General features: G+C 63.5%; 52 protein-coding genes and 1 pseudogene (1 of these 53 running past the window's edge). 23 read left to right on the forward strand and 30 right to left on the reverse strand.

From position 1 onward, the window contains the following. Positions 1 to 294: 294 nt before the first annotated feature. Positions 295 to 1,182, forward strand: coding sequence for a threonine/homoserine exporter RhtA (gene rhtA, locus ACNFIC_RS17910; RefSeq protein WP_416781541.1), 888 nt, complete (start codon positions 295 to 297; stop codon positions 1,180 to 1,182). Between the two features lie 185 nt (positions 1,183 to 1,367). Next, entirely contained in the window at positions 1,368 to 1,646 is a 279-nt protein-coding gene (locus ACNFIC_RS17915) for a hypothetical protein (RefSeq protein WP_138220051.1), read from the forward strand. A 50-nt stretch (positions 1,647 to 1,696) separates the two neighbouring features. Here the strand turns inward: ACNFIC_RS17915 and ACNFIC_RS17920 are convergent, their stop codons facing one another. Continuing rightward, positions 1,697 to 3,505: an aminopeptidase P family protein gene (locus ACNFIC_RS17920; protein WP_138220052.1), complete on the reverse strand. Its 1,809-nt coding sequence runs from the start codon at positions 3,503 to 3,505 to the stop codon at positions 1,697 to 1,699. A 240-nt stretch (positions 3,506 to 3,745) separates the two neighbouring features. After that, complete coding sequence (locus ACNFIC_RS17925) at positions 3,746 to 4,114, reverse strand: antibiotic biosynthesis monooxygenase (protein WP_416781542.1); 369 nt, start codon at positions 4,112 to 4,114, stop codon at positions 3,746 to 3,748. A gap of 86 nt (positions 4,115 to 4,200) precedes the next feature. Here ACNFIC_RS17925 and soxR point away from each other — a divergent pair, with 86 nt between their 5' ends. Together soxR and ACNFIC_RS17935 are read left to right on the forward strand one after the other, a co-directional pair. Then, positions 4,201 to 4,647: a redox-sensitive transcriptional activator SoxR gene (gene soxR, locus ACNFIC_RS17930; protein WP_138220054.1), complete on the forward strand. Its 447-nt coding sequence runs from the start codon at positions 4,201 to 4,203 to the stop codon at positions 4,645 to 4,647. 76 nt (positions 4,648 to 4,723) lie between these two features. Continuing rightward, positions 4,724 to 5,272, forward strand: a complete 549-nt coding sequence (locus ACNFIC_RS17935; protein WP_138220055.1) for a cysteine hydrolase family protein — start codon at positions 4,724 to 4,726, stop codon at positions 5,270 to 5,272. A gap of 4 nt (positions 5,273 to 5,276) precedes the next feature. Here ACNFIC_RS17935 and ACNFIC_RS17940 read toward each other — a convergent pair whose 3' ends face one another. After that, a complete protein-coding gene (locus tag ACNFIC_RS17940) occupies positions 5,277 to 5,840 on the reverse strand; it encodes a helix-turn-helix domain-containing protein (RefSeq protein ID WP_138220056.1) in 564 nt (187 codons plus the stop codon). An 84-nt stretch (positions 5,841 to 5,924) separates the two neighbouring features. Between ACNFIC_RS17940 and ACNFIC_RS17945 the strand changes: the two genes are divergently transcribed. The 7 genes from ACNFIC_RS17945 (at position 5,925) to ACNFIC_RS17975 (ending at position 13,076) form a co-directional block, all read left to right on the forward strand. Further along, complete coding sequence (locus ACNFIC_RS17945; RefSeq protein WP_416781543.1) at positions 5,925 to 6,869, forward strand: DMT family transporter; 945 nt, start codon at positions 5,925 to 5,927, stop codon at positions 6,867 to 6,869. Positions 6,870 to 7,018: 149 nt separating this feature from the next. Continuing rightward, positions 7,019 to 9,934 (forward strand): monovalent cation/H+ antiporter subunit A, encoded by a 2,916-nt coding sequence (locus ACNFIC_RS17950; RefSeq protein WP_416781544.1) that lies wholly within the window; start codon positions 7,019 to 7,021, stop codon positions 9,932 to 9,934. After that, positions 9,934 to 10,278, forward strand: a complete 345-nt coding sequence (locus ACNFIC_RS17955) for a Na+/H+ antiporter subunit C (RefSeq protein WP_043213881.1) — start codon at positions 9,934 to 9,936, stop codon at positions 10,276 to 10,278. The genes ACNFIC_RS17950 and ACNFIC_RS17955 overlap by 1 nt, the downstream gene beginning before the upstream one ends. Continuing rightward, entirely contained in the window at positions 10,275 to 11,954 is a 1,680-nt protein-coding gene (locus tag ACNFIC_RS17960) for a monovalent cation/H+ antiporter subunit D (protein ID WP_138220059.1), read from the forward strand. The genes ACNFIC_RS17955 and ACNFIC_RS17960 overlap by 4 nt, the downstream gene beginning before the upstream one ends. After that, entirely contained in the window at positions 11,951 to 12,439 is a 489-nt protein-coding gene (locus tag ACNFIC_RS17965; protein WP_416781545.1) for a Na+/H+ antiporter subunit E, read from the forward strand. The genes ACNFIC_RS17960 and ACNFIC_RS17965 overlap by 4 nt, the downstream gene beginning before the upstream one ends. Continuing rightward, a complete protein-coding gene (locus ACNFIC_RS17970; protein ID WP_138220061.1) occupies positions 12,436 to 12,714 on the forward strand; it encodes a K+/H+ antiporter subunit F in 279 nt (92 codons plus the stop codon). The genes ACNFIC_RS17965 and ACNFIC_RS17970 overlap by 4 nt, the downstream gene beginning before the upstream one ends. After that, the gene (locus ACNFIC_RS17975) at positions 12,711 to 13,076 is read left to right on the forward strand and encodes a Na+/H+ antiporter subunit G (RefSeq protein ID WP_138220062.1); all 366 of its coding nucleotides are present in this window, start codon (positions 12,711 to 12,713) and stop codon (positions 13,074 to 13,076) included. The genes ACNFIC_RS17970 and ACNFIC_RS17975 overlap by 4 nt, the downstream gene beginning before the upstream one ends. Positions 13,077 to 13,079: 3 nt before the next feature. On the opposite strand, the gene ACNFIC_RS17980 is transcribed toward ACNFIC_RS17975, so the two are convergent. Next, positions 13,080 to 13,289 carry a hypothetical protein gene (locus ACNFIC_RS17980; protein ID WP_138220063.1) on the reverse strand — a complete coding sequence of 70 codons (210 nt, stop codon included), beginning with the start codon at positions 13,287 to 13,289 and terminating at the stop codon, positions 13,080 to 13,082. Continuing rightward, the gene (locus tag ACNFIC_RS17985; protein WP_138220064.1) at positions 13,286 to 13,756 is read right to left on the reverse strand and encodes a hypothetical protein; all 471 of its coding nucleotides are present in this window, start codon (positions 13,754 to 13,756) and stop codon (positions 13,286 to 13,288) included. The genes ACNFIC_RS17980 and ACNFIC_RS17985 overlap by 4 nt, the downstream gene beginning before the upstream one ends. Positions 13,757 to 14,071: 315 nt before the next feature. Here ACNFIC_RS17985 and ACNFIC_RS17990 point away from each other — a divergent pair, with 315 nt between their 5' ends. Then, a complete protein-coding gene (locus ACNFIC_RS17990) occupies positions 14,072 to 14,257 on the forward strand; it encodes a hypothetical protein (protein WP_138220065.1) in 186 nt (61 codons plus the stop codon). Positions 14,258 to 14,266: 9 nt separating this feature from the next. Here the strand turns inward: ACNFIC_RS17990 and ACNFIC_RS17995 are convergent, their stop codons facing one another. The 10 genes from ACNFIC_RS17995 to ACNFIC_RS18040 form a co-directional block, all read right to left on the reverse strand. Continuing rightward, positions 14,267 to 15,850 carry a methyl-accepting chemotaxis protein gene (locus tag ACNFIC_RS17995; protein WP_416781680.1) on the reverse strand — a complete coding sequence of 528 codons (1,584 nt, stop codon included), beginning with the start codon at positions 15,848 to 15,850 and terminating at the stop codon, positions 14,267 to 14,269. Between the two features lie 165 nt (positions 15,851 to 16,015). Next, entirely contained in the window at positions 16,016 to 16,420 is a 405-nt protein-coding gene (locus ACNFIC_RS18000) for a TraR/DksA family transcriptional regulator (RefSeq protein WP_138220067.1), read from the reverse strand. A gap of 287 nt (positions 16,421 to 16,707) precedes the next feature. Continuing rightward, the gene (locus ACNFIC_RS18005) at positions 16,708 to 17,481 is read right to left on the reverse strand and encodes an enoyl-CoA hydratase (RefSeq protein ID WP_138220068.1); all 774 of its coding nucleotides are present in this window, start codon (positions 17,479 to 17,481) and stop codon (positions 16,708 to 16,710) included. A 13-nt stretch (positions 17,482 to 17,494) separates the two neighbouring features. Further along, positions 17,495 to 18,622, reverse strand: coding sequence for an acyl-CoA dehydrogenase (locus ACNFIC_RS18010; RefSeq protein WP_416781546.1), 1,128 nt, complete (start codon positions 18,620 to 18,622; stop codon positions 17,495 to 17,497). A gap of 9 nt (positions 18,623 to 18,631) precedes the next feature. Next, entirely contained in the window at positions 18,632 to 19,825 is a 1,194-nt protein-coding gene (locus tag ACNFIC_RS18015; protein WP_138220070.1) for an acetyl-CoA C-acyltransferase, read from the reverse strand. Between the two features lie 12 nt (positions 19,826 to 19,837). Continuing rightward, on the reverse strand, positions 19,838 to 20,605 hold the full coding sequence (locus ACNFIC_RS18020; RefSeq protein ID WP_138220071.1) for an SDR family NAD(P)-dependent oxidoreductase: 768 nt from the start codon (positions 20,603 to 20,605) through the stop codon (positions 19,838 to 19,840). Between the two features lie 12 nt (positions 20,606 to 20,617). Beyond that, complete coding sequence (locus tag ACNFIC_RS18025) at positions 20,618 to 22,264, reverse strand: AMP-binding protein (protein WP_416781547.1); 1,647 nt, start codon at positions 22,262 to 22,264, stop codon at positions 20,618 to 20,620. Between the two features lie 116 nt (positions 22,265 to 22,380). Beyond that, entirely contained in the window at positions 22,381 to 26,904 is a 4,524-nt protein-coding gene (locus tag ACNFIC_RS18030) for an NEL-type E3 ubiquitin ligase domain-containing protein (protein WP_416781548.1), read from the reverse strand. A 125-nt stretch (positions 26,905 to 27,029) separates the two neighbouring features. Further along, complete coding sequence (locus ACNFIC_RS18035) at positions 27,030 to 28,034, reverse strand: AraC family transcriptional regulator (RefSeq protein WP_138220074.1); 1,005 nt, start codon at positions 28,032 to 28,034, stop codon at positions 27,030 to 27,032. Between the two features lie 160 nt (positions 28,035 to 28,194). After that, positions 28,195 to 28,755 carry an NADPH-dependent FMN reductase gene (locus tag ACNFIC_RS18040; protein WP_138220075.1) on the reverse strand — a complete coding sequence of 187 codons (561 nt, stop codon included), beginning with the start codon at positions 28,753 to 28,755 and terminating at the stop codon, positions 28,195 to 28,197. A 188-nt stretch (positions 28,756 to 28,943) separates the two neighbouring features. On the opposite strand from ACNFIC_RS18040, the gene ACNFIC_RS18045 reads away from it, so the two are divergent. Further along, entirely contained in the window at positions 28,944 to 29,162 is a 219-nt protein-coding gene (locus tag ACNFIC_RS18045; RefSeq protein WP_138220076.1) for a hypothetical protein, read from the forward strand. A 175-nt stretch (positions 29,163 to 29,337) separates the two neighbouring features. On the opposite strand, the gene dnaQ is transcribed toward ACNFIC_RS18045, so the two are convergent. The 3 genes from dnaQ to ACNFIC_RS18060 all read right to left on the reverse strand — a co-directional run bounded on the left by dnaQ (position 29,338) and on the right by ACNFIC_RS18060 (position 31,419). Then, positions 29,338 to 30,093: a DNA polymerase III subunit epsilon gene (gene dnaQ / locus ACNFIC_RS18050; RefSeq protein ID WP_416781549.1), complete on the reverse strand. Its 756-nt coding sequence runs from the start codon at positions 30,091 to 30,093 to the stop codon at positions 29,338 to 29,340. A gap of 92 nt (positions 30,094 to 30,185) precedes the next feature. After that, complete coding sequence (gene rnhA, locus ACNFIC_RS18055) at positions 30,186 to 30,632, reverse strand: ribonuclease HI (protein ID WP_138220092.1); 447 nt, start codon at positions 30,630 to 30,632, stop codon at positions 30,186 to 30,188. A gap of 13 nt (positions 30,633 to 30,645) precedes the next feature. Next, positions 30,646 to 31,419, reverse strand: coding sequence for a class I SAM-dependent methyltransferase (locus ACNFIC_RS18060; RefSeq protein WP_138220093.1), 774 nt, complete (start codon positions 31,417 to 31,419; stop codon positions 30,646 to 30,648). 87 nt (positions 31,420 to 31,506) lie between these two features. On the opposite strand from ACNFIC_RS18060, the gene gloB reads away from it, so the two are divergent. The 7 genes from gloB (at position 31,507) to ACNFIC_RS18095 (ending at position 41,336) form a co-directional block, all read left to right on the forward strand. Beyond that, complete coding sequence (gloB, locus tag ACNFIC_RS18065; RefSeq protein ID WP_416781550.1) at positions 31,507 to 32,286, forward strand: hydroxyacylglutathione hydrolase; 780 nt, start codon at positions 31,507 to 31,509, stop codon at positions 32,284 to 32,286. A 100-nt stretch (positions 32,287 to 32,386) separates the two neighbouring features. Continuing rightward, positions 32,387 to 33,808: a lytic transglycosylase domain-containing protein gene (locus ACNFIC_RS18070; RefSeq protein ID WP_138220095.1), complete on the forward strand. Its 1,422-nt coding sequence runs from the start codon at positions 32,387 to 32,389 to the stop codon at positions 33,806 to 33,808. 173 nt (positions 33,809 to 33,981) lie between these two features. After that, positions 33,982 to 35,811: an extracellular solute-binding protein gene (locus ACNFIC_RS18075; protein ID WP_416781551.1), complete on the forward strand. Its 1,830-nt coding sequence runs from the start codon at positions 33,982 to 33,984 to the stop codon at positions 35,809 to 35,811. After that, positions 35,808 to 37,634 carry an extracellular solute-binding protein gene (locus ACNFIC_RS18080; RefSeq protein ID WP_138220096.1) on the forward strand — a complete coding sequence of 609 codons (1,827 nt, stop codon included), beginning with the start codon at positions 35,808 to 35,810 and terminating at the stop codon, positions 37,632 to 37,634. Before ACNFIC_RS18075 ends, ACNFIC_RS18080 begins: the two co-directional genes overlap by 4 nt. A 1-nt stretch (position 37,635) precedes the next feature. After that, positions 37,636 to 38,709, forward strand: coding sequence for a microcin C ABC transporter permease YejB (locus ACNFIC_RS18085; protein WP_138220097.1), 1,074 nt, complete (start codon positions 37,636 to 37,638; stop codon positions 38,707 to 38,709). A gap of 1 nt (position 38,710) precedes the next feature. Continuing rightward, on the forward strand, positions 38,711 to 39,730 hold the full coding sequence (locus ACNFIC_RS18090) for an ABC transporter permease (RefSeq protein ID WP_138220098.1): 1,020 nt from the start codon (positions 38,711 to 38,713) through the stop codon (positions 39,728 to 39,730). Between the two features lies 1 nt (position 39,731). After that, positions 39,732 to 41,336, forward strand: coding sequence for an ABC transporter ATP-binding protein (locus ACNFIC_RS18095; RefSeq protein WP_416781552.1), 1,605 nt, complete (start codon positions 39,732 to 39,734; stop codon positions 41,334 to 41,336). Positions 41,337 to 41,370: 34 nt separating this feature from the next. On the opposite strand, the gene ACNFIC_RS18100 is transcribed toward ACNFIC_RS18095, so the two are convergent. After that, positions 41,371 to 41,790 carry an MAPEG family protein gene (locus ACNFIC_RS18100; protein ID WP_416781553.1) on the reverse strand — a complete coding sequence of 140 codons (420 nt, stop codon included), beginning with the start codon at positions 41,788 to 41,790 and terminating at the stop codon, positions 41,371 to 41,373. Next, the gene (locus ACNFIC_RS18105; protein WP_416781554.1) at positions 41,783 to 42,100 is read right to left on the reverse strand and encodes a DUF2834 domain-containing protein; all 318 of its coding nucleotides are present in this window, start codon (positions 42,098 to 42,100) and stop codon (positions 41,783 to 41,785) included. Before ACNFIC_RS18105 ends, ACNFIC_RS18100 begins: the two co-directional genes overlap by 8 nt. Before the next feature lie 109 nt (positions 42,101 to 42,209). Here ACNFIC_RS18105 and ACNFIC_RS18110 point away from each other — a divergent pair, with 109 nt between their 5' ends. Both ACNFIC_RS18110 and ACNFIC_RS18115 read left to right on the forward strand, forming a co-directional pair. Further along, entirely contained in the window at positions 42,210 to 43,034 is an 825-nt protein-coding gene (locus tag ACNFIC_RS18110; RefSeq protein WP_416781555.1) for a helix-turn-helix domain-containing protein, read from the forward strand. Between the two features lie 33 nt (positions 43,035 to 43,067). Further along, a complete protein-coding gene (locus tag ACNFIC_RS18115) occupies positions 43,068 to 43,442 on the forward strand; it encodes a GFA family protein (protein WP_416781556.1) in 375 nt (124 codons plus the stop codon). Between the two features lie 17 nt (positions 43,443 to 43,459). Here ACNFIC_RS18115 and ACNFIC_RS18120 read toward each other — a convergent pair whose 3' ends face one another. From ACNFIC_RS18120 to ACNFIC_RS18140, 5 genes and pseudogenes are all read right to left on the reverse strand, one after another. Then, complete coding sequence (locus tag ACNFIC_RS18120; RefSeq protein ID WP_138220104.1) at positions 43,460 to 43,798, reverse strand: hypothetical protein; 339 nt, start codon at positions 43,796 to 43,798, stop codon at positions 43,460 to 43,462. 114 nt (positions 43,799 to 43,912) lie between these two features. Next, entirely contained in the window at positions 43,913 to 44,419 is a 507-nt protein-coding gene (locus ACNFIC_RS18125) for a methyl-accepting chemotaxis protein (RefSeq protein WP_240791760.1), read from the reverse strand. A gap of 30 nt (positions 44,420 to 44,449) precedes the next feature. Then, positions 44,450 to 45,211: pseudogene (locus tag ACNFIC_RS18130) on the reverse strand (PAS domain-containing protein); the annotation flags it as partial. A gap of 39 nt (positions 45,212 to 45,250) precedes the next feature. Continuing rightward, the gene (locus ACNFIC_RS18135) at positions 45,251 to 47,032 is read right to left on the reverse strand and encodes an EAL domain-containing protein (protein WP_416781557.1); all 1,782 of its coding nucleotides are present in this window, start codon (positions 47,030 to 47,032) and stop codon (positions 45,251 to 45,253) included. 335 nt (positions 47,033 to 47,367) lie between these two features. Beyond that, positions 47,368 to 48,285 carry a LysR family transcriptional regulator gene (locus ACNFIC_RS18140; protein WP_416781558.1) on the reverse strand — a complete coding sequence of 306 codons (918 nt, stop codon included), beginning with the start codon at positions 48,283 to 48,285 and terminating at the stop codon, positions 47,368 to 47,370. A 135-nt stretch (positions 48,286 to 48,420) separates the two neighbouring features. Here ACNFIC_RS18140 and lysA point away from each other — a divergent pair, with 135 nt between their 5' ends. Further along, positions 48,421 to 49,650 (forward strand): diaminopimelate decarboxylase, encoded by a 1,230-nt coding sequence (gene lysA / locus ACNFIC_RS18145; RefSeq protein ID WP_416781559.1) that lies wholly within the window; start codon positions 48,421 to 48,423, stop codon positions 49,648 to 49,650. Positions 49,651 to 49,945: 295 nt separating this feature from the next. Here the strand turns inward: lysA and ACNFIC_RS18150 are convergent, their stop codons facing one another. The 5 genes from ACNFIC_RS18150 to kdpA form a co-directional block, all read right to left on the reverse strand. Continuing rightward, positions 49,946 to 50,638, reverse strand: coding sequence for a response regulator (locus tag ACNFIC_RS18150; RefSeq protein ID WP_138220109.1), 693 nt, complete (start codon positions 50,636 to 50,638; stop codon positions 49,946 to 49,948). After that, a complete protein-coding gene (locus ACNFIC_RS18155) occupies positions 50,635 to 53,289 on the reverse strand; it encodes a sensor histidine kinase (RefSeq protein ID WP_138220110.1) in 2,655 nt (884 codons plus the stop codon). The genes ACNFIC_RS18150 and ACNFIC_RS18155 overlap by 4 nt, the downstream gene beginning before the upstream one ends. Positions 53,290 to 53,443: 154 nt before the next feature. Continuing rightward, positions 53,444 to 54,007 carry a potassium-transporting ATPase subunit KdpC gene (gene kdpC, locus ACNFIC_RS18160; RefSeq protein ID WP_138220111.1) on the reverse strand — a complete coding sequence of 188 codons (564 nt, stop codon included), beginning with the start codon at positions 54,005 to 54,007 and terminating at the stop codon, positions 53,444 to 53,446. 13 nt (positions 54,008 to 54,020) lie between these two features. After that, positions 54,021 to 56,075, reverse strand: a complete 2,055-nt coding sequence (kdpB, locus tag ACNFIC_RS18165; protein WP_416781560.1) for a potassium-transporting ATPase subunit KdpB — start codon at positions 56,073 to 56,075, stop codon at positions 54,021 to 54,023. 10 nt (positions 56,076 to 56,085) lie between these two features. After that, a protein-coding gene (gene kdpA, locus ACNFIC_RS18170) for a potassium-transporting ATPase subunit KdpA (RefSeq protein WP_416781561.1) crosses the window boundary here: on the reverse strand, positions 56,086 to 56,738 show its 3' portion. It continues 1,042 nt past the right edge of the window; 653 of the gene's 1,695 nt are visible here — the last part of the coding sequence; the start codon falls outside the window, past its right edge; the stop codon is at positions 56,086 to 56,088.

A 56,738-nucleotide genomic window follows, 5' to 3' on the forward strand; every position in this document is an offset into this window, starting at 1 on the left:
TCGTAGCGGGAGGCGAATCATACAGCGTTACAACCTGCTGTCAACCACCTTTTTCACCGCTTCGATCAACTGACCGTAGCACTTCCAGAACCTTCCGAATCGCTTAACTCGTTGATTCTCAAGGAGTTTCGCGTTCCGTTGTCGCTGGAAGTGGGGCGCATTATAAGGGGATCTGAAACCCCGTCAACCCTTATTTTCAAAATAGGCGCATTAATACCGCTCCTTGCGAATCACGGGGCAAATTGCGCACTATATTGCTCAATCGCACGAACAACCACGGACCCCTTCTTTATAATGAACACGCAAACGCGCAGCCTGACCGCCACACTCTTCCCCATCGGGCTGCTGCTGATCGCCATGGCATCCATCCAGTCGGGGGCTTCGCTGGCCAAGAGCATGTTTCCGATAGTGGGCGCTCAAGGCACAACTACGTTGCGACTGATCTTTGCCAGCATCATCATGCTCTTGCTACTGCGCCCTTGGCGCGCCCGCCTGGATGCCAGCACATTGCGCAGCGTGATTATCTACGGCATGGCCTTGGGCGGCATGAACTTCCTCTTCTATATGTCACTGCGCAGCGTACCTCTGGGCATTGCCGTCGCCCTGGAATTTACCGGCCCATTGACCGTCGCGCTGTTGGCGTCTCGACGGGCGCTTGACTTCGTGTGGATCGCCTTGGCCGTGGCCGGGCTGCTGCTGTTGATTCCCGTGGGCCAAGCCGGAGGCGGCATCGATCCGGTAGGCGCACTCTATGCTCTGGGCGCGGGCGTTTGCTGGGCGCTTTACATTCTTTACGGGCAACGTGCCGGTGCCGAGAACGGTATCCAGACCGCAGCCCTGGGTGTGGTGATCGCGGCGTTGTTCGTGGCCCCGATCGGCATGCTGCATGCCGGCAGCGCCCTGCTGACTCCCGCATTGCTACCGGTGGCACTGGCAGTCGCGGTCCTCTCCACTGCACTGCCCTACAGCCTGGAAATGGTCGCCCTGACACGCATGCCCGCCCGCACCTTCGGTACATTAATGAGTATAGAACCGGCCTTCGGCGCCCTTTCTGGCCTGTTATTCCTCGGCGAGCAGCTAACCCTGTGGCAATGGCTAGCCATCCTCGCCATCATCACCGCGTCCGTGGGCGCAACACTGTCGATGAAGCGCGATGCAGTGCCGCCGATGGCGGCGGACTGACTTGAGAAATACTTTCATCTGCGCGCTTATGGTCTTGTACCCGCGCACAACGCTGCCTTAAGCTGTCACAAAATCATAATCAAGACGCTATCTACTTGGCTGCAAAGGGATGCAGGGGAAAATCAGGGAAGAGCCGAAGCGCTGACGACAGGTCCGATCAAGCAGTCGGGCCCATAAGGACAGGAATGAAACGTATTTTGCTCATCCTGGCCATCTTGGCCATAGCTGGATGTGCCGCGACAGCCAAGACCGAGGTCAAGCGCGGGAAAAAGGGCCTGCATATCAATTGCTCGGGGCTCTCTTCATCCTGGGACAAATGCTATGCCAAGGCTGACAGCGCCTGCAGCAAGGGCTATAAGGTCATTGCCCGCTCAGGCGACAGCGACGAAGAGCCAGGGGACTATATTTTCGGCATCAACCCGGCTGGCTACACCAGTCGTAGCATGATCGTGATCTGCAAGTAGAACGCACAAAGGGCAGCCAGCGGCTGCCATCATTCGTCCACCCGCCACTATCAGATCGCCGCAGTGCGCTGCTCCAGCCATTGCAGCGCGTCACCGGATAACAATGGCGAGAGCCGCTCACGCACGGTCCAGTGATACCGATTCAACCAAGCAGTATCCTCGCGCCCGAGCAGCTCAGGGAGCAAGCAACGGGTATCGATGGGGCACAGAGTCAGCGTCTCGAACTCAAGGAAATCCCCAAAGGCACTGCTACCTGCCTCCCGATTGACCACCAGGTTCTCGATCCGCACGCCCCACTCTCCAGGCCGATAGGTTCCCGGCTCGATGGAACTGATCATCCCCGGCTGCATTGCCGTCTGGGGCGTGGCTGCGGCCTGGAAAGCGATGACCTGCGGCCCCTCGTGCACGTTCATGAAGTACCCCACGCCGTGCCCGGTACCATGTCCGTAGTCAACTTGATCCGCCCAGATCGGCGCTCGGGCAATCGCATCGAGCAAGGGCGATAGGATACCCCGCGGAAAACGCGCCCGCGACAGCGCGATCATGCCTTTGAGCACTCGGGTGCAATCGGCCTTCTGGGCCTTCGAAGGTTCGCCGATCGGCACCATTCGCGTGATATCGGTGGTGCCACCCAGGTACTGACCGCCCGAATCGATCAACAAAAGGCCGTCGCCTTCGATGACCGCGTGGGACTGTTCGGTCGCACGATAATGCGGCATCGCGCCATTGGCATTAAAAGCAGCAATGGTCGAAAAACTCAGGGATACAAAGCCCGGCCGGCGCGCACGCGCAGCGCTCAGGCGCTCGTCGATCGTCAATTCGGTAATGCGCTCCTGCCCCTGATGCGCCTCGAACCAGGCAAAAAACTCGCAAAGCGCCGCGCCATCCTGCTCCATCACCTGACGGATGTGCAGCAAATCCTCCTCCCCCTTGCGCGACTTGCTCAACGTGGTGGGGTTGATGCCCTCCACCCATCGCACTCCTTCATCGACACCGTCCAACAACCCACACGTGACCCGCGCCGGATCCAGCAACAGGCTACGACCTGATTCGATGGCGGCCAGGGCCTTGCCAATCTCTTCGTAACGGCGCACCTCGATACCGTCAGCGGCCAACACTTGGCGCAGATGATCATCGACTTTATCGGCTCCGACGAACAACAACGCCGCATCCTGGCTGATCAAAGCAAAGGCGACAAACACCGGATTGTAGGAAACATCGCTACCGCGCAGGTTAAACAACCAGGCGATGTCATCGAGGGTCGCGATGAAGTGCCAGTCAGCGCCCTTCTCACGCAGGGTCTGGCGCAGTATGGCGAGCTTTTCCGCACGATTGACCGTGGCATGAGGGCTCAGATGCTGATACACCGGGTTGGCAGGCAACGAAGGACGATCCGTCCATACCTGACCGAGCAGATCGAGATGCGTCAGCAGCCGCACATCGCGCGCCTTCAAACGCTCGCCCAACTGGCGCGCGGCTGCCAAGGCCAGCACCGCACCATCCACCGCCACGACACCATGGGCTGGCGCCTGCTCGCCCAACCACTCCAACGCGCCCGGCTGACCTGGCCGCTGCTTCATCAGCTCGATGCCACTGCCCTGCAACTCCTGCTCGGCTTGTTCCCAGTAGCGGCTGTCGACCCAAAGCCCGGCGAACTGCGCAGTCACCACCAAGGTTCCAACCGAACCGTGGAAGCCAGACAACCACTGACGCCCCTGCCAGTAACCGGGCAAGTACTCGGAGAGATGCGGGTCGGCCGACGGCACCAGCAGGGCATCGACACCCTCCCGAGCCATCACCTCGCGCAAACGCGCCAGGCGCGCCGGCACACTTTCCAGAAGGGGGGACTGACTGTTCATGCGCACTCCTGCAGGCTCATCTCGACGGATCCAGGCCATCGATAATGAAACACCCGGCCAGCGCTCGCAATCACGCAGGCGACATACAAGCGGGGTTTGCTGCATCAACGTCACCTACTGCCAATCAATTCCAGTTAACGGGGGGCTGAACACTTCTTTGCCGTTATGACTGAGCCATGCGCCTGCAACTGGCCACAAGCCTGAAGCGGCAATGAGTGGAAGAAGTTGATCGATACACGGCTATGCCCGAGCGCCAGCGACCTCACAGTGCAAGCCACCATCGGCGCCCCGCACCCAATTGCGCAAGGCCTGGTACGCCGAAAAATTTACGCCCCGCGCCTGGTGCTGGCTCAGCAGCGCCAGGAACGGCTCATCGGCGAACAGCGCACAAGCGCTCGTCCACGCCCGGCGCGAACGCCACTGCAACGACTGGAGCACCCGGCAACCATCATCGCTGGCCTGAATGCTCACGCTCTCCAAGCCCTCGCAACGCCGCGCCAGTTGCTCGCTGCGCGCCGCCAGAGCGTTGGCCAACTCGGCCTGGCGGGCAGGTGGCACGTCGTACTCGATCATTTGGGTAAACCACAGGGAATGGGCATTCGCCGTCATGGTACGTCTCCTCGCTCGGGGCAGTTGCAGCCTAGTGCCGCGCAGGTTAAAACCTTGAGTTAACTCAAGGTCAAGGATTTTCTCACATGCAGCTCATACCCAGCGCCGAGCGCCTGCTCAGTGTCGGCCAACTGGCCGCACGCAGCGGCGTAGCGGTGACGGCACTGCACTTCTATGAAACCAAGGGGCTGATCCACAGTACCCGCAACAGCGGCAACCAACGCCGCTATCCACGCGCGGCACTGCGCCGCGTAGCGGTGATCAAGATGGCCCAACGCCTGGGCATTCCCTTGGCCGATATCGCCCAGGCACTGGCGGCCCTGCCCCGCGACCACACCCCCACTGCCGAGGACTGGCAGCGCCTGTCGCAGCACTGGCGTGAAGACCTGAACCAGCGTATCGAGGCACTGAGCATGCTGCGCGAACAACTCGATGGCTGCATCGGCTGCGGCTGCCTGTCGCTCAAGGAGTGCCCGCTGCGCAACCATCAGGATCACTTGGCCGAGGAAGGGCCTGGCCCCCACCCCGGCTGACACTCACACACCGCCAAGACGAAATGACTAGGCGTAGACCGGTAACCGTTCACCACGACCGCAATAGGAGACAAACATGAGCAAGCAGGCGCTAATCCTGATCGATATCCAGAATGACTACTTCCCAGGTGGCAAATGGGCCCTGCACGGTGCCGACGCCGCCGCTGACAATGCCGTGCGGCTGCTGGCCGCTGCCCGCGAGCGGGGCGATTTGGTGATCCACGTACGCCATGAGTTCGACAGCGCCGATGCGCCGTTCTTCGCCCCCGGTTCCCACGGCGCACAAATACATCCCAAGGTAACCCCCACCGACGGCGAAGCAGTGGTACTCAAGCATCAGGTCAACAGTTTTCGCGACACCAACCTCAAGCAACTGCTCGACCAACACGACGTCACCGCATTGACCCTTGCCGGCAGCATGAGCCACATGTGCATCGATGCCGCTGCCCGTGCTGCGGCTGATTTCGGCTACCAGGTAAGCGTGGCGCATGACGCCTGCGCCACCCTCGCACTGGATTTTGATAATAAACAGGTGGCGGCTGGCGACGTACACGCCTCGGCCATGGCCGCGCTGGCCTTTGCTTACGCCAGGGTGGCCAGCACCGACGAATTGCTCGACGACTGAAGGCTCAGATCACGACGTTGCGCACGAAGCGCACCGGCAGCACGCCATCGTTACGGTAGGCGTAGCGGCAATTGCTAGGGAACACATGGAATTGGCCGCTACATAGACGATGCTCGGTGTCCTCCACCAAGAGAGTCAACTGCCCTTCGGCGACGTAGATCTGTTCGCTCCAGCCGGCAGCATCCGCCTCACTGGCATAGTGCTCGCCAGGAGCCAGGGTCCATTCCCACAGCTCCACCTCGCGCCGTGCGATGCTGCTGCCCAGCAGTACCGCGCGGCTACCTGGGTGCTCGCCGGCCCAGGCCAGCTCGTCGATGCGACTCGGATCGCGCTGATCAGGCGCCTGGATCAGGGTGCTGAATGCAACGCCGAGGGCATCGGCAATCAGGTCGAGGGTGGTGAGGCTGACATTCTTTTCGCCCGCCTCGATCGCCACCAGCATCCTTCTGCTGACACCAGAGCGCTCAGCCAGGGCAGCCTGGCTCAGCCCGGCATCACCGCGCAGGCGACGGACATTCTGACTGACATGTTGCAGCACCGAGGCCCGGTGTAGGGAGTCTTTGTGCACTATATTGCTCACTTGCTAGGGTTGCGCAGTATACTGCACACTTTGCGACGAATTGTGCGCCGCCCCTGTCGAGTACGCAAGGCCATGAATTACACCGCCCCAGACAAGCCCGCCGTCACCTTCCGCCTGAGCAAGGCTGAACTGGTGCTGGTGTTCATCACCATGCTGTGGGGCGGCACGTTCCTCATCGTGCACAACGTCATGAGCGTCAGCGGCCCGATGTTCTTCGTCGGCCTGCGCTTCGCCGCCGCCGCACTGTTCGTCGGCCTGGTATCGGCGCGGGCGTTGCCGGGCTTGACCTTTACCGAACTCAAGGCAGGCCTGCTGATCGGCGTCACCATCATGCTCGGCTACGGCTTGCAGACGATGGGCCTGCAAACCATCAACAGCAGCCAGTCGGCGTTCATCACCGCACTCTACGTGCCGTTCGTACCGTTGCTACAGTGGCTAGTGCTGGGGCGTCGCCCGGGGTTGATGCCGAGCCTGGGTATCTGCCTGGCCTTCGTCGGCCTGATGCTGCTGGCAGGCCCCGAAGGTGGGACCTTGCACTTCAGCGAAGGTGAACTGGTGACCTTGGTCAGCGCCGTGGCCATCGCTGCCGAGATCATTCTGATCAGTCGCTACGCAGGCCACGTAGATGTCCGTCGGGTCACCGTGGTCCAACTGACCACCGCGTCGGCGCTGGCCTTCTTGATGATCGTGCCGACTCAGGAGCGCCTGCCCGAGTTTTCCTGGCTGCTTATGGGCAGCGCCATCGGCCTAGGTGCGATGAGCGCGGTGATCCAAGTGGCGATGAACTGGGCGCAGCAGTCCGTTTCGCCGACCCGCGCCACCTTGATCTACGCCGGCGAGCCGGTCTGGGCCGGAGTGGTCGGGCGCCTCGCCGGTGAGCGACTGCCCGGCGTGGCGCTGCTCGGCGGCGTACTGATCGTCATGGCGGTGGTGATCAGCGAACTGAAAGTGCGGCGCGCAAGCAAGGCCAGCACGCGTGTCGAGGGCGATGCCCCTGAGCGCGAAGCGGGTCGGTGAATCCCTCGGTTCCCGCTATGCTTTGTAAAAAGCTGTTATAAAAAAACACCTTGTCACAGCGCATTTGTAGGATTTCGCAACCGCTTGCGTGTTGGTGATCCCCCACCCGGCACGTATGATCCTTGACAAACTTTTCAGATCAGAACGCTATGTCATTGATTGTGCTATTGCTTCTTCCCTTCGTGGGCAGTTGCCTGGCGGCCGTCCTGCCGCACAACGCACGTAACGCCGAATCCATCCTGGCCGGGCTCGTCGCGCTGGTGGGTACCGTGCAGGTGGCGTTGCTGTACCCACAGGTCGCCCATGGTGGCGTCATCCGTGAAGAGTTCCTCTGGCTGCCGAGCCTGGGCATGAACCTGGTCCTGCGCATGGACGGCTTCGCCTGGCTGTTCAGCCTGCTGATCATGGGCATCGGCACATTGGTGTCGCTCTACGCGCGCTACTACATGTCGCCACAAGATCCAGTACCACGCTTCTTCGCCTTTTTCCTGGCATTCATGGGCGCCATGCTCGGGCTGGTGATCTCGGGCAACCTGATCCAACTGGTGTTCTTCTGGGAACTCACCAGCCTGTTCTCATTCTTGCTGATCGGTTACTGGCATCACCGTGCCGACGCGCGCCGCGGCGCCTACATGGCATTGATGGTCACCGGCGCGGGTGGACTGTGCCTGCTGGTCGGCGCACTGCTGCTCGGCCATGTAGTCGGAAGCTATGACCTGGACAAGGTGCTGGCCGCCGGCGACCTGATTCGCCAGCACGCCCTGTACCCGGTCTTGCTGCCTCTGATCCTGGTCGGTGCACTGAGCAAGAGCGCGCAGTTCCCGTTCCAGTTCTGGCTGCCCCACGCCATGGCCGCGCCGACCCCGGTTTCGGCTTACCTGCACTCGGCAACCATGGTCAAAGCCGGGGTGTTCCTGCTCGCACGCCTATGGCCGGTGCTGTCGGGGAGCGAGGAGTGGTTCTGGATCGTCGGTGGCGCCGGTGCCGCCACGTTGTTGCTGGGCGCCTTCGCGGCGATGTTCCAGAACGACCTCAAGGGCCTGCTGGCCTACTCGACCATCAGCCACCTGGGCCTGATTACCCTGCTGCTGGGCCTCAATAGCCCACTGGCCGCAGTCGCGGCGGTATTCCACATTCTCAACCACGCCACGTTCAAGGCCTCGCTGTTCATGGCCGCGGGCATCATCGACCACGAGAGCGGTACCCGTGACATCCGCCGTCTCAGCGGCCTGTTCCGACTGGTGCCGTTCACCGCCACCCTGGCCATGGTGGCCAGCGCCTCGATGGCCGGGGTGCCATTGATGAACGGTTTCCTCTCCAAGGAGATGTTCTTCGCCGAAACCGTGTTCATCAGCTCCACCGCCTGGGTCGAAGCCGCACTGCCAGTCATTGCCACCCTGGCCGGCACCTTCAGCGTCGCGTACGCGCTGCGCTTCACGGTCGATGTGTTCTTCGGGCCCACCGCTCAAGACTTGCCTCACATCCCCCACGAGCCGCCGCGCTGGATGCGTGCTCCGGTTGAACTGCTGGTTCTCACCTGCCTGGTGGTCGGTATCTTCCCCGCGCAATCGGTAGGCCCTCTACTAGCCGCCGCCGCATTACCAGTGGTCGGTGACACCCTACCTGAATACAGCCTGGCCATCTGGCATGGCTGGAACGCACCGCTGATCATGAGCTTGATCGCCATGAGCGGTGGCATTGCGCTCTACCTGGTGTTGCGCAAGCAGTTCCAGCGCGGTCGCTTCGCCTACCCGCCACTGATCGAGCGTTTCAACGGCAAGCGCCTGTTCGAACACGGCCTGGTACGCCTGATGCTGCTCGCGCGGCACATCGAGCAGGTGTTGACCACTCGCCGCCTGCAAAAGCAACTGTTCATGCTGGTGCTGGCGGCCTTCATCGCCGGCCTCACCCCGTTGCTGTACACCGGCCTGAGCTGGGGCGAGCGACCTAAGATCCCGGGTTCCGGGGTGTTCGTCGCGCTCTGGCTGATCGCCATTGCCTGTGCCATCGGCGCGGCCTACCAGGCCAAGTACCACCGTCTCGCGGCGCTGATCATGGTCAGCGTGTGCGGCCTGATGACCTGCATCACCTTCGTCTGGTTCTCGGCCCCTGACCTGGCCCTCACGCAACTGGCCGTGGAGGTGGTGACCACCGTCTTGCTGCTGCTCGGGCTACGCTGGCTGCCCCGGCGTATCGAAGGCGTCTCGCCACTGCCAGGCAGCCAGGACCGCGCCCGCCTGCGCCGCTTGCGTGACTTGGTGCTGGCGGTACTGGTCGGCGGCGGCATGGCGTTGCTGTCATATGCGATGCTGACCCGACAGACCCCCAACGACATCTCCTCGTTCTACCTCAGCCGCGCCCTGCCCCAAGGCGGTGGCACCAACGTGGTCAACGTCATGCTGGTGGACTTCCGTGGCTTCGACACCCTGGGCGAAGTCACGGTGCTGGTGGCCGTAGCGCTGACCGTGTTCGCCCTGCTACGCCGCTTCCGCCCACCGAAGGAGAGCATGCAGTTACCGGCCCAGCAACGCCAGTTGGCGCCAGACGTGGTCACCGACCTGGTCAACCCGCGTCATGCCACCGACACCGCGTTGGGCTTCATGATGGTTCCGGCCGCGCTGGTACGCCTGCTGCTGCCGATCGCCCTACTGGTTTCGATGTACCTGTTCATGCGTGGCCACAACCAACCCGGCGGCGGCTTCGTCGCAGGCCTGGTGATGTCGGTGGCGTTCATCCTCCAGTACATGGTTGCGGGCACCCAATGGGTCGAGGCACAGATGAGCCTGCGCCCGCTGCGCTGGATGGGTACCGGCTTGCTCTGCGCAACGCTCACCGGCGCCGGTGCGATGCTGCTCGGCTACCCGTTCCTGACCACCCACACCGCCCATTTGCAACTACCGCTGCTCGGTGACGTGCACGTCGCCAGCGCACTGTTCTTCGACATCGGCGTGTTCAGCGTGGTGGTCGGCTCGACCCTGCTCATCCTCACCGCACTGGCTCACCAGTCGGTACGTGCCTATCGGCCCGGTAACCCCGCCAAGTCCAGCCAAGCAGGAGCCGCCTGATGGAAGAAGTCATCGCAGTCGCCATCGGTGTACTCGCCGCCTCCGGGGTCTGGTTGATCCTGCGCCCACGCACCTACCAGGTGATCATGGGTCTGTGCCTGCTGTCGTACGGGGTCAACCTGTTCATCTTCAGCATGGGCAGCCTGTTCATCGGCAAGGAACCGATCATCAAGGAAGGCGTCACCCAGGATCTTCTGCATTACACCGACCCACTGCCCCAGGCCCTGGTGCTCACCGCCATTGTCATCAGTTTTGCGATGACCGCGTTGTTCCTGGTCGTGCTGCTGGCCTCGCGCGGCCTCACGGGCACCGACCATGTCGATGGCCGGGAGCGTGAGGAATGAGTGGCCTGAACCAACTGATCATCGCACCAATTCTGCTGCCGCTGCTCACCGCTGCCTTGATGCTGCTGATCGGCGAAAAGCACCGCTGGATGAAGGCCCGCCTGAATTTGCTGTCCACGTTCGCCGGCCTGGCGATTGCCGTATCGCTGCTGATCTGGGTGCGCAACCAGGGCCAGGCCGAGTCGATTGGGGTCTACCTGCCCGGCAACTGGGCTGCACCCTTTGGCATCGTGCTAGTGGTCGACCACCTCTCGGCGCTGCTGCTGGTGCTGACCGGCATTGTCGGCAGTTGTGCCCTGCTGTTCGCCCGCGCCCGCTGGGATGGCGCCGGCGCCAGTTTCCATGCACTGTTCCAGATCCAGTTGATGGGCCTGTACGGCGCCTTTCTCACCGCCGACTTGTTCAACCTGTTCGTGTTCTTCGAAGTGCTGCTGGCGGCCTCCTACGGTTTGCTACTGCACGGCTCGGGCCGCGCGCGGGTCAAGGCCGGTCTGCACTACATCGCTGTCAATCTGTTTGCCTCATCGTTATTCCTAGTGGGCGCGGCAATGCTCTATGGGGTGACCGGCACCCTCAACATGGCCGACCTCGCCTTGAAGATCCCGCTGGTGCCGGAAGCCGACCGTGGCCTGCTGCACGCCGGTGCAGCGATCCTGGCCATGGCATTCCTGGCCAAGGCCGGTATCTGGCCGCTGAACTTCTGGCTGGTACCGGCATACTCCTCGGCCAGTGCGCCGGTGGCGGCCCTATTCGCGATCATGACCAAGGTTGGGCTGTACGCCGTGCTGCGTCTGTGGAGCCTGCTGTTCTCCGGGCAAGCAGGTGCGTCGGCGCACTTTGGTGGCGACTGGCTGGTGTACGGCGGCTTGGCGACACTGGCCATCGCAGCGGTATCGATCCTCGCGGCCCAACGCCTGGAGCGTCTGGCCGCGCTGAGCATCCTGGTGTCGGCCGGCACCCTGCTGGCGGCGGTGGGCTTCGGCCAGCCGCTGCTAACAGGCGCGGCACTGTTCTACCTGGCAAGCTCGACCCTGGCGCTGTGCGCGCTATTCCTGCTGGCCGAGCTGGTGGAACGTTCGCGCTCAGCCAACGAAGCACCGCTGGAGGACGAAGAAGGCGCGATGCCGTCACCGCTCGAATCGCTGCACCCGCCCAAAGGCATCAACCTGGACGACGAGCAGAAAGCCGTGATCGGCCAGATCATTCCCTGGACCATGGCGTTTCTCGGCTTGAGCTTCATCGCCTGCGCACTGCTGATCATCGGCATGCCGCCGCTGTCGGGTTTCATCGGCAAGCTCAACCTGATCAGTGCACTGTTCAACCCGCAGGGCCTGGGCATGGCCCCGACGCAATCGCTCGGCGCCGCAGGCTGGGTCCTGGTGACCCTGCTGCTGTTGTCAGGCATGGCAGCGCTGATCGCTTTTGGCCGGGTCGGCATCCAGCGCTTCTGGAAGCCCGAAGAACGCCCCTCGCCCCTGCTGCGCCGCTATGAGTGCCTTCCCATCGTCATTCTGCTGAGCCTGTGCGTCTTCCTCAGCCTCAAAGCCGAACCACTGCTGCGCTATACCCAGGACACCGCAGCCGGCCTGCAGGCACCGGACGCCTATATCAACGCTGTCATGGCCACCCGCCCCCTGCCCGGCCCGACCACCGCCAATGCCGAGGTCCAGCCATGAATCGCCTGTTTCCGGCTCCGCTGCTGTCGCTTTCGCTGTTCGCGCTGTGGCTGCTGCTCAATCTCTCGGTGAGCCCCGGTAACCTGCTGCTGGGCACTGCCCTGGGCGTTCTGGCGCCGGTCCTGATGGCGCCGCTGCGTCCGCAGCATGCCCACGTACGCCGCCCATGGGTCATCGCCAAGCTAATTGGCCGGGTGGGCCTGGACGTGATCGTGTCGAACCTGCAGGTAGCGCGCGGCGTGCTGCGTGCCCACCGCCACCCACCACGCTCGGCCTTCGTCCACATCCCACTGCAACTGCGCGACGCCCACGGCTTGGCCGCACTGTCGATGATTACCACAGTGGTGCCGGGTACTGTCTGGTCGGAGCTGGCACTGGACCGCAGCGTCCTGCTCCTGCACGTGTTCGACCTGCAAGACGAAGCCGCTTTCATCGAGCACTTCAAGCACACCTACGAACGCCCGCTGATGGAGATATTCGAATGAGCGGCCTGTTGACCAACGCCGTCCTCGCCAGCCTGTTCATCTTCGCCCTGGCGATGGGGCTGGCCCTGATCCGGCTATTCCGCGGCCCGTCGGCCCAGGACCGGGTACTGGCACTGGACTATCTGTATATCCTGGGCATGTTGATGATGCTGGTGCTAGGGATCCGCTACGCCAGTGACACCTACTTCGAAGGGGCGTTGCTGATCGCCCTGTTCGGCTTCGTCGGCTCGTTCGCCCTGGCCAAGTTCCTGCTGCGTGGCGAGGTGATCGAATGAACGAATCCGTGCAACTGCCGTTCTGGCTGGAGCTGTCTGTAGCCGCCTTGCTGCTGTTCGGCAGCCTGTTCGCGCTGATCGGCGCCATCGGTCTGGTGCGGCTGAAGGACTACTTCCAGCGCATGCATCCACCGGCACTGGCCTCGACCATCGGTGCGTGGTGCGTCGCGCTGGCGTCGATCCTGTACTTCTCGGCCCTCAAGCAAAGCCCCGTGCTGCACGCCTGGCTGATCCCGATCCTGCTGTCGATCACCGTCCCGGTGACCACGCTGCTACTCGCACGGGCAGCGCTGTTTCGCAAGCGCACCAGTGGCGAAGACGTACCCGATGAGGTCAGCAGCGGTCGCGACCGCGGCAACTGATGCTCAGCCCTGGTTCAACTGCTCCAGTTCACGGCGCACCATCGCCGCGAACGGCGCAGGGCTGAGCGCATAGAGCTGCCCAGCCACCCAGGTCAACCACCCGCCCTGCAGCGCTTCACGGCGCGACAACAAGTACTGGGCCAACTCGCGGGCCGCGGCCTGATGCTCGCGGTGAAATGCGGCCCGCGAATGCGCCAGCGAAGGCGCACTCATTCGCTGGCCTTGAACGTAGTCAGCTCACCCTTGCGCCATTTCGCGACCTTGCCCGTGACGGCCTTGAGCAGTTTGCCCAGACCTTCCGGCACTTGCTGCTGCGCTGCGAACACCAGCATCACACCCTGCCCTTCGCGGAACACGATGCCGTCACCTTCCGCGACAGATACAAACGCGTAGTCGCCCTGGCCGTAGACATTGAACTTGATATCGCGAAAACGCAGCTCCAGTTTCCCACCTTCGCGGCTGGGCAACACGGCGGCGCGGAAGTGGTCGCCCACTTTCAGCTCCAGACGTTGCTTATCATCGACCACCATCGCCTCATCGGTGTCGATTTCGGCCATGTAAAGGCCGTCGGGATTCTGCTCGGTGACGTAGACGAAACGCCCCTGGAACAACTTGACCAACTTGGCGCGCAGGTCGCCCAAGGCGAACAGGGCATGTGTGTCGAGAGTACTGACTGCCAATGAAAAGCTCCTCACATCAATTGCAACCGGCCACCGTCCTGCGCCTGATCGCGCAAGGTGGTCGTCACTTCAATTCAAAGCCGGGTAGGCCCCGGGACCTGCCGACGGAGCATCCATGCGATACGACCCAGGGGACAACCCGGAAGTACTTCTCCCGTCCATCTCCCCAGTGCACGCGGTACGCTTCGACAGGATTCGGTAACAAGGATACGTAATGCCTGACGGCCAAACGCCAGGAAAAAAGCGGCAGACAACCTCAGCTCCGTCGACAGAACGGGGCCGCGATCTTCAGATACGCATTACAGGGAGATGAATATGCACGAAAACACCGAAACCCGTCGAGAGGCGCGGAGCATTTCCTGCGCTCGCGCGCCTCGTTTTACCGTTGTCCCCGCCGGAGTCGCCTTCTATCACATCACCGACCGCATCACCGGCCGGGTCAAAGGTTTTCGCAGACATCACGTCGATGCCTGCGCATTGGCCCGCCAATTGGAGCGCTGATCGCGCCCTTCAGTCCAATCCAGGCTCGGGGCGATAGCCCAGACGCAGGCCGCCCCAGTGCTGGCCCTGGACGAAGATCGGCACCGACAGATCGTGCATCAGTTCCCCAGTATCGCGAGTGTAGGTCTGCAACAACACCCGCTGCTGATGGCTACCACAGCGAATGCCGGTACGGTCGTCGAAACAGCGCTTGCTGCGATTGTAGGCCGTGTCGTGCTGCAGCTCCCCGGTCAGCGGTTGGTTGAACGCATTGTTGTGGGTCGGCACATAACCCTGCGGCGTGCAGGCAATGGCATACACCAGCCCCTCATGCTGCTGCAGCAACGGCTCCTGAATGTCCGGTAACACCCCATCGGTATAGCGATCGAAACGCGTCGTGAAGCGCGGCGGCTGCATCTGGGGAATGGGGCGGTACTGACGATCGAACAGATCCGCCAAACTCACGACGCCCTGCTCGATGTCAGCTTCGAAGCGTTCGCCGATCTGCCGGGCACCGGCCTGGGCCAGCTCGAACACACGCTGGTGATAGGCATCCAGGCCAACCTCGGCCAAGCGTTCGCTGAGGCGCTCCACCTGTCCTTCCATTTGCACGGCAGCCTTGGCCAGCCGCTGGGTCTGCTGTTCGCTCACCGCCAGGTCGCCGCGCACCTGAGCCACCGCCTGAAACAACGTATCGAGTTGGTCACGATTGGTTTCGGTGCCGCCGGCAATCTCGCTGACCTGACACTCGACCGAGGCGACCAGCTCGGCGATCTGCGTCAGCTGGCCGCCCGTATGCTCTACCTGCTCGACACCACTGCCCAGGTCGTCCGCCAGTTCACGGATCTGCGCCACGACCTGCGCGGTGCGCGTCTGAATATCCGCGACCATCTGCCCCACCTCTTCGGTAGCGCTGGCAGTGCGCCCAGCCAAGCCCCTCACCTCGTCAGCGACGACGGCAAAACCCCGGCCATGCTCGCCCGCACGCGCGGCCTCGATGGCCGCGTTAAGGGCCAGCAGGTTGGTCTGACTGGCGATCGCCTGGATCACCAAGGTGACCCGGGCGATATCCTCACTGCGCTGGTGCAGGGCCTCGATCAGCTCTCGGCTGGCCGTGGCACGCTGGCTAAGTTGGTGCATGCGCTGGATCGACTCGCCCAGCACTGCGCTTCCGGTCAGGCTGCTGCCGTGGGCCGAACGCGCTGCGACCAGCGCCTGCTGGCTGAGTTGAGCACTGGCTTTCTCGGTGGTGATCATGGCCTCGGCGCTGCCGACGATCTCCTGGGCCGCCCCCAACTGCGACTGCACCCGGGCGGCCAATTGCTGAGCAGCGTGCGCCACGGCGGCGGCCGACAGGGCATTGTGGCTGGTACCCCGAGCCAACTGGCGGATCAGGTCGTCGTGTCCGGCAACCTCGACCTGCGCCGCAGACGCAGGCGTCTTTCGCCACCGGGGCAACCACAGCACGATCAACGCCAGGGGGACAGCCAGGTACAGTGCCTGCTCGACGAGCGCCGTCAGGCAGAGCAGCGCGCACAGTGCCAGGCCCTGCAGCAGGGCAACGCCACGCGCCGGCTGGGCGAATTCGACAGGCGGCAGAGTTCCTTCTCGCATCATCGTGATCATCCATCTGTGTGTCGTTATTGTGACGCCATTAAACGCCACTATAAAGCCACTATCCATAGCTGACTGGATGGACGACGCCGTCGCTTGATGCAAGGCAATAAAGCACGAAGGCCCCAGGGATCGCTCCATGGGGCCTTCGCAAGGGGTGCCGAGTCAGACTTGCCGCTGGTGGCGGTCGAGTTGCTCGTGGCGCTCCTGGGCTTCGATGCAGTACTTGGTAGTCGGGCTGATCAGCAGGCGCTTCAGGCCAATCGGCTCACCGCTGTCGTCGCACCAGCCGAAGCTTTCGTCACCGATACGGTCCAGAGCCATCTCCAGTTGCGGCAGCAGGCGCTGATCGCGGTCGATGGCATTGACCAGCCAAGTGCGCTCTTCCTCGACCGAGGCGACGTCAGCCGGATCCGACGGGGTATCCAGGCCTTCGATGGCTGTGCGGTTGAGTTCGATGCGCTCATGCGTCTCGACTTTCATCGCTTGCAGCAGCGCGGTGAAGAACGCGAGCTGCTCGGCGTTCATGTAGTCATCGGCCGACATGGCCAGCAACTGTTCCTTGGTCATCGATTTCTCTATGAAAAAATGTGCATTGGGGCGATTCAGGTGCCGCCGTCGATTCACTCGCCAGCAGCGGAATACGTCAAGCGCCAACCGGCACTCTTTTACAGGGGGCCGAAGTCTAAGGTGCCAAGCCGCGACGGGCAACAGAAATGAAGGTCGATTTGACCGAAATAGCTAGGAATCTGCTCGCTGGTCGAGCGGGTGCAGCAGCCCAAGGAGGGTGCCGCAGGCGCACAGCGCCCTGCGGCCAGGGGTCTGCTGTGGGCCGTCGGCATAGCCGACGTGGCCCTTCAACGATCCTTGAATTGCGCTTCGCGCTTGGCAATGAAGGCCGCCATGCCTTCTTTCTGGTCTTCGGTGGCGAACGCGGCGTGGAACACTCGCCGCTCGAAGCGCACCCCCTCGCTCAGGGTGACTTCAAAGGCACGGTTGACGCTCTCCTTGACCATCATGCTGACCGGGATCGACTTGCTCGCGATGCTCGCGGCCACCTTCAGCGCCTCCTCCAGCAAATCGGCCTGCGGCACCACGCGGGCCACCAGGCCGGAGCGCTCGGCCTCCTCGGCGCCCATCAAACGGCCGCTTAGGCATAACTCCATGGCTTTGGCCTTGCCCACCGCACGGGTCAGCCGTTGGGTGCCGCCCATGCCCGGCAGTACGCCAAGGTTGATCTCCGGTTGGCCGAACTTGGCGTTGTCGGCGGCGAGAATGAAGTCGCACATCATCGCCAGCTCACAGCCACCGCCCAAGGCGAAACCTGCCACGGCGGCAATGATCGGCTTGCGCCGGTTGGCGATGCGGTCGGCGTCGCTGAACAGGTCGTCGACGTAGATCTGCGGGTATTGCAGCTCGGCCATTTCCTTGATGTCGGCACCGGCGGCGAACGCTTTGGCCGAGCCAGTCAGCACAACGCAACCGATGTTTGGATCACGTTCGAGCTGATCCAGGGCCAGGTTGATCTCGCGCACGATCTGCGCATTCAGGGCATTGAGCGCCTGGGGGCGGTTGAGCGTGATCAAACCGACCTTGCCGTGAATGTCCAACAGGATGCTTTCGAATGCCATGCAGGCTGCTCCTTCAAAGGTTGCGCGCAATAACCATGCGCTGAATATCGCTGGTGCCTTCGTAAATCTGGCAAACCCGCACGTCGCGATAGATGCGAGCCAACGGGAAGTCGCTCAGATAGCCATAACCCCCAAGGGTCTGCAAGGCATCCGAACAGACCTTTTCGGCCATTTCCGAGGCAAACAGCTTAGCCATCGAAGCCTCTACCAAGGCTGGACGCCCTGCGTCGCGCAGTGCCGCAGCATGCAGCACCATCTGCCGGGCCACGGCGATGCGAGTAGCCATATCGGCCAGACGGAAGGCCACCGCCTGGTGCTCGATCAACACCTTACCGAAACTCTGGCGCTCTTGGGCGTAGTCGCGAGCAACCTCGAATGCCGCACGGGCCATGCCCACTGCCTGCGATGCGATGCCGATACGCCCACCCTCAAGGTTGGCCAGGGCAATCTTGTAACCCTGCCCTTCCTCGCCCAGGCGGTTGGCCACCGGCACGCGCACATTGTCGAAGACGATTTGGCAGGTGTCGGAGGCATGCTGGCCGAGCTTGTCCTCGACCCGCGCGACCTGATAGCCGGGAGAGTCGGTCGGCACGATGAACGCGCTGATGCCACGCTTGCCGGCGTCAGGATCGGTGACGGCAAAGACGATCACCACCCCGGCGTTCTGACCGGAGGTGATGAACTGCTTGCTGCCATTGAGCACATAATGATCGCCGTCAAGGCGTGCGCGGGTCTTCAGGCTGCTGGCGTCGGAGCCGGCCTGGGGCTCGGTGAGGGCAAACGCGCCGAGCATCGCGCCGCTGGCCAGCGGCGCAAGAAACTGCTGCTTTTGCGCCTCGTTGCCGAACTTGAGGATCGGTACGCAACCTACCGAGTTGTGCACGCTCATGATGGTCGAGCAGGCGCCGTCACCGGCGGCGATCTCTTCGAGGGCCATCGCATAGGCCACGTAACCGGTATCACTGCCCCCGTAAGCCTCAGGCACCAGCATACCGAACAGCCCCAGCGCGGCCATTTCTGCGATGGCCTGCTTGGGAAAGCGGTGTTCCTTGTCCCACTGTTCGGCGAAGGGTTTCAGGCGCTCTTGGGCAAAATCGCGCACGGCATCGGCGATCTGTTGTTGCTCATCAGTTACCAGCATGGTTCCACCTCAATACACGCATTCGAGCGCCATGGCCGTGGCCTCGCCACCGCCAATGCAGATGGCGGCCACGCCACGGCGCAAGTTGTTCTGGCGCAGTGCCGACAGCAGGGTCACCAGAATGCGCGCACCCGAGGCGCCAATCGGGTGACCCAGGGCACAGGCGCCGCCGTGGATGTTGACCTTGTCATGGGGCAGGTCGAGCTGCTGCATGGTCGCCAGGGTGACCACCGCGAACGCTTCGTTGATCTCGAACAAGTCGACCTCGCCCAGGTTCCAACCCGTGCGCTGCATCAGCTTGTCGATCGCCCCGATTGGCGCGGTGGGGAACAATGCCGGAGTGTCGGCAAACGCGGCATGTCCGTGGATCACCGCCAAGGGCGTAAGCCCGCGCTTTTGCGCTTCGCTGCGGCGCATCAGCACCAGGGCGGCGGCGCCATCGGAGATCGAGCTGGCGTTGGCAGCAGTGACCGTACCGCCTTCACGAAACGCCGGCCTGAGTTGCGCGATCTTGTCCAGGCGTGCCTTGGGTGGCTGCTCGTCATCACTGACGAGGCGACTCTGCTTGCCCTCGGTGACCTCCACCGGAACGATCTCGGCAGCGAAACGACCGCTGGCGATCGCTTGCTGGGCACGGGTCAGGGAGGCAATGGCGAAAGCGTCCTGGGCCTCGCGGCTGAAGCCGCGCTGCTGCGCGCAGTCTTCGGCGAAGGTGCCCATCAGCCGGCCTTTGTCGTAAGCATCTTCCAGGCCATCCATGAACATATGGTCGATGATCTTGCCGTGGCCCATGCGATAGCCACCACGGGCCTTGTCCAGCAGGTACGGCGCGTTGCTCATGCTTTCCATGCCGCCGGCGACGATCACCTCGGCGCTGCCGACCAGCAACTGATCGTGAGCCATGATTGCCGCCTGCATCCCCGAGCCGCACATTTTGTTGAGGGTGGTGCAGGTGGTGTGCTTGCCAAGCCCGGCGCCGAGTGCTGCCTGGCGCGCCGGTGCCTGGCCCTGCCCTGCCGGCAGTACGCAGCCGAACAGCACCTGGTCGACGCTGGCGGCATCGATGCCGGCACGCTCGACCGCAGCGCGGATTGCTGCGCTGCCCAACTGCGGCGCGGTCAGGCTCTTGAGATCGCCCTGCAAGCCGCCCATGGGCGTGCGTACCGCGCTGACGATGACGATGGGGTCGTGGGTGAGAGTCATGTGGCGAACTCCTTACTTGGCAGCCATGCGCAGCGCGCCGTCGAGGCGAATGACTTCGCCGTTGAGCATGCTGTTCTCGATAATGTGACGGGCCAGTGCCGCATACTCCTGCGGGCGACCCAGCCGAGGTGGGAATGGCACGCCAGCGGACAGCGAGGCACGCACCTCGTCGGTCATGCCGGCCATCATCGGCGTCTCGAAGATACCGGGCGCGATGGTCATCACACGGATGCCGAAACGCGCCAGTTCCCTTGCGACCGGCAGGGTCAGGCTGGCGATAGCCCCCTTGGAAGCGGCGTAGGCGGCCTGGCCGATCTGACCGTCGTAGGCGGCGATCGAGGCCGTGTTGATGATTACCCCGCGCTCGCCGCCTGCATCAGGCTGTCCTTCTGCGATGGCGGCGGCGGCCAGGCGCAGCAGGTTGAAGCTGCCCACCAGGTTGACGTTGATCACCTTGGCGAAGCTGGCTAGCCCATGCGGGCCGTGCTTGCCCAGGACTTTTTCGGCACCGACAATGCCGGCGCAGTTGACCAACCCATGTAGGCTGCCGAAGGTACTGACGGCGGCATCAACCGCTGTCTGTGCGGCTTGCTCGTCACTGATGTCCGCCACCGCGAAGTGGGCATTGCCACCCAGTTCAGCAGCCTTGGCCTGGACCGCGTCGGCGTTCAGGTCTACCAGCATGACCTTGGCACCGGCTTCGATGAGCATCTGCGCAGTGGCCGCGCCCAGACCTGACGCGCCGCCACTGACGATGAAGTGTTTTTCGGTGATGTGCATGGGAGTCTTCCTTCAGGCGCCCGCAGCAGTCGGCTGCGCGGCTTGTTGTCGGGCAATTTCCTGGTTGCGCAGGATAAAGCGCTGCAGCTTGCCGCTGGGGGTCTTGGGCAGTTCGCTGACAAATTCGATTTCACGCGGGTAAGCGTGGGCGTACAGACGTTGGCGCACGTGCTGACGCAGCGCGTCGGCAAGTGTCGGATCGCCCTCCACACCCTGGGCCAGCACCACGAACGCCTTGATCAGCTCGGTGCGCTCCGGGTCGGGCTTGCCGATCACGGCGGCTTCGATCACCGCCGGGTGCTCGATCAATGCGCTTTCCACATCGAACGGCCCCACACGGTAGCCGGAGGTGGTGATCACATCGTCGCTACGTCCCACGAAACTGATGCTGCCGTCCGCGTTCAGCTCGACGGTGTCGCCGGACAAGTAGTATTTGCCCACGAACGCCTTGGTCGATACACCCTGATAGCCACCGAACCAACACAGTGGCGACTGCTCGCGGTCAACGGCCAGGATGCCCGGCTGCCCAGCCGGTAGCTCGCGACCCTGCTCGTCGACCACGACGATGCGATGACCAGGGATAGCGAAACCGGCTGAGCCTGGACGCACCGGATGCGCCAGCGCATGGTGATTGCACAGCACCATGCCCAGTTCGGTCTGGCCATAGTGGTCATGGATGGTCACGCCAAGCGCTTCGGCGAACCAGCGAATAACCTCGGGATTGAGCGGCTCGCCTGCGCTGCTCAGCACCCTCAAGCGGCCTTTTACCGGCGCCGCGAAGGCATCCCCGGCCGCGATCAGCAAGCGGTAGGCGGTGGGAGACCCGGCCAGGTTGTTGATCGCCAATTTATCGATGATCCGCGCGCAGCTCTCGACACTGAACGGCCCGTCGTAGAACGTCGTGGCATGCCCCATGGACAACGGTCCGATCACCGCGTAGTACAGGCCATAGGCCCAGCCGGGATCGGCCAGGTTCCAGAAACGGTCGTCGGGGCGTAAATCGATGGCATCGCGCATATAGCCCTGGAACGCGATGATTGCCCGAAGCGGCACCTCCAGCGGTTTGGCCGGGCCGGTGGTGCCAGAGGTGAACATCAGCAGGAATGGGTCATCACCCGTTCGCATTACCGGCTCGCAGGCACTTTCAGCGGCCTGCAGCAACGCATGAAAGTCCAGCTCACCGGACGCGGCGCCGACCGTAATGAGCGTCGGGCACTGGGGCAGCTGGGTGAGTTTTGCACGGTTGGTGCGGTCAGTAACCAGTACACGCGCACCGGACTGCTCCAGACGGTGTTCGATGGCCTTCGGCCCGAACGCGGTAAACAGTGGCTGGTAGACGGCGCCCAAGCGCCAGGTAGCCAGAAGGGTGACCAGCAACTCGGGGGTGCGAGGTAACAGGCCGGCAACCCGGTCGCCGACGCCGACACCCTGCGCCCTGAGCACGTTGGCAAAGCGCGCGGCCTGGGCTTGCAACTGATCGAAACTGTAGCGCCCACCGTTACCGTCGCGGTCTTCATGGATCAACGCCAGCTTGCCGCGACCGACATGCCGGTCGCAGCATTCGACACAGGCGTTGAGGGCCTGCAAGCTACCGTGCAGGGCCGCTGCGGCGGCCTCGGCGTAATTGAACGAACGGGCCGCCCCGGCGTAATCGCGCATCGTCAGACTCCTAGCTTCTTATTGTTGGAGTGCACCATCGGTCTGAAGATGTTCGCGCCGCCTGGCGAGCCCGGCAATGGCCAAAGCTGTCAATCTGGATGACTGGTTTTGCCCGGTCAGCCCTGCTCTTCGGCCAGCACCTCCAAGGTCAGTCGCACGCTCAATGCGTTCATCGCGGCCTGGCGCTCCACCCGAAGCGCATCCCAGCGCTGCACGTACTGCTCGCTGGTCAACGTCTCTTCTTGCTCGTCGAGTGCCGTGCCGCGCTGATCGAACGACAGCTCCACTTCACCGAACAGCGCCGCATGCCGCTCACGCAGATAGCGTTGCCAGAACAGCCGGGCGGCCAGGCTTTCGGCCAGTGCCTGCGGTGTCTGCGCCGCCAGTACGGCGCGCCTGGCGTCCTGCAACTGCGCCGGGGACACCCGCGCAACGTCACCGAAGCGCATGCTGCGTGGCTGAAAAGGCAGTTCGAGCTGATCGGCCAGGTGCACGCGGTAGAACAAGCTCACTTCGATTTCATCGACGCCGCGCTCTTGCAGCGCACGGGCGCGGATATCCTCACGCGCATACTGCTCCAAGCGCTCCAGGCGGAACAGCCCGCGCCCGAGTTCGAGCAATTGCGCACGGCGTTCATGCAGGCTGCCCTCACGCTCGGCCACAGCGACCCTGACCTGCACCTGCAGGGCCGCGAAGCGGTCGATGACACTGTCTTCACAGGTCAAAGGCTGGCTGGCAACGGTGAACACCTGATCACGCAGTTCGCTGTCGCTTTCCAAAGTGTGCAACAGCGTCCACACGTGATCGGTCATGTACGCCTGGCCCGAACGAAAGTCTGCCGTACGCGGCAGCTCTCGCAGGACGTCGAATACCGCACTGCTGTGCGGCAACGCCACGAGCGTGTCCCAGCGTTGGGCGAGCACATCCTGTTGAGTGTCCGGCATCCTGTCCAGCCATACCCGCCTGGCGTCGGCATAATCGCCCCCCAGACTCCCTTCACCCACACCCTCGTGCTGCATCGAGTGAACTTCAAGCATATGCAGGTTCACAAGGGCCTGTGCCGGTATCGGATTGCGTTGGACCAACAGTGCCTGCCGGTAATACAGCGGCATGCGCAGGATGTCTTGTGGGATATCGGTGAGCTGGTTGTCACGCAGATCACAGCTCTGCAGATTACCCAGCAGCTCGAGGCCGCCAGGCCACTCGCTCAGTCGGCAATGACGCAGGCTCAGGCTCGCCAACAACGGCAGGTGGTTGAAGCGCAGTTGCAACCTACCCAGCGGGTTGTAGCTCAGGTCGAGGTCGACGAGCCTCGGCAACCCCGTCAGCCTGGCGAAACCGGCATGGCTCATACGAATCTGGTTGTGACTCAGGCGCACTGTGCGCAGCTCGGTGAGGTACGCGATACCTTCGGGCACCTGGGTCAGGCGGTTGCTGACCAGGTTCAGCCGGCGCAGGCCAGAGAACGCCCGCAGGAAGTCAGCGGGCACCTGCTCCAAGCGCATGTTGGCCATCACCAACACGGTAACGTGTCCGAAGTCGGTGTCATGGGGCACGGCGGGTAAGTCCTGTACCGGTAAGCCGCTCAAGTCCAGGCGCATACCTTCGATGGCGCCCTGGGCATTCACCACACGCTCGCCCTGCAAGCGCCACGCTTGACGCAGACGCGCGGCGACCTGCGCACAGGCACTGCGGGTCGCGGGTTGGGTGTGCGCCTGCTCCCAGCGGTTGAGGCTGCGGTCTAGTCGTACATAGTTCTCCTCTTGCTCAAGCAAGATGTCGAACGCCTCACCCGGGCGTCTGAGAAGCAGGTTCAAGTAGTCCTCGACTTGGGTATCGGAAAAGCCGGGGTACAAGCTGCGAACGCGCGTGCGCAAGGTTTCACGGGCGTTGGCAGGCCCCTGCCCGCGGCCACTTAGGAGGTAACCTACGCGCCCGTCGGGCAGGCGCTGACCCGGATTGAACCACGGCTGCTGCGCACGCCAGCCCATGACTTGCAGAAGCCGCGTCCGCTGCGCCGGGACCTGTTCGAGCACCTTCAGGCGCAACTGAGCGGCGGCACCTTCGGTGCTGATGCCCATGCGCTGCAACTGCTGCGGCGACAACAGCGCGACGATGGCCTCGAACAATCCGGCAGGTTCCTCGACCAGAACCTCAAGCTCGACCCCCCGATTGTCGTACAGCCAGTAGCGCCCGTGCTTGAGGACCAGCGTCGTCAGCGTGCGAGGATCGCCCTGGGGATCGGTCCGAGTAATCAGTCGTCCGCTGTCCGAACCTTGACGCAACTCAATACTCACCGCACTGGGCCAATTCGGCACGCGCCCAAGGAGCGACAGCACCAGCTCGCCGGTTTCATCGCTGTTGGAGCTACTGAGATAGAGGCCTTCCAGTGCCCGGTTGAGCCTAGCCATCTGCAACAGCGTGCGGGCCTGCTGTGCGAGCGGCAGCGGCACACGCGCCTCGACCCGCGCCACCGCCAGCTGAACCGCATCGGCGCGTTCGACCACATTCAACACGTAATCATCCGGCAAGCCTTGAAAGTCGCGCTTGAGCAACACGAACAGCGGCTCGTCGGACGACGCCACCGCCGTCAGGTGTTCAAGCAGCTCGCCCCTGAGCATCGGTTCATCATCGATCAATGCCTGCTGTAGCGCGGGCCCTCGCAGGCCTTGAACAGCAGGCCGGGCCAGACACCAATCGAGGATCTGCCGGTCGCCGCTGGCCGTAGTCGTACGTTCGAGGTCATCGGTGATCAGCGCAGTGTCGTGCAGCCCGGCAAAAAACGCGTCGATGCGCTGGTCAGCCGCGAAACGCCGCACGGTGTAGCGCAGGTTGACCGGAACCGGTCGTTGCTCGACCAGCAGCCCGCGTAATTCGTCCTGGTCGATGCCAGCCACCTGCATGATCTGCTCCGCCCGCGCGGCCTGTAGTGCAGGCTGGTGAGGCCATAGGGTGTCGAGCAGTCGAGCGCTGTCATTCCACTCCAGCGGTCGCTCGCCGCGCAACCACCAGCCACGCTCGCCATTGCTGCACAACACCGGTCCGAACGCATCATCGCCGCGCGGATGCCGCAAGCGCCACGGCCCCAGCGGATCGGGACGATGAACTTCATGGAAATGCCCACCCACCTTGATCCAGCGTCGCGGCCCCTGTCCGTAAAGGCCGTCAGCTTGCAACGTGGCGTCCTCTGGCTCACTGGCGTATTGGCGCAGATCAGGCGCCCACAGTCGCTGCTGCGAAGCCGCCGTTTGCACAGGTTCCAGCGCATCGACGAAGGCACTGCGGGCGAACCCCTTGGCGACGATACTCGCGCCACCAGCTACCGCCGCAGCAACCGCCAGGCTTTCGGCCACGCCGAGCATGTGTTCGAGCGCCTCGTGCTGGTGCCCACGGTGCCAATCCACCGCACCTTCGTAGACCTGCGAGAGTGTCTGCACGACGAACTGGCCCAGTAGCAGCTCTCCGACCACAGGAATGAACAGCCCGGCCAGATTGGCCAGGCTCATGCCCACGCTTTTCCAAGCCTCCAGGCGTGCGCGTGCCGCAGCACGATCAGCATCGGCCGTGGGCACCAGCAACAACCGCGCATTCTCCTTGGCGTGGCTGACTTGCACGGCTACAAGCCGCGTAAAGATGTCCGAGGCAACTTCGTGGGCCTGCAATTGCAGGTCTGGCGAACTGTCCTTCAAGCGCAGCGCCAGTGTGCCCAACCAGGCAGGGCGTTCACCCAGACCGATCAACTGACTGAAGTAGCTACGATACTCAGGGCGCTTGAGGTCATCGAGCAGTTCGCTGGCCATCACCTCCCACGAGCTGAACTTGCGCAGCGCCCGCTGTGGATCGCTGGGCAGATAGAGTATGACGCCAGCGCCCTGCCCTTGATTGTCACGCAGTCGCAGCACCACTGCGTCAGCCACCGTTTGGCCGAGTATCGTCAACAGCGCCGGTGAGGCCTGCAAGTAAGTCGTCAACAGGTCGTCACTGCCATTTGCCACGGCCCTCAGGGCGAGTTGCTCGTGGGCATCGAGCAGCCCTTGCAAGGTCGCAACCTCCACCGCAAGCCGAAGGCCCGCACGCTTATTGTCGCTGAGCAGCGCTTCGGTCGCCGGGGTGAAGGTACGTGTCAGCAACCCCTGGTACAAAGCACCGATATCGCGCTCGCGGCAAGCCCTAACCAGGGTCGTGGTATCGCCCGAGACTACCCGGTTGGTGCCTGGCATCACTAAGCCCGAGCCCTCATAGAACGATGCCCCCTCATGAAAGTTCTGCATCAGCGTCAACAGGCCCGGCTTGCGGGTATAACGCGGCACGACGTATGGCCAGCCGCTGCCCAGGTATCGCCCGAACTCAGGGGTGATCTCCAGCCATTCGAGGTGCTTGACGTTTACCCCTGGCGCCAACCGCTCAGTCAGCAGCGCGTCGAACTGCTGCTCGGCGAAGTGCTGCACGGACAGCAAGTCAACGGTCGCCTCGCGCAATCGTTGCTCGCTGTCGCGGTGGGCCTTGAAGCGGTCACGCAAGGTATTGATCTGGCCCGGCGACGCTTGGACCAGCCATTGCGCAAGGCGAGCCCCGATGAACGCATCGGTAGCGCGTTCGATCTTGGCGGGCACGGAAGACGGAACAACTTCGGACGGCATGACAAGCACCTCGCTGGGCTCAAAACCGCGAGCTTCAGGCGCCGAGCGCTTGCGAGGCAGAGGGAAAACGTACAGGCGTCCGCGGCAATATGCGGTTCACCTGTGGCCGTGTCCTGGGCAAGGCGCTAAATCATCAGGTTGCGATAGTGCCCCGGATTGCAGCCGAACCATTTGCGAAACGCCTTGTAAAACGAACTGCTGTCGGCAAACCCCAGCCGCTGGGCGATGTCGGCCAGGCTCGGCTCGGCATCGGCCAACCAGGCAATCGCCAGCTCGCGACGCACGCTGTCCTTGATGCCCTGGTAGGTCTGGCCTTCCTCGGCCAGGCGCCGGCGCAAGGTCGACAGCGACAGGCACAATTGGCAAGCCACGGCTTGGGCATCGGGCCACAGCGCTGGTGCCTGGGCCAGCAAGTCGGTACGGATACGCCGGGCGAGACTGGCCGGATCACGGTACTTCACCAGAATGTTGCCCGGAGCCTCGGCAAGGAAACGCTGCAACTCCTCGTTGCTGCGCCGTAAGGGCACATCCAGGCAGTCAGCGGGGATGATCATGCGCGTGCGTGGCCGCTCGAACTGCAGGCTCTCGGAGAACATCACACGGTAGTCATCGCAGAACGGCGGCTCGGCGCAGCGCAGGTCGATGGTCAGGATCGGGATGCGTCGCCCGGCCAACCAACACGTCACACCATGCACGATCATCCAGAAGGTGAAATAGGTGAAGGCCCGTCGCGGCGCAGCGCGCGGCTCGTCAATGATGATTTCCGCCAGGCTCTGCTGACGCACCAGGCCCGGCCGCAGGTCCTGAAGCATCAACCCGAGAAAATCCAGCACCGCCTGTAGCCCATCGCCCAGGGTCGGCTGGGCCATCGCCGCGCGGCACAGGAACGCCAAGCTGCCGCTGCGCAAACCTCGCGGGTCCATGCCGAAAAACTCGTCATCGCAGCGCCGCGCCAGCAGCCGCCACAGGCGTGCGTAAGACTTGGCACTGACCCGCGCCGCCGCAAGATCGAGCTGCTGCGCATCAATCCCGGCGCTGGCCAGCAGGCTGGCGTCCGGCTCGCCGGCTGGGCAGGTCTGCAACAGCGCCTCGCGCACCAGTTGCATGGAGATGGTGTCTTTCTCGCTCATCGACGGTCCTTGGCGGGTTCAGGCGCAGGCGGCAAGGCCGCATGTTAGGCCCATCAGGCCAGCGCGGCCAAGCCAAGGAACGTCTTGATCAGGCAAAGTTTTCGCAGGCCGAGCGCACCGACAGGCGAGGCTGCGGGCACGCGTTAGCCTGCGCAGGCCCTCAGACCGAACGGTTGAGCTTCACCCACGAGGCGAACTTGTCGATGAAAGCCTGCAAGAACGGCCGGGTCTTTTCATTCAGCTGGCCTGACTCGTCGAACAAGGCCGCCGCTCCACCGATGTAGGCCTCAGGCATTTGCATGCAGGGCATGTCGAGAAACACCAGCGACTGGCGAACCGCGTGATTGGCGCCAAACCCGCCAATCGCCCCTGGAGACACGCTCACCACCGCCGTCGGCTTGCCGCTCCAGGCGCTCTGTCCATAGGGGCGCGATCCCACATCGATGGCGTTCTTCAGGCAGCCCGGCACCGAGCGGTTGTACTCCGGGGTGACGAACAACACCGCATCGCTGCGCCGAATTTCGTCGCGAAAACGCTGCCAGCTCTGCGGCAGCGCCTCAGCCTCGACATCTTCGTTGTACAACGGCAAGTCGCCAATTTCGACGACCTGCAGGGCGATGCTGGACGGCGCAAGCTCCGACAAGGCGCGTGCCACCTTGCGGTTCAAGGAGTCCTTGCGCAGGCTGCCGACGACGACAGCGACCGAATAGACCTGGCTCATGGCACTTTGCATCCTCTGCTGCGGTAGGGAAATGACCTGGATGGCGGATTCGCCAGCACAGGCCAGTAGTTATAGATGACCCCTGCTCAGCCCCAAGGTTTTTTTCCATCCAGCGGAAAACTTCCCGGTGCCAACGCAGGTCTATCACCTCAGACATTTCCCAAACGTTTCAGAGGGTTCCACCCAAAATGGCAGCAGTAATGGTCGGCCAGTTCCACGCCCGCGACGCCGAAGGCCGTATCTACCCGGTACACGAATTCCAGGAGTCCACGCTCCAGGCCGATGGCAGCATCCAAGGTGCGCCAATCACCACCTATCGCCTGGCCATCGGTGACCGGGTCAACCACCTGGGCGAAGATCGCTTCGAACTGGCGCAAACCGGCGTCGAAATCATCCGTATTCCTTGATGCAGTCACCGTGTAGGCCTGCCGTTCGCGCTGCAGGCCATGCACGTCGGCGACGAAGCCGGGAAACCTTCGTCGAAGGCCTGTGCGAAAACAGGTAATCGAGAATCGGTGGGGCTGCATCGCTAACTGCCGGATGGATAGACGGCTTTAGCCACGCCTGGAGGGGCTGGGTGACTCAGCCTGCTGCCGGCTCACTCAACGCCTGCCACATCGAAGGCCCGCCGGCAGACTTGGCCACCGCTGCCAGGCGCTCGGCATGCGCGTCGAGTTCTTCACCAGTCGCCATGATCACCCGCCCCGGCGCGCGTCCAACGATGCGACGGATCTCGCTACCAGTGCCGGCCTGCCCGTCTTCCCCAGCAGCGCCCTCGCCGGCCAGCGACAGGCTGGTCTGCCCACCGGTCATCGCCAGATAGACGTCGGCCAGCAGTTCCGAGTCGAGCAACGCGCCGTGCAGTTCACGACCGGAGTTGTCGATACCGTAGCGTTTGCACAGGGCATCGAGGCTGTTGCGCTGCCCAGGGTGGCGCGAACGCGCCATCATCAGGGTGTCGAGAATCGCGCAGTGCTGCGAGATATCGGCGCGCTCATGCTGCCCCAGCAGGGCGAACTCATTATTGATGAAGCCGACGTCGAACGCCGCGTTATGGATGACCAGGGTGGCGCCCTGGATGAACGCGAAGAATTCCTCGGCCACATCGCCAAAACGCGGCTTGTCGATCAGGAAGGCGTCGGTGATGCCGTGCACGTTGATCGCGCCTTCGTCGCTCTCGCGGTCGGGCTGCAAGTAGACGTGGAAGTGCCGCCCGGTCAGACGCCGGCCAACCACCTCGACGCAACCGATCTCGATGATGCGGTGACCTTCGGTCACCGGCATGCCGGTGGTTTCGGTGTCGAGGATGACGAAGCGTTTGTCTTGCTGCTGCTCCACGGCGGACTCCAACTTGCAGTGCCTGAATTCGGGGCGCGAGTATAACCCAACCACCGCTTGGGGTTAGGACCAGGTTGCGGCCCTTCGCGGCTTCAACGCGCCTTGCGCACCTCGTCCACGCCACGGTTGGCCAACTGGTCGGCGCGCTCGTTGCCAGGGTGGCCGATATGCCCGCGCACCCACTTCCAGGTCACCTTATGCCGATTGACCTGCTCATCGAGCGCCATCCATAGGTCGGCGTTCTTCACCGGCTCCTTGCTGGCAGTTTTCCAACCGCGTTTCTTCCAGTTGGTCATCCACTCGTTGATGCCCTTCATGACGTACTGGGAGTCGGTGGTCAGCACCACCTCGCACTCGCGCTTGAGTGCCTTGAGGCCCTCGATCGCGGCCATCAGTTCCATGCGGTTGTTGGTGGTTTCACGCTCGCCGCCCCACAGTTCCTTCTCGACGCCCTTGAAAACCATCAGTACACCCCAGCCGCCCGGACCAGGATTACCCTTACAGGCACCATCGGTGTAGATCTCGACGTTATCGCTCATGTACCACTCATGTTCAGTGCTTTTCGGTATCCGCGGTGGCGACATTGCGATTGACCTTGGCCAACGGCAGCGGCAACAGCTTGCCCATCGGCTCGCGACGCGCCGGGCGCAGCGGGCGCAGGCCGACCACCATCTTGCGCGCCACCAACAGGTAAACGCCGCCACCGGCGCTCTGCCAGCCCCCGGCGACCCGCTCCCAGCCCGCCAGACGCTGCTGCCAGGCGGGTGAAGCGAGCGGCGGACGATAGCACCCATACCGGCGTTTCTCCAGCGCGAAACCCAGCAGGTTGAGCCAGTCGCCAACCCGCGACGCCGAGATGCAGCGAGCCTTGCGCAACGCCCCGCGACTGAAGACATGGCGCATGCCCCAACTGCTCCAGGGGTTGATCCCGACGATCAGCAAATGCCCGCCAGGGCGTACTGCGCTGGCGGCTTCACGCAGCAGGCCATGGGGCGACAGGCTAAAGTCCAGGCCATGCTGCAACACCACCACGTCGGCGGCGTGCTCGGACAGCGGCCAGGCCTGTTCTTCGCAGACGATCTCGACGCCGGGCAACGGCGCACCCAAGCGTACGTTACGCTGCACCTGCGGGGCGTGGGGTGGCGGTTCGGCACCGGGGCCATAGTGCACCAGGTAACCCCCAAAAAAGCGCCCGAGCTCTTCGCCCAGCAGCCGCTCTTCCTCTTTAAGCATCAATTGGCCCAGCGGCCCATCGAACCAGTCGCGGGCCAGGCGGATCAGCTCGACCCACTCGGGGTCGGCCTGAGCGAAGGCTTGGTCGGTCATTGCATGCTCCCTCGAAGGTTCTACGGCCGGGCTATCGCGGCTAAGATGCTGCTAACCCCGAAACTTGGCGAATTACGGATCCGCACCATGATACAGATCGTTGCCCTACCCGCTTTCTCCGACAACTACATCTGGTTGTTACAGGATACTGCCAATCGACGCTGCGCGGTGGTCGACCCCGGCGACGCCGCGCCAGTGCTCACCTGGCTAGGCGAACACCCCGGCTGGGCTTTGCAGGATATTCTGGTGACCCACCACCACGCTGACCACGTTGGGGGCGTCGAGGCGCTCAAGGCCGCCACCGGCGCACGGGTCAGCGGCCCGGCCCACGAGCGCATCCCGGCACGCGACCTGGCGCTAGAGGACAACGACACCGTGCAGGTTCTGGGGCTGCGTTTCCAGGTACTGGCCATGCCCGGCCACACCTTGGGCCACATCGCCTACTACACCGCGCAAGCCACTACACCCCTGCTGTTCAGCGGCGATACGCTGTTCGCCGCCGGCTGCGGCCGCCTGTTCGAGGGCAGCCCCGAACAGATGCACCATTCGCTGCAACGCCTGGCCGCCCTGCCTGCCGAAACCGAGGTCTACTGCGCCCACGAATACACCTTGAGCAACCTGCGCTTTGCCTGCGCCGTGGAGCCGCAGAATCCCCATGTCATGCAGCGCTTCGAGGAGGTGACGCGGCTGCGCGCCGAGCATCGCATCAGCTTGCCCTCCAGCATCGGCCTGGAGCGCCTCACCAACCCATTTCTTCGCACAGCAGAAACATTCGTTAAACAAAAAGCAGACGAATGGAGGGGGCATTCCAACCCCACTCAAGCCACTGTTTTTGCTGCGCTGAGGTCTTGGAAGGACCAGTTCTGATAACCCCAAGATATATCGCGAGACTGGCTCAAAGGTTGACCGACCGGGGAGCGGTTCCTAGAATCGCCCAACTTTTTTGCCCGGATAACCCTTCCAGCCGATGTCTTCCCGTAGCCGCAGAACCGCTCATTCGGTCGCCCTGACGCGACTGGCACAGATCAGTGCACTGGCGCTGGCCGCCACACTGGTGGGCTGCCAGAGCACCCGTCAGCTCGACGAATCCGACAGCGTTCGCGCGCACAATTACCAGGCTCGGATCAAGCACAAGCCGGCGCCCTTGGTGGTGAAGGCACAGGAACAGCCGCCCCAGGACGTGTGGGTACGCATGCGCCAGGGCTTCGCCTTGCAGGACGGCATTGACGTCAACCCGCGCATCGAGCAACAACGCCTGTGGTTCGCCAGCAACCCCTCGTTCGTCGAGACCGCTGGCGAGCGCGGCAGTCTCTACCTGCACTACATCGTAGAGCGCCTCGAAGAACGCGACATGCCACTGGAACTGGCGCTGCTGCCAGCCATCGAGAGCGCCTACAACCCGATGGCCTACTCCCGTGCACACGCCGCTGGCATGTGGCAGTTCATCCCGTCCACCGGCCGCCACTTCAACCTGCGCCAGACCAACTTCTACGACGGTCGGCGTGACGTCACCGCCTCGACCAACGCCGCCCTGGACTACCTCAGCCGCCTGCACGACATGTTCAATGGCGACTGGCTGCTGGCGCTGGCCGCCTACAACGCCGGCGAAGGCACGGTCAGCCGCGCCATCGAGCGCAACGAGAAACTCGGGCTGCCCACCGACTACTGGAACCTGCCGCTGCCGCAGGAAACCCGCGACTACGTGCCCAAGCTGCTGGCCCTGTCGCAGGTGATCAACACCCCGCAAGCGTATGGCGTGAACCTCAACCCGATCGCCAACGAGCCGTATTTCGAAGCCGTCGCCATCAACGATCGCCTCGACCTGTCGCGTGTCGCCGCCTTCGCCGACATCGACGAGGACGAGCTGATCCAGCTCAACCCGGCGTTCAAGAAACGCATGACCGTGGACGGCCCACAGCAACTGTTGGTGCCAACAGCCAAGGCGCAATTGCTCTCGGACCGGATGTCCAACCTCAAGCCCGAAGAGCTGGTCAGCCTGCAACCGAACAAGGCCGTGTTCCAAGCGGCGCTTGCCGAAGCCAAGGCTCCTGCGGCACGCAGCTACCGGGTCAAGCGCGGCGACAATCTGGGCAGCATCGCCAAGGCCAACCGCGTCTCGGTCAAGCAATTGCAAAGCTGGAACGGCCTGCGTAACCACAACCTCAAGGTCGGCCAGGTGCTGGCCCTGCGTGGCGGCAGCAGTGCCTCGGCCAACCGCGTGGCCGAGGCGCAGCAACGCGCCACCCAGTACAAGGTGCGCAAGGGCGATTCCTACTACCTCGTTGCAAAACGTTTCAACGTCGAAATGAAACACCTCAAGCGTTGGAACCCGCGCAGCGGGCATGCCCTCAAGCCTGGGCAGACGCTGACCGTTTACCTGGCACGCTGATGCGGCCTGGATAAGCCTGGCGCGGGGTAAGTCGTATCGACGCTGCGTTGATACGACTTACCCCGCGATGCGTTCACCCCCGTACAAACCCCCGCGCCACACTCTTTTTCCAACCAAGACAAGCTGTTACTGTAGCCCGACCCAAGCCCAACGCCTCTGGATCGGATGCCGACTTGATACGTCCCCTCCTGCTGTCTCTCAGCCTGGCCTTGAGCTTCCCCGCCGTCGCGATGGTGAGCGAAAGCCACGGATACGCGCAGTTCGGCATGCTCAAGTACCCAGCCACCTTTACCCACTTCGACTGGGTCAACCCGCAAGCGCCCAAGGGCGGCACCTTGCGAGCCATGGCGTTCGGCACGTTCAACACGCTCAATCCCTACACCTTCAAGGGATCGAGTCCGGTCACCACGCCCAATTTCCTGCAGTACGGCGTCAGCGAGCTGAACGAAACGCTGATGGTCGGCACCGGCATGTACGACCCCTCAGGCGATGAGCCCACCTCCAGCTATGGTCTGATCGCGCGCTCGGTCGAGTACAGCGAAGACCGCAGCTGGGTGGTGTTCAATCTACGCCCTGAAGCGCGCTTCCACGACGGTACGCCGATCACCTCGGCCGATGTGGCCTTCAGCTACCGCACCCTGCTCAAGGATGGCCATCCGCTGTACCGCACCAACCTGCAGGAAGTGCAGCGCGTCGACGTACTCGGTCCGCTGCGCATCCGCTTTGTTTTCAAGCGCGCAGGCAACCCACTGCTGATCCTGCGCCTGGGCGAAATGCCGGTGCTGCCCAAGCATTACTGGCAAGGCCGCGACTTCAAGGCGACCACCTTCGAGCCGCCGCTGGGCAGTGGCCCGTATCGCATCAGCGAGGTGCAACCAGGGCGCAGCCTGGTGTTCGAGCGAGTCAAGAACTACTGGGGCAAGGACCTGGCCGTGAACCGCGGCAAGTACAATTTCGACCGCGTCGAATACGAGTTCTACCGTGACGCCACCGTGGCCTTCGAAGCCTTCAAGGCCGGCGAGTTCGACATCTATATCGAGCACCAGGCCAAGAACTGGGCTAACGGCTATACCTTCCCTGCGGTGCGCCGTGGCGAGGTGATCAAGGCACAGATCCCGCACCAGATCCCCACGCAAACCCAGGGCCTGTTCATGAACAGCCGCCGCGCGGCCTTCAGCGACCCACGCGTACGCCAGGCGCTGGGCCTGATGCTGGACTTCGAGTGGACCAACCGCGCGCTGTTCAATGGCGCCTACCGCCGCGCCACCAGTTACTACCCCAACAGCGAGTTCGCCGCCTCAGGCTTGCCCACCGGCAAGGAGTGGCTGCTGCTCAAGCCGTTGCGCGACCAGTTGCCGCCAGCGCTGTTCACCGAGCCTTACCAGGTCAGCCACACCGACGGCAACGGCGTTGGCCGGCAGAACCTGCGCCAGGCCCTGGGCTTGTTCGCGCAGGCAGGCTGGAAGCTCAATGGCCAACGCCTGTTGGACAGCAAAGGCCGCCAGTTCCGCCTGGAGTTGCTGCTGGTCAACCCCAACCTTGAACGCATCCTCCAGCCTTATGTCGAAAACCTCGCCAGCATGGGCATCGACGCGCACCTGCGCACCGTAGACCGCGCCCAGTACAAGCAACGCCTGGACCAGTTCGATTTCGACATGATTCTGATGACCCTCAACCAGACCCTGAGCCCGGGCCTTGAGCAGTGGCAGTATTTCCACTCAAGCCAGGCCGCGATCCACGGCAGCAAGAACTACGCGGGGGTCAAGGATGCGGTGGTCGATCACCTGCTAGACACCCTGCTGGCCGCCCGCAGCCGCGATGACCAGGTGGCCGCTGCCCGCGCCCTGGACCGGGTGCTGTCGTGGCAGTACTACATGATCCCCAACTGGTACCTGGACAACCATCGCCTGGCCTACCGCAACCGCCTCGCCTTCGTCACCACGCCGCCCTACACCCTCGGGCTGAATACCTGGTGGATCAAGCCTTCGGAGAAAGCCCAATGACCCCGACGCTGCGCACGCTTGCCGCCAGCCTTTTACTGGCCTTTACCAGCCTGCCGACGCTGGCCGCCCCGCAACATGCCCTGACCCTGTACGACGAGCCGCCCAAGTATCCGGCGACCTTCAAGCACTTCGACTTCGTCAACCCCAACGCACCAAAGGGTGGCACCTTCCGCCAGTCCAGCTTCGGCGGTTTCGACAGCCTCAACCCGTTCATCAACAAGGGCGTGCCGGCCGACAGCCTCGGCCTGATCTACGACACCCTGATGCGTCAGAGCCTGGATGAGCCGTTCACCGAGTACGGCCTGGTGGCCGGCAAGATCGAAAAGGCCCCCGACAACAGCTGGGTGCGTTTCTACCTGCGCCCTGAAGCGCGCTTCCACGACGGCCACCCGATGCGGGCCGACGATGTGGTGTTCACCTTCAACACCTTGATCAAGGACGGCGCCCCGCTGTACCGCCAGTACTACGCCGACGTCGCCGAAGTGGTCGCCGAAGACCCGCTCAAGGTACTGTTCACGTTCAAGCACAAGAACAACCGCGAGCTACCGCTGATCCTCGGCCAGTTGCCGGTGCTGCCCAAGCATTGGTACGCAGGCCGCGACTTCAACCGTGGCAACCTGGAGATTCCGCTGGGCAGCGGCCCGTACAAGGTCGCCGAGGTCAAGGCCGGCCGTTCGATCCGCTACGAGCGGGTCAAGGACTATTGGGGCAAGGACCTGCCGATCAACCGAGGTTTCTATAACTTCGACGCCATGACCTTCGATGTCTACCGCGACAACACGGTCGCCCTCGAAGCCCTCAAGGCTGGCGCGTTCGACTACGAACTGGAAGTCAGCGCCAAGAACTGGGCCACCGCCTACGACATCCCGGCAGTGCGCGAAGGTCGCCTGATCAAGGAAGAAATCCCCAACGGCAACCCGGTGGGCATGCAGGGCTTCATCTACAACCTGCGCAAACCCATGTTCCAGGACGTGCGGGTGCGCAAGGCGCTGAGCCTGCTGTTCGACTTCGAATGGACCAACAAGCAGCTGTTCAACGGTGCCTACATCCGTACCGACAGCTTTTTCGAGAACTCCGAGATGGCCGCCAGCGGCCTGCCCTCTCCACAAGAGCTGAAAATTCTCGAACCGCTGCGCGGCAAGATCCCCGAGCAGGTCTTCAGCCAGGCCTTCCATAACCCGGTCACCGACGGCAGCGGCATGATCCGTGAACAACAGCGTGAGGCCTACAAGCTGCTACAGGAAGCCGGCTGGAAAATCGTCGACGACAAGATGGTCGACAGCACCGGCAAACCCGTGAGCATCGAGTTCCTGCTCGCCCAGACCCAGTTCGAGCGGGTGCTGCTGCCGTTCAAGCGCAACCTCGCCGACCTTGGTATCAACCTCGACATTCGCCGGGTGGACGTGTCGCAGTACATCACCCGCCTGCGCTCGCGGGACTACGACATGATCGTCAGTGGCTTCCCGCAATCCAACTCACCGGGTAACGAGCAGCGCGAGTTCTGGTCCAGCACCTCGGCCGACAACCCCGGCAGCCGCAACTTCATAGGCCTGCGCGACCCGGCCATCGACCAGTTGGTCGAACAGTTGATCAACGCCGATTCGCGCCAGAGCCTGGTCGAGCATTGCCGCGCCCTGGACCGGGTACTGCTGGCGGGCTACTACGTGATTCCCAACTGGCACATCAAGACCAACCGCGTGGCCTACTGGAACCACATCGGCCACCCGGAGAAATCACCCAAGTACGACGTGGGCATCGATACCTGGTGGATCAAGCCCAACGTCACCCCGGCGGTGACCGAAACGGCTGGCGAGGGCCACTGACATGCTGGCTTACATTCTGCGTCGTCTGCTGCTGATCATCCCGACGCTGTTCGGCATCCTGATCATCAACTTCATCATCGTCCAAGCCGCCCCCGGCGGGCCCGTGGAGCAGATGATCGCCAAGCTCGAAGGCTTCGAGGGCGCCACCAGCCGCATCGCAGGCGGCGGCGCCGAAGTGTCGGTAGCCGGCGCCAACTACCGCGGCGCGCAAGGGCTGGATCCGGCGCTGATCGCCGAGATCGAGCGCATGTACGGTTTCGACAAGTCGGCGCCCGAACGGCTGTGGATCATGATCAAGAACTACGCCACCTTCGACTTTGGCGACAGTTTCTTTCGCGACGCCAAAGTGGTCGACCTGATCGCCGAGAAGATGCCCGTGTCCATTTCCCTGGGGTTGTGGAGTACGCTGATCATGTACCTGGTGTCGATCCCGCTGGGTATCGCCAAGGCCGTACGCCACGGCAGCCACTTCGATGTGTGGACCAGTTCGGCAATCATCGTCGGCTACGCCATCCCCGCATTCCTGTTCGCGATCCTGCTCATCGTGCTGTTTGCCGGGGGCAGCTATTTCGACTGGTTCCCATTGCGCGGGCTGACCTCCAACAACTTCGACGAGTTGTCCAGTACCGGCAAGGTACTCGACTACTTCTGGCACCTGGTACTGCCGATCACCGCACTGGTGATCGGCAACTTCGCCACCATGACCCTGCTGACCAAGAACAGCTTCCTCGACGAGATCAACAAGCAGTACGTGATCACCGCAAAGGCCAAGGGCCTGAGCCGCAGCCGTGTGCTCTACGGCCACGTGTTCCGCAACGCGATGCTCCTGGTGATCGCGGGCTTTCCGTCGGCGTTCATCGGCATCTTCTTCACAGGCTCGCTGTTGATCGAGGTGATCTTCTCCCTCGACGGGCTGGGGCTGATGAGTTTCGAAGCGGCGATCAACCGCGACTACCCGGTGGTGTTCGGCACCCTGTTCATCTTCACCCTGCTGGGGTTGGTGGTGAAACTGATCGGCGACCTCACCTACACCTTGGTCGATCCGCGCATCGACTTCGCCAGCCGGGAGCACTGATATGGCCCTCTCTCCCCTCAACCGCCGGCGCTTCGAGCGCTTCAAGGCCAACCGCCGTGGCTGGTGGTCGCTGTGGATCTTCCTGGTGCTATTCGGGCTGAGCCTGGGCGCCGAGTTCCTTGCCAACGACAAGCCGATTGCCGTGCGCTACGAAGGCCAATGGTACTTCCCCGCCTTCAAGCGCTACCCCGAAACCACCTTCGGTGGCGAGTTCCCGCTGGAGGCGAACTACAAGAGCCCTTACATCCGCGAGTTGCTACAGAACAAAGACGCCTTCGTGCTGTGGGCGCCGATCCCGTTCAGCTACCAGAGCATCAACTACGACCTCAAGGTTCCCGCCCCCGCACCGCCGTCGCTGGACAACCTGCTAGGCACCGATGACCAGGGCCGCGACGTGCTGGCCCGGGTGATCTACGGCTTCCGTATTTCGGTGTTGTTCGCCCTCACGCTGACCCTCGCAAGCTCGGTCATCGGGGTGATCGCCGGCGCCTTGCAGGGCTTCTACGGCGGCTGGGTGGACCTGGCCGGCCAGCGCTTCCTGGAAATCTGGTCGGGCCTGCCGGTGCTGTACCTGCTGATCATCCTCGCCAGCTTCGTGCAGCCCAACTTCTGGTGGCTGCTGGGCATCATGCTGCTGTTCTCGTGGATGAGCCTGGTGGATGTGGTACGCGCCGAGTTCCTGCGCGGGCGGAACCTTGAGTATGTGCGCGCAGCCCGCGCCCTGGGCATGCGCAACGGCCCGATCATGTTCCGCCACATCCTGCCCAACGCGATGATTTCGACCATGACGTTCATGCCGTTCATCCTCACCGGCGCCATCGGCACACTGACCGCATTGGACTTCCTGGGCTTCGGCCTGCCCGCCGGTTCACCATCGCTGGGCGAGTTGGTCGCCCAGGGCAAATCCAACCTGCAGGCCCCGTGGCTGGGCATCAGCGCCTTCGCCGTGCTGGCGGTGATGCTGAGCCTGCTGGTGTTCATCGGCGAGTCCGCCCGCGATGCCTTCGACCCGAGGAAATGACATGAGCCAAGACACCCTGATCGAAGTCCGCGACCTGGCGGTGGAGTTCGTCACTGGCGAGCAGGTCAACCGCGTGGTCGACGGCATCAGCTTCGACATCCGCAAGGGCGAGACACTGGCCTTGGTGGGCGAAAGCGGCTCGGGCAAGTCGGTGACCGCACACTCGATCCTGCGCCTGCTACCCTACCCGCTGGCCCGCCACCCATCCGGGAGCATTCACTACGAGGGCAAGGACCTGCTGCAACTGGGAGAAAAGCCCATGCAGCGGATTCGCGGCAACCGCATCGCGATGATCTTCCAGGAACCGATGACCTCGCTCAACCCGCTGCACAGCATCGAGAAGCAGATCAACGAAATCCTCCTGTTGCACAAGGGCCTGACCGGCAAGGCCGCCACTGCGCGGACCTTGGAGCTGCTGGAACTGGTCGGCATCCCCGAGCCGCACAAACGCTTGAAAGCCCTGCCCCACGAACTGTCCGGCGGCCAGCGCCAACGCGTGATGATCGCCATGGCCCTGGCCAACGAGCCCGAGCTGCTGATTGCCGACGAGCCCACCACCGCGCTCGATGTGACCGTGCAGTTGAAGATCCTCGACCTGCTCAAGTCGCTGCAAGCCCGCTTGGGCATGGCGTTGCTGCTTATCAGCCACGACCTCAACCTGGTCCGCCGCATCGCCCACCGGGTATGCGTGATGCAGTGCGGCAAGATCGTCGAGCAGGCCGACTGCGCCACGCTGTTCAGTGCGCCGCAGCACCCCTACACCCAGATGCTCATCAACGCCGAGCCAAGCGGCGCTCCGGCAGCCAACGCCGAGGGTGCGCCACTACTGGAGGTGCAGGACCTGAAAGTGTGGTTCCCGATCAAGAAAGGCTTGCTGCGCCGCACCGTGGACCATGTCAAGGCGGTGGACGGTGTGAACTTCAGCTTGCCCCAGGGGCAGACGCTGGGCATCGTCGGCGAGAGCGGCTCAGGCAAGTCCACCTTGGGCCTGGCGATCTTGCGCCTGATCGCAAGCCAGGGTGGTATTCGCTTCCATGGGCAGGCACTGGAAGGTCTGACCCAAAAGCAAGTGAGGCCTTTGCGGCGGCAGATGCAGGTGGTATTCCAGGACCCCTTCGGTAGCTTGAGCCCGCGCATGTGCGTAGCGGATATCGTGGGTGAAGGGCTACGGATTCATCACATTGGCACACCGGCCGAGCAGGAAGCGGCGATTATCGCGGCCTTGGAAGAAGTCGGCTTGGACCCACGTACCCGACATCGCTATCCACATGAGTTTTCTGGCGGACAGCGCCAGCGGATCGCGATTGCCCGAGCGTTGGTCCTCAAACCTGCGCTGATTCTGCTGGATGAACCGACCTCGGCACTGGATCGGACGGTGCAGCGCCAAGTGGTAGAGCTTTTGCGCAACTTGCAGGTGAAGTACAACCTGACCTACCTGTTCATCAGCCATGACCTGGCAGTGGTAAAAGCCTTGAGTCATCAGTTGATGGTGATCAAACATGGGCAGGTGGTCGAGCAGGGGGATGCGCAGGCGATCTTCCATGCGCCGCAGCATGGGTACACCCGACAGTTGCTGGAAGCGGCGTTCCTGGAAATCGAGCACTGAAGACCCCGCTCACACGCCCCCTGTAGGAGCGAGTTTACAGGTAGACCAACACCTCAACGGCCAGACCAATCAAGCACAACACTGCCACGCCATAACTGATGGTTCTCCATGGCTGAGCGCAGGCCAGATACAGCATCGTGTGCAACACGCGCGCCGCGGTGAACACTGCACACAGCCAGGCGGTGCTGACCGCCGAAGCTTCAAGCGCGATCGCCAACCCACCCAAGGCGACGAACATCGGTATGTTCTCCAGATCATTGCGCCAAGCGTGCATGGCCCGCACCACTTCAGGCCGCTCGGCTGGCTGTACCGGGCGCTTGAACACAGCGGCGTCCTCCGCATGGGTGAACGCCAGGTAGCGCAAGCGGAAATATCCCTGGTAGCAAGAGAGCGCCAGCATCTTGAAGAACAGCAGCACCACGCAAATCGCATACACCGACAACGCGCTACTCATGCTTGCGTCTCCCGACAATGCCCCGGAGCACGATGTACAGCAGCGGCCCCATCGAGATGAACACCACCGTCAACAGCAGGTAGGGCAGTACACCCGGCCAACGCCCTCCGCGCCCCTGGTGGTCGCTCACCATCCAGATGCAGGCAAGTCCCGCCATCAGATACAGGTCGATGACCACTTGCGCTGTATCTGGCCGTGACAGCAACTCCAGGCCGAACGCCAACAGCGACTGCTGCGCGCCATACATTGTCCAGCCGGTATACAACGCAAACGCCAGTAATACAGACAACGCCATCCACTGCGCCTTCATCGTCATCTCCCTGAGTGATCGGTCTGAGCACACTAGTGATAGAGTCACCCCCGCCTCAATGACCTCTCAGGTCATGGACGCTTCAACCAAGGACAGGCAGAGTCGAAGCATGAGCCCTCTTCCATTTCATCCCGCCCAGCCCCTTGCCCACCCCAGCGCCGGTGCACAGTTGCGCCGTCTGCGGCGTCAGGCAGGGCTCAGCCAGCTCGATCTGGCGCTGCTGGCCGGCGTCTCGCAACGCCATCTGAGCTGTGTGGAGACTGGCCGCGCCAAGGCCAGCCCGGCCACCCTGCATGCCTTGCTCAGCGCACTGGAGGTGCCGCTCGATCAGTGCAACGAGGTGTTCCTCGCCGCAGGCTTCGCACCGCGCTACACCGCCTCGCCACCGGACGCCCCGACCCTGGGCATGGTGCACGAGGCCCTGGCGCATCTGCTCCAGGCCAACAACCCCGCGCCTGCCATCGTCATCGATGGAAACTGGAACGTCACGGCGGCCAACACCAGTGTTGGAGTGCTGTTCGCCCTGGCAGGCGTGCAGGTGCGCGAAACCGCGGGCCTCAATCTGCTCGATACCTTGTTGCGCCCAGGCGGGCTGGGGGATCATCTGGTCAATGCCGACGAGATTCGCGCGATCACCTGGCAACGCGCAGCCAGGGAGGCGCTGGGCAATCCTGAGCTGGGGCGGCGCCTGCAACAGTTGCAAACGCCGCCCAGCGTGCCGACAGAGCACCGGCCCTCACCGGTGATCCTCACCCGTATTCGGACCCAGGACGGCGAACTGACGTTCCTGTCCACCTTCACCACCTTCGGCATGCCGCTGGACATTACCGTCGCGTCGTTGCGCATCGAGCATCTGATACCTGCCGATGCGCGAACCTGGCAGGTGATGACAGCCGCCCATGCAACGGTCGACGGTCTGCACGCAGGCGATTAAGCTGCGCGTTTTTCAGGGAAGGAATGACAGCGAGTGAGCAACCTCTACCAAGGCAGTTGCCTGTGCTCGTCCATCAGGTACGAGTTGCTGGCCACGCCCAAGGCCGTCAGCCATTGTCATTGCAGCCAATGCCGCAAGGCACACGGCGCGCTATTCGCCTCCTTTGGCAGCGTGCCGCGCCGGGCGCTGCGGATCGTCCAGGGTGAGGATGCGCTGACGGCATACCCCTCCTCCGAATCGGTACTGCGTTCGTTCTGCTCGCGCTGCGGCTCGTCGTTGTTCTGGTCAAGGTCCCAGGGCCAATTCAGGGATTGGATCTGCATTGCGCTGGCTACGCTGGACACCCCATTCACTCCGGAAAAACAGCAACATGTGCATGTCGCTGACGGAATGCACGGGTACACCTGACCCACCCGCCAACGCGCTCAGCTCAGTTGGGCAATCAGCACCGCGTTGGTGTAGATCAGGCTGCCGTCACTGGCGCGGTGGCCAACCAAGTGGAACTGCCCGCGCTCATCCTCGCTCAAGTAGACCCGCAAGCGGCAGTCGGATAGCGGCCCATAGCCCTCGGGCAGCACCAGGTTGAGGGTCTGCATGTCGACGTCCACCATCGCCTCGCGCTCATGGCTCTGTTGCAAGCGCTCTTCGGCCTGCTCCAGCAGCGTGTGGGTCGCACCTTGGATGTCGAAATGAATCTCGCCCACCGGGGTGGAACGCTGCTCACCGTTGCCTTTGCACCAACCTTCGATCGTCAGGGTACTCATGGCCAATCCTCTGGGAAGTAAGACGCTTCAAGCGTCCGTTGAGGTGTTGACCCGCGTTTTTTTCCGATCGTTCCAGTCGCTTTCGCACCTTTGGCCTATGCACCCGGCAAACACTTAGCCTAAGTCCTGGCTCACCCGCCCGACCGCCTCCACCACGCGCCGCGCACCGGCCTGGATCGCGCCGATGGTACTGCCGGCCTGGGTCGCCAAGTGCAAGCCCTGGTCAGCCTGCCCACGGCTGGTTTCGATCTCGATCACCGCCTGGCTGGCCAAGGTCTGGTTGCGTGCGACCACGGCTACGATCTCTTCGGTGGCGCTGCTGGTGCGCGCCGCCAGTTGCCGCACCTCATCGGCGACCACTGCGAAGCCACGCCCCTGCTCACCGGCACGGGCCGCCTCGATGGCGGCATTGAGCGCCAGCAGGTTGGTCTGTGCGGCAATCCCGCCAATCGTCTGCACGATCGAACTGATGACCAGCGACTGCTTGCCCAACGCATCGATGGTGGCCCCGGCCGAATGCAGCTGGGCACTGACCTCCTGCATGGTCTGCTCCACCTGCCTGACCACCGCCACCCCTTCGGTCGCGCCGCTGTCAGTCCCTTGCGAGACCTCCAGGGCCATCTGCGCGGCTTGCTTGACCGCCTCTTCACGCTGCACCTGATCGGTCACCACAGAGGCGAACTTCACCACCCGCAGCAGCCGGCCTTGTGTATCGATGACCGGGTTGTAGCTGGCCTCCAGCCAGACTTCGCGGCCCTGGCTGTCGAGGCGCAAAAAGCGTCCGGTCACGTACTGGCCGGCGTTGAGGGCGCGCCACAGCTCGGCGTAGTCAGGGCTGGCACAGAACTCGGCGGTGCAGAACAGCCGATGGTGCTGGCCCAGGACTTGATCCAGGCGATAGCCCATGGCCCTCAGGAACGTGTCGTTGGCCTCCAGCACCTTGCCGCTCAGGTCGAACTGGATCACCGCCGTGGAACGCATTAGTGCAGCGAGCACGAACTGGTTCTGCTGGGCAGTGTCCAGCGCCTTGGTCACCTCGCGGCCCTGGCCGATCACCTGGTACAGACGTCCCTGGGCATCGAGCTGCGGATACCAGCTCATGCACGCCCACACTTCACGGCCGTTGGCATGCCGCAGCGGGTACTCACCCTGCTGCACCTCGCCCCTGCCCAGGGCCTTGGCCAATGCTTCCAGGCGCGGCTGCGCCAGCCATTGTCCCAAGGCCTTGCCGGCCAGTGCCTGACCAGGTGTACCCAACAGCTCGGCAGCCGACGCATTGCCTTCAAGCAATCGCAGTGCCTCATCGAGCCGCAGAAAAATACCGGCCTGCTCCTGCTGGGCCAAACGCTGACGCAATACCACCAGCTCCGCTTCGCGAGCCGCGAGCGTGGCTTTCAATTGCCGATTGAACATGACTCACCTGTGGGAAAGGGAAAGATCAGGAAACGCCGGTCAAGCCACCCAGCCTGCAAGCTGCGTGACGCCGAACCACTGCTGGAAGGCTTCTAGCGGCATGGGCCGACCCAAGTAGTAGCCCTGAACCTCGGCGCAGCCCCAGGCGCTGGCCTGCTCCAGCTGCGCTGCGGTCTCAATGCCTTCGGCGCCTACTCGGTAGCCCAACTGCGTAGCCAGTGCCACCAACGAACGCACCAACTGACCATCCCTGGCATCCATACAGCCTCTGTGCACCAGCGAACGGTCGAGCTTGACCAGGCTGGCGGGGATTCGGCTGAGGTAATCCCAATTGCTGTAGCCAGTACCAAAGTCATCGATAGCGATTTCGATACCGGCCAGGCGAGCCCGCTGCAACTGCTGCTGCACTTCTTCCAGTTGCTCGATCAACGCGCTTTCGGTGAACTCCAGTTGTAACTTTGACGGCTCGATGCCCAGGCTACGCATCTCGATGAGCAACGTATCCATGAACAACGGGCTTTCCAGGTCGCGCGCGGTAACGTTCATGCTGATTTGCAGACCCAACGCGCGGGTCTGTTGCAGCAGGCGCAGCACCGCACGCTGCACCCAAAGACTGAGCGTCCCCATCAGTGCGGTCTTCTCCGCCAGGGGGATGAACTCGGCCGGGGAAATCTCGCCAAGTTGCGGGTGTCGCCAGCGCAGCAGCGCCTCGGCCGAACGGCACTCGCCCTGCGGCAGGTGCAAGCGCGGCTGCAGGTGCAGACTGAGTTGGTCATCGCGCTGCAACGCCTCGGCCAGCGCGGCGAGCAAAGTGAACGCGCGGCGCTGGGCGGCATCGACGTCGGCTTGGAACAACGCGCAGCGCCCCACACTGCGCCGCGCGGCATCGGCGGCACTGACCAACCGGCGCAGCCACTCCAAGCCCTCGCGCTCGTCGCTGGCGGCGCTCAAGGGGGCGACACCGATACCCGCATCCAGCAACACCGGAATCTGATGGCACTGCACCGGCGCCTGCAACGCCTCGACGATGCCGATGCACAACGGGCGCACCTGCTCGGGCTCGTCGACAATGGTGGCGAAGCGGGTCGGGCTGATCTTGTACAGCGGCACACCGGGGTGCAGTTGAGCGGCGATGCGCGCCTTGACCTGCAAGGTCAGGTCGTGAGCAAAGTTGTAACCCAACGCCTGGGTGATGTCGTTCAGCACGGCGGCCGGCAGAATATCGATCGCCAGCAAGGTCATGTCCTGGCCACGGTCAAAGTGAGCCTGCACGTCGCACTCGAGCTTGAGGCGGTTGAACAACCCCGTGGGCTGGTCGAAAAAATTGCTGCGTCGGATGCTGGCCAGAATGCTCATGGCCATGTTGGCGAACGCCACCAGCATCGCCCGCTGCTCAGCCGCCATGGGTGGGCGCGGCACGGTGTCGATGATGCACAGGCTACCGATGGCGATGCCTTGCTCGACCATCAGGGGTGCACCGCAGTAGTAGCGGATCGCAGGTGCTCCAGTGACCAGCGGATTGTCGGCGAAACGCGGATCAAGGAGGGCGTCGGGCACCTCCAACGGTTCAGCCTGCAGAATGGTATGGGCGCAGAACGAAACGTCGCGCGGGGTGCTGGCGCTGTCCAGGCCCGTCCTGGCCATGAACCACTGCTGGCACTCGCTGACGATCGAGACCAGGCAGATAGGCACTGCAAAGTAGCTCGCGACCAACTGCACCAACGCGCGCAATTCGCCGTTCTGGTCCTGCTGCGCAACGCACCATTCGACGACCTTGGCCAGGCGTTCCTTTTCCTTGAGTGGCATGGGAGCGGTTTGCATATGATGTTCCCTGCCCAGAAAGAGGTGTTAAGCACGAAGATATAGCACTTTGATATCTATGAGACTGGCGCGCAGATGAACGGTTCACACACGGCAGCGATTTAAGTGCACGGTAGCGCGAATACTTGTACAACTCCACATTTTTGTACAGGTATTGTGAAAATTCACCTCAATCCACATGGAACCAAGCTCAGGGTGTGCGCTGTACGATGCTGGCCCGCAGAGAAAATTCCATCAAAAGTCAAAAAATAAACGGCATACGCGCCAAAATCAGGCGGAATAAAACACTTCCTCGCCTGCCGCCGCTTCATAAACTTGTACAAAAGTTGCCGCAGTCAAACCCCATTGCCTGCCAACTGAGCCGCCATCGCTCGCGCTTGTTCACGCAGCGCATCGCACAATGGCCCGACCACCGCCGACGCGGGTCGGTGCTCTGGCAGGATCAGCATCACCCGATACGGCACCGACACGCTCAGCCTGCGCATGATCAAACCGCCCTGCCCCGCCTCCAGCCCGCTCAACGGGTTGATGATCGCGACACCCAGCCCCTGGCGAACCATCGCGCATACCGAGGCGGCGCTGGTGGTCTCGATCACCGTACGGCGGTTCACCCCTGCGGCGCGAAAGTGCTGGTCGAGCTGCTGCCGGTAGGTGTCCAGGCTGGCCAAGTTGATGAAGTCGATATCGTGGAAGTCCTCCAGTGCCAACACCGGCTTGGCCTGTAACGGGTGGCCGGGCGGCAGCACGCAGACCATGTCGGCACTGAACAGCAGCTCGCCCACCGCGCCACGCGGCACCTGCTCCACCTCAGTCAGGCCCAGGTCATGCTGCTGGGCGACCAATGACTCCTCCAGCAGCGGCGACTCCTGCGCGGTGATGCTCACGCTCACCCCTGGATGGGCGCGATGCAAGCGCTTGCAGGCTCCAGGCAGCAGGGTTTGGGAAAACAGCGGCAGGCAGGTGATGGCCAGGCGACCCTGTTCGAAATTGCGGATGGCCTGGGCAAAGCGCTCGATACGCTCAAGGCCGACGAATGCACGCTCGACTTCATCAATCAGCAGCAAGGCTTGGGCTGTGGGCACCAGACGTCCGGCCTCGCGCTCAAACAGGTTCAGGCCGCTGACCTGCTCCATGCGCGCCAGCTCGCGGCTGACGGTGGGCTGCGAGGTGAATAGCAGGCGGGCAGCGCCCGTGACACTGCCGGCGACCATTATGGCGCGGAATACTTCGATGTGGCGGATGGTGAGATTCATGGGTGGTCACGCTAAATGAGGGAGCGGCGGTTCGACTCAACCCATATCAGATATGAATCAATCAGAGAAAAATAGCTATTTTTCTGAATCGAACAACTCAGTCACCATGCGTACATCCACTCCAAGGAACGCCCCATGACCTTCCCCCTGCTGGCCAGCGCCATCCGCCAACACGGCTCGCCCCTTTGGGCCTACGACAGCCACACCATCCACCAGCGCATCGAACAGTTGCTGCAGCACTTCGACACCGTGCGTTTCGCCCAGAAGGCCAACCCCAACCTGCACGTGCTGCGTCTGATCCGCGAACGCGGTCTGGTACTCGATGCCGTGTCACTGGGCGAAATGGAGCGTGCCTTCGCCGCCGGTGCGCAAGTCGGCGGCGAGCCGGCCGGCGTGGTGCTGACCTGCGACGTGCTCGACCAGCCCACACTGGAGCGTGTGGTGCAAACCGGTATCGAAGTGAACGCCGGCTCCATCGACATGCTGCGCCAACTGGGCGAACGCTCGCCCGGGCATCGAGTATGGTTGCGCATCAATCCAGGCTTCGGCCATGGCCATAGCCGCAAGACAAACACAGGTGGCGAAAACAGCAAGCACGGCATCTGGCACGCGCAACTGCCCGAGGCCCTGGCGTGCGTGAAACAGCATGGCCTGCACCTGGTCGGTGTGCACATGCACATTGGCTCTGGGGTGGATTACCAGCACCTGGAGCAAGTCGCAGGCTCGATGGTCGAGCTGATCGGCCGCCTGGGCATGGACATCGAGGCATTCTCCATCGGCGGCGGGCTGTCCACGCCCTACCGCGAGGGCGACCAGCCAGTAGACCTGCAACGCTACGCCAGGACCTGGGCCGTGGCTCGCGCCGAAGTCGAAGCCATGCTCGGCCACCCGGTACGCATGGAAATCGAACCAGGCCGTTACCTGGTGGCGGAGTCGGGCTACTTGGTGGCCGAAGTGCGTGCGGTCAAGCAGATGGGCGCCAAGCACTACATCCTGGTAGACGCCGGTTTCAACGACCTGATGCGCCCGGCCATGTACGGCGCCTACCACCGCATGAGCCTGTACAGCGCCGATGGCCAGCCGCTGGACGGCGCGCTGCAAGCGACCGTGGTGGCAGGACCGCTGTGCGAATCCGGCGATGTATTCACCCAGAACGACGAAGAGCTGACCCCGCAGTTGCTGCCACCTGCCAAGGTAGGCGACCTGTTGGTGATCCACGATGCCGGCGCGTATGGCGCGTCGATGTCGTCGAACTACAACAGCCGCCCGCTGCTGCCGGAGTTACTGATCGAAAACGACAGCCTGCGCCTGATTCGCCGACGCCAGACCGTGCAGGAATTGCTAGCGTTGGAGCTGGATATCTAACGGCGGAGATCACCCAGCCCTTTGGACTGCGCTGTCGCGCAGAGAACTGATTTCGCAAGCACGCCGCATACCCTGTGGGAGCGGGCTTGCCCGCGAACACCGGCGAAGCCGGTGCCATACACCGAGTCGCCTACTTCGCGGGCAAGCCCGCTCCCTACAGATCCCTGCTAAGTCAACACGTTGTGTGCAGATCAGATCTATTAAGAGCGGCCTTGTGCCGCGAACAGGGCGCGCAGCGACCCCAGGATCTGAGCCCAAGGCAAGATCGCGGGGGAGACGCCGCACATAAGCGGCTTCACACCGGCGCCACCAACCGGTAACCCACCCCCGCCTCGGTAATGATGAACCTCGGCGCAGTCGGGTCATCCCCCAGCTTCTGCCGCAGATGCCCCACCACAATGCGCAGGTAGTGGGTGTCGTCCACATGGGTCGGCCCCCAGATATCCTTGAGCAACTGCTGCTGGGTGATCACCCGCCCTGGGTGCCCGGCCAGTTGCGCCAACAGCGCGTACTCCTTGCGCGTCAGCGCCACTTCGACGCCGTCGAGAGTCACCCGGCGAAAGGCGAAATCCACCTGCAAAGGACCAAAATTCGCCGTCGCCACACCCGCGCCCAGCTGTGGCGCCTGGCGCAACAAGGCACGTACGCGGGCGAGAAATTCCTGAATACCGAATGGCTTGGTCACATAGTCGTTGGCCCCGCCATCGAGCGCATCGACTTTCTGCACCTCGCTGGCACGCACCGACAGCACCATCACCGGCACCGTGCTCCATTCACGCAACTCGCGCAGCACCTGTTGGCCGTCCATGTCCGGCAGGCCCAGGTCGAGCACCACCAAGTCCGGCTTGCCCAATGCCGCCTGGGCCAGCCCCTCGGCGCCGCTGCCGGCTTCGAGCACTTTGTAGCCCTGAGACGCCAGGCTAATGCGCAGGAACTTGCGAATCTGCGGCTCGTCGTCAATCACCAACAGGGTGGCGGCTTGGCTCATGGGGCTTCACTTTCAGGCTCGGGTTGGTTGGGCAGCGGCAAGCATAGTGTGATGCACGTGCCCTGGCCATCGATGCCGTCGCCCACCAGGATATGCCCGCCGTGGGCGCCGATCATGCCTTGGCAGATGGCCAGCCCCAGACCCGTACCCTGCCCGCCCCGGTCACCGCGCGCAGCGGTATAGAACATGTCGAAAATCTTCTCGCGCTCCTCTGCTGCAATACCGGGGCCCTGGTCGCTGACGGCCAGGCACAGTTGCGCGCCCTGCACCGTCACCTGCAACAGCAAGCGGCCCTGCGGCGGCGAGAAACGCGCAGCGTTCTCCAGCACGTTAACCAGCGCCTGCTCGATCAGCGCCGCATGCACGAACAGCAAGGGTAATTCAGCCGGCACCTCGGTATGCACCCGCAGCGGTGCCAGCACCACCCGCAAGCGGTTGAGGGCGCTGCCGACGATATCGGCCGGGGCCACCCAGTCACGTGCCAGCTTCAAAGCGCCGTGGCCCAGCCGGGTCATGTCCAGCAGGTTCTGAATGTAACGATCCAGGCGCTCGGCTTCATCGCGAGTGCCTTCGAGCAGCTCGCGCCGATCTTGGATCGGGATCGCCTCGCCCAGCGCCAGCAGGCTGTCGATGCTGCCGCGCATGGCGGTCAACGGACTACGCAGGTCGTGCGACACCGAGGCGAGCAAGGCACTGCGCAGTTGCTCAGTCTCCCCGTGCAGGCGCGCCGCCTCCAGTTGCTCGCCCAGGCGCGCGCGCGCCAGTGCCTGAGCCAGGGGCTGAGCCAGCGCCATCAGCAAGCGCCGCCGCTGCGCAGCGAGCGGCTCAGCGTTGCGCGGGCGCACGCCGAGCAGCGCCAGGGGCTGCTCTTCCACCGCCAGCGGCCACCACCACCAGCGGCCGTGCGGCAAGGTATCGCTGCCAAAGCCGGCCGCCTGGCCCTGTTGCCAGGCCCACTCGGCCGCCGCGCGTTCGATGTCGGTGAACGCCGCAGCAGTACCGCCGACCACGTGCAAAAGCCCTTCTGCGTCACGTTCGAGCAAGCACACCTGCACATCATGCCAGCCATCCAGATGCTGGCCAGCGGCATTGAACACCGCCTGACGATCGGTGGCCACGGTGAGTCGGCGCGACAGGTCGAGCAGTTGACTGGTCTGCGCCTGGGTTTCGCGCAGCGCCTGTAACTGGCGGCGCTGGCGGGCGGCCAGGTTGCCGGTCAGCGCCGCCATCAGCAGGAAGAACACCAGGGTGAGTACGTCTTCTTCGCGCTGGATGCTGAACGAGAAATTCGGCGGAATGAACAAAAAGTCATAGGCCAGGAACGACAACACCGCACAGGCCAGCGCCGGGCCGAGGCTGCTGCGTACCGCTACCAGCAACACTGCGGCGAGAAACACCAGGGAAATGTTAGGCAGCGCCAGGACGCGCGACACGCCCCACGCCAGCCCAGCGGCCAGCGCCGTGGCCAACAGCGCCAGCAGGTAGTGACGCCACACCCACACCTGCCGTACCGCCGCGCGTGCCGGGGGCGGCTGGGCGTCGCGGTCGAGCACGTTGATTTCCAGGCCATGGCTTTCGCGCAGCAGGCGCGCCGCCACGCCTGCGCCGAACAGCCGCCGGCGCAGGCGGTCACGGGACTGACCCACCAGTACCAGGCTGGCGCGGCGCTCGGCGGCATGCTGGATCAGCGTGCGCGCCACCTCGCCTGCGCGCAGCAGCACCACCTCGCCGCCCAATCGCTCGGCCAACTGCTGGGCAGCCTGCAAGCGATGGCGGGCCGATTCGTCGCGCAGCCGGCCGTTGTCCACGTACACCACGCTCCAGGGCAGATGCCGGCGCTGGGCGACGCGGCTGGCATGGCGCACTAGGCGCTCGGCCTGCTCGTCGCCATCGATGCCAACCAGCAAACGCCCGCGCAAGGCCGGGGCCTCTTGGCCACGCTGGCGGTAGCCGCTGGCCAGGTCGGCGTCGACCTGAGCGGCGGCGGTCTGCATGGCCAGCTCGCGCAGGGCGGTCAGGTTGGTCTGCGAGAAAAACGCATCGATGGCGGCGCGAGCCTGCTCGGGGACATACACCTTGCCCTCGCGCAGGCGTTCGAGCAGCTCACGCGGCGGCAGGTCGATCAGCACCAGTTCGAAGGCCTCGTGCAGCACCCAGTCGGGCAGGGTTTCGCGCACCTGCACCCCGGTGATGTCGCGGACCTTGTCGTTGAGGCTTTCCAGGTGCTGGACGTTGACCGTGGTGTACACGTCGATGCCAGCGGCCAACAGTTCCTGCACATCTTGCCAGCGCTTGGCGTGGCGGCTGCCGGGGGCATTGCTGTGCGCCAGCTCATCCACCAGCACCAGGGGCGGTGCGGCCTTGAGCAGGCCGTCGAGGTCCATTTCCTCGAGGGTGACGCCACGGTACTCGCTGCGCAGCAACGGTTGCTGGGGGAGCCCGGCGAGCAGCGCCTCGGTTTCACTGCGGCCATGGGTTTCGACCACTCCCGCCACCAGCGCCACACCCTGGCGCAACTGAGCGTGGGCGGCCTGAAGCATGGCGAAGGTCTTGCCGACCCCCGGGGCGGCGCCAAGAAATACCTTTAGCCTGCCGCGCCCTTCGCGGGGCAGGCCGGCGAGCAAGGCATCGGCGCGGGTGGGGTTGCTCATGTCAGGTCCTGTAATGATGCAATGGCTTGGTGTAGGAGCGGCCTTGTGTCGCGATGGGGCGCGCAGCGGCCCCGGCGATTTTGCGTGATGCCGAGATCCTGGGGCCGCTGCGCGCCCCATCGCGACACAAGGCCGCTCCTACATGGGTGTGGCGTTAACGTTCGGTGAGCGGCGCCAGGCGCTCCAGTGCTTGGTTCAGCGCCAGCACATTCACCACCGGCGGCCCGATCAATGGGCGCAGCGTGGCGTCATCGACCAGCACTTGCAAGCGCTCTGGCGCCACCTGCCGCGCCGCCGCCACGCGCGGCAGTTGGTAGGCGATGGCCTCGGGCGGCAAGTGCGGATCCAGGCCGCTGGCCGAGGTGGTCAGCAGGGCCTGGGGCACCGGCCCCTGCGCAGCCTGATACTGCGTGCTGGCCGCGCTTTGCACCCGCTCGGCCAGCACCGGATTGCTCGGCGCCAGGTTGCTCGCACCGCTAGCCACGGTGGCGTAGGCGCCAGCAGAGGGGCGCGGCTGGAACCACGCGTCGCCTTCGAATGCCTGGGCAATCAACGCCGAGCCGCGCACCACGCCTCGCGCATCACGCACCAGACTGCCGTTGGCCTGCTCGGGGAAGGCCACCTGGGCGATGCCGGTGACGGCCAGGGGATACAGCACGCCGGTGACCAAGGTCATCAGCAGCACCAGGCTCAGGGCCGGGCGTACATAAGCGGTCATGTCAGTCTCTCCTTCAAACCAGGTGCAGGGCATTGAGCACAACGTCGATCAGCTTGATCCCGGCAAACGGCACGATGAGACCGCCAACCCCGTAGATCAGCAGGTTGCGCCGCAGTAGTTGCGCGGCGCTGGCGGCCTGCACGCGCACCCCACGCAAGGCCAGCGGGATCAGCACGATGATGATCAGCGCGTTGAACACGATGGCCGACAAGATCGCACTCTGCGGGCTGGCCAGCCCCATCAGGTTGAGCACGCCCAGTTGCGGGTAGATGGCCGCGAACAGCGCCGGCAGGATGGCGAAGTACTTGGCCACGTCGTTGGCGATGGAAAAGGTGGTCAGGGCGCCACGCGTCACCAGCAGCTCCTTGCCCACCTGCACCACATCCAGCAGCTTGGTCGGGTCACTGTCCAGATCGACCATGTTGGCGGCCTCGCGGGCGGCCTGGGTGCCGTCGTTCATGGCCATGCCCACATCGGCCTGGGCCAGGGCCGGGGCGTCGTTGGCGCCGTCACCGCACATGGCCACCAGGCGGCCGTCGTTTTGCTCCTGGCGGATGCGCGCCAGTTTCTTCTCAGGCGTGGCTTCGGCCAGCACGTCGTCGACCCCAGCCTCGGCTGCGATGGCAGCAGCGGTCAACGGGTTGTCGCCAGTGACCATCACGGTGCGGATGCCCAGCTTGCGCAGTTCGGCAAAGCGCTCGCGGATGCCGGGCTTGACCACGTCCTTGAGGTGGATCACCCCAAGCAGGCGCTTGTCGACACACACCAGCAGCGGCGTGCCGCCGCTCTGGGCGATGCGCTCCACTTCGCGCGCCAAGGGCGCTGGCATTTCCAGGCGCTGCATGCCGACGAAGGCCAGCACCGCATCGACCGCGCCCTTGCGGTAGCGGCGCTGCTGGAAGTCGATACCCGACAGCCGCGTCTCGGCACTGAAGGCAATCGCCTCGTACTGGCTGGCCGAAGGCTCGGCGAAATCATGCAGTTGGCGCAGGTACTCGACGATCGACTTGCCCTCGGCGGTGTCATCGGCCAGCGAGGCGAGCAAGGCGCCCTCCCCCAACTCCTTGGCGGTCACGCCGGAGGCGGCGTGCAAGGCACTGCAACGGCGGTTGCCAAAAGTGATGGTGCCGGTCTTGTCGAGCATCAGCGTGTGCACATCGCCTGCGGCCTCCACCGCGCGGCCCGAACGGGCGATCACGTTGAGTCGCACCAGGCGGTCCATGCCGGCAATGCCGATGGCCGAGAGCAGCCCACCGATGGTGGTGGGGATCAACGTCACCAGTAGCGCGGCGAGGAAGATCAGCGGCAGGCTGCCTCCGGCGAAGTGGGCGAATGGCTGTAGCGTGACCACCACGATCAGAAAGATCAGGGTCAGCCCGATCAGCAGGATATCCAGGGCGATCTCGTTGGGCGTCTTCTGGCGCTTGGCGCCTTCCACCAGGGCGATCATGCGGTCCAGGGTGGATTCGCCGGGGTTGCTGGTGATGCGGATCAGCAGCCAGTCAGACACCAGCCGGGTATTGCCGGTGACCGCTGAACGATCACCGCCAGACTCGCGGATCACTGGCGCGGATTCGCCGGTAATGGCAGCTTCGTTGACCGCAGCGATACCTTCGAGCACCTCGCCATCGCCAGGGATCATCTCACCGGCCACGACCCGCACTACGTCGCCCTTGCGCAGTTGGGCGGCGGCGACCGCCTCGAAGCTGCCATCACCCTTACGGCGCTGGGCCATCAAGCCCTGGCTGCCCGCCTTGAGGCTGTCGGCACGGGCCTTGCCGCGCCCTTCGGCCAAGGCTTCGGCAAAGTTGGCGAACAGGACGGTGAACCACAGCCACACGGCGATTTGCATGGCAACGCCGGTGCTTACACCGTTACCGGGGGCAAAACACAGCGCAGTGGTGAGCATGGCAGTCAGGGCCACCACCAGCATTACCGGCGAGCGCTTGAGCTGGCGCGGGTCGAGCTTGACCACCGCCTGCCATAGCGCCGGGCGCCACAGCGCGCTGAAACGGGTTTGGTCCTTGGCACCGTGGGGCGCTTTCACATCGGGAATCGGCATGTTCATGGTGTATTCCTCAGAAACCCAGGCTCAGGTGTTCGGCAATCGGCCCAAGGGCCAGGCTCGGCAGGAAGGTCAGGCCGCCCACCAGCACGATGGTCACCAGCAGCAAGGTGGTGAACAGCGGGCCGTGGGTGGGGAAGCTGTTCGAGCCCTGCGGCGCGCTGTTCTTCGCCGCGAGACTGCCGGCCAGGGCCAGCACCGGCAGGATGTAGCCGAAGCGGCCGATGAGCATGGCCAAGGCGATCATCAGGTTATGGAACACCGTGTTGGCGCCAAAGCCTGCGAAGGCCGAGCCGTTGTTGGCAGCGCCCGAGGTATAGGCGTACAGCAACTGGCTGAAGCCATGCGCCCCCGGATTGCTGACCGCTCCCGCCGGGCCCGGCAGGCTGGCGGCAATCGCGCCGAGCACCAGCACGCCCACCGGCATCACCAGCAGCGTCGCCACCAGCAACTGCACCTCGCGGGCCTGGAGTTTCTTGCCCAGGTATTCGGGGGTGCGGCCAATCATCAGCCCGGCCAGGAACACCGCGATCAGCACGAACAGCAACATGCCGTAGAGCCCGGCACCGACGCCGCCAAAAATCACCTCGCCAACCATCATGTTGACCATCGCCACCATGCCGGTCAGGGGGTTGAGGCTGTCATGCATGGCATTGACCGAGCCGT

Origin of the sequence: Pseudomonas sp. NY15463, from assembly GCF_048068415.1 — a bacterium.
Taxonomy (GTDB): Bacteria; Pseudomonadota; Gammaproteobacteria; order Pseudomonadales; family Pseudomonadaceae; genus Aquipseudomonas; species Aquipseudomonas mosselii_C.

Bases quoted from the DNA above. Each gene is read 5' to 3' on its own strand.
- rhtA (WP_416781541.1), top strand. From the start codon at position 295: ATGAACACGCAAACGCGCAGCCTGACCGCCACACTCTTCCCCATCGGG.
- ACNFIC_RS17915 (WP_138220051.1), top strand. From the start codon at position 1,368: ATGAAACGTATTTTGCTCATCCTGGCCATCTTGGCCATAGCTGGATGT.
- ACNFIC_RS17920 (WP_138220052.1), bottom strand. From the start codon at position 3,505: ATGAACAGTCAGTCCCCCCTTCTGGAAAGTGTGCCGGCGCGCCTGGCG.
- ACNFIC_RS17925 (WP_416781542.1), bottom strand. From the start codon at position 4,114: ATGACGGCGAATGCCCATTCCCTGTGGTTTACCCAAATGATCGAGTAC.
- soxR (WP_138220054.1), top strand. From the start codon at position 4,201: ATGCAGCTCATACCCAGCGCCGAGCGCCTGCTCAGTGTCGGCCAACTG.
- ACNFIC_RS17935 (WP_138220055.1), top strand. From the start codon at position 4,724: ATGAGCAAGCAGGCGCTAATCCTGATCGATATCCAGAATGACTACTTC.
- ACNFIC_RS17945 (WP_416781543.1), top strand. From the start codon at position 5,925: ATGAATTACACCGCCCCAGACAAGCCCGCCGTCACCTTCCGCCTGAGC.
- ACNFIC_RS17950 (WP_416781544.1), top strand. From the start codon at position 7,019: ATGTCATTGATTGTGCTATTGCTTCTTCCCTTCGTGGGCAGTTGCCTG.
- ACNFIC_RS17955 (WP_043213881.1), top strand. From the start codon at position 9,934: ATGGAAGAAGTCATCGCAGTCGCCATCGGTGTACTCGCCGCCTCCGGG.
- ACNFIC_RS17960 (WP_138220059.1), top strand. From the start codon at position 10,275: ATGAGTGGCCTGAACCAACTGATCATCGCACCAATTCTGCTGCCGCTG.
- ACNFIC_RS17965 (WP_416781545.1), top strand. From the start codon at position 11,951: ATGAATCGCCTGTTTCCGGCTCCGCTGCTGTCGCTTTCGCTGTTCGCG.
- ACNFIC_RS17970 (WP_138220061.1), top strand. From the start codon at position 12,436: ATGAGCGGCCTGTTGACCAACGCCGTCCTCGCCAGCCTGTTCATCTTC.
- ACNFIC_RS17975 (WP_138220062.1), top strand. From the start codon at position 12,711: ATGAACGAATCCGTGCAACTGCCGTTCTGGCTGGAGCTGTCTGTAGCC.
- ACNFIC_RS17980 (WP_138220063.1), bottom strand. From the start codon at position 13,289: ATGAGTGCGCCTTCGCTGGCGCATTCGCGGGCCGCATTTCACCGCGAG.
- ACNFIC_RS17990 (WP_138220065.1), top strand. From the start codon at position 14,072: ATGCACGAAAACACCGAAACCCGTCGAGAGGCGCGGAGCATTTCCTGC.
- ACNFIC_RS17995 (WP_416781680.1), bottom strand. From the start codon at position 15,850: ATGCGAGAAGGAACTCTGCCGCCTGTCGAATTCGCCCAGCCGGCGCGT.
- ACNFIC_RS18000 (WP_138220067.1), bottom strand. From the start codon at position 16,420: ATGACCAAGGAACAGTTGCTGGCCATGTCGGCCGATGACTACATGAAC.
- ACNFIC_RS18005 (WP_138220068.1), bottom strand. From the start codon at position 17,481: ATGGCATTCGAAAGCATCCTGTTGGACATTCACGGCAAGGTCGGTTTG.
- ACNFIC_RS18010 (WP_416781546.1), bottom strand. From the start codon at position 18,622: ATGCTGGTAACTGATGAGCAACAACAGATCGCCGATGCCGTGCGCGAT.
- ACNFIC_RS18015 (WP_138220070.1), bottom strand. From the start codon at position 19,825: ATGACTCTCACCCACGACCCCATCGTCATCGTCAGCGCGGTACGCACG.
- ACNFIC_RS18020 (WP_138220071.1), bottom strand. From the start codon at position 20,605: ATGCACATCACCGAAAAACACTTCATCGTCAGTGGCGGCGCGTCAGGT.
- ACNFIC_RS18025 (WP_416781547.1), bottom strand. From the start codon at position 22,264: ATGCGCGATTACGCCGGGGCGGCCCGTTCGTTCAATTACGCCGAGGCC.
- ACNFIC_RS18030 (WP_416781548.1), bottom strand. From the start codon at position 26,904: ATGCCGTCCGAAGTTGTTCCGTCTTCCGTGCCCGCCAAGATCGAACGC.
- ACNFIC_RS18035 (WP_138220074.1), bottom strand. From the start codon at position 28,034: ATGAGCGAGAAAGACACCATCTCCATGCAACTGGTGCGCGAGGCGCTG.
- ACNFIC_RS18040 (WP_138220075.1), bottom strand. From the start codon at position 28,755: ATGAGCCAGGTCTATTCGGTCGCTGTCGTCGTCGGCAGCCTGCGCAAG.
- ACNFIC_RS18045 (WP_138220076.1), top strand. From the start codon at position 28,944: ATGGCAGCAGTAATGGTCGGCCAGTTCCACGCCCGCGACGCCGAAGGC.
- rnhA (WP_138220092.1), bottom strand. From the start codon at position 30,632: ATGAGCGATAACGTCGAGATCTACACCGATGGTGCCTGTAAGGGTAAT.
- ACNFIC_RS18060 (WP_138220093.1), bottom strand. From the start codon at position 31,419: ATGACCGACCAAGCCTTCGCTCAGGCCGACCCCGAGTGGGTCGAGCTG.
- gloB (WP_416781550.1), top strand. From the start codon at position 31,507: ATGATACAGATCGTTGCCCTACCCGCTTTCTCCGACAACTACATCTGG.
- ACNFIC_RS18070 (WP_138220095.1), top strand. From the start codon at position 32,387: ATGTCTTCCCGTAGCCGCAGAACCGCTCATTCGGTCGCCCTGACGCGA.
- ACNFIC_RS18080 (WP_138220096.1), top strand. From the start codon at position 35,808: ATGACCCCGACGCTGCGCACGCTTGCCGCCAGCCTTTTACTGGCCTTT.
- ACNFIC_RS18085 (WP_138220097.1), top strand. From the start codon at position 37,636: ATGCTGGCTTACATTCTGCGTCGTCTGCTGCTGATCATCCCGACGCTG.
- ACNFIC_RS18090 (WP_138220098.1), top strand. From the start codon at position 38,711: ATGGCCCTCTCTCCCCTCAACCGCCGGCGCTTCGAGCGCTTCAAGGCC.
- ACNFIC_RS18095 (WP_416781552.1), top strand. From the start codon at position 39,732: ATGAGCCAAGACACCCTGATCGAAGTCCGCGACCTGGCGGTGGAGTTC.
- ACNFIC_RS18100 (WP_416781553.1), bottom strand. From the start codon at position 41,790: ATGAGTAGCGCGTTGTCGGTGTATGCGATTTGCGTGGTGCTGCTGTTC.
- ACNFIC_RS18105 (WP_416781554.1), bottom strand. From the start codon at position 42,100: ATGAAGGCGCAGTGGATGGCGTTGTCTGTATTACTGGCGTTTGCGTTG.
- ACNFIC_RS18110 (WP_416781555.1), top strand. From the start codon at position 42,210: ATGAGCCCTCTTCCATTTCATCCCGCCCAGCCCCTTGCCCACCCCAGC.
- ACNFIC_RS18120 (WP_138220104.1), bottom strand. From the start codon at position 43,798: ATGAGTACCCTGACGATCGAAGGTTGGTGCAAAGGCAACGGTGAGCAG.
- ACNFIC_RS18125 (WP_240791760.1), bottom strand. From the start codon at position 44,419: ATGGCCCTGGAGGTCTCGCAAGGGACTGACAGCGGCGCGACCGAAGGG.
- ACNFIC_RS18135 (WP_416781557.1), bottom strand. From the start codon at position 47,032: ATGCAAACCGCTCCCATGCCACTCAAGGAAAAGGAACGCCTGGCCAAG.
- ACNFIC_RS18140 (WP_416781558.1), bottom strand. From the start codon at position 48,285: ATGAATCTCACCATCCGCCACATCGAAGTATTCCGCGCCATAATGGTC.
- lysA (WP_416781559.1), top strand. From the start codon at position 48,421: ATGACCTTCCCCCTGCTGGCCAGCGCCATCCGCCAACACGGCTCGCCC.
- ACNFIC_RS18150 (WP_138220109.1), bottom strand. From the start codon at position 50,638: ATGAGCCAAGCCGCCACCCTGTTGGTGATTGACGACGAGCCGCAGATT.
- ACNFIC_RS18155 (WP_138220110.1), bottom strand. From the start codon at position 53,289: ATGAGCAACCCCACCCGCGCCGATGCCTTGCTCGCCGGCCTGCCCCGC.
- kdpC (WP_138220111.1), bottom strand. From the start codon at position 54,007: ATGACCGCTTATGTACGCCCGGCCCTGAGCCTGGTGCTGCTGATGACC.
- kdpB (WP_416781560.1), bottom strand. From the start codon at position 56,075: ATGAACATGCCGATTCCCGATGTGAAAGCGCCCCACGGTGCCAAGGAC.